Source organism: Amycolatopsis jejuensis, assembly GCF_000717335.1.
GTDB lineage: Bacteria > Actinomycetota > Actinomycetes > Mycobacteriales > Pseudonocardiaceae > Amycolatopsis > Amycolatopsis jejuensis.
The window spans coordinates 167,485-225,155 of sequence record NZ_JNYZ01000020.1 but is presented as its reverse complement, the minus strand read 5'-3'; the positions used below and the strand labels follow the sequence as shown (position 1 = coordinate 225,155).

The window sequence follows — 57,671 nt, the reverse complement described above, 5'->3', positions numbered from 1 at the left end:
TGGAGCAAAGCGCAGCGCACACGCAGAGCGCGGAGACGACGTCGTCGACCTGCGACCCGCGCGACAGGTCGACCACCGGCCACCGCAGGCCCGCCGGCACCATGGCAAGTACCTCGGATCCGCCCAGGAACTGGGCAATCTTGTAGCCGATGTTGGCCGAGTTCAGGTCAGGGAAGACGAACACGTTCGCCGCACCCGCGACCGCCGACGCCGGAGCTTTGACCCGGGCCACTCGGGTCGAATATGCGGTGTCGAACTGGAGTTCGCCGTCCACCACGAGTTCGGGACGTCGCCGGCGCAGCAGATCTGCCGCAGCGCGTACTTTCTCGACGGCCGCCCCCCGTGCGCTCCCGTGCGTGCTGAACGACAGCATCGCCACGACGGCCGGGATTCCGGTCAGCCTGGTGAACTGCCGAGCGGTGTCGTCGGCGATCGTTGCCAGCTGTCCCGCTGTCGGTTCCGGGGTGACGGCGATGTCGGCGAAGGCCATGACCCGGCCGTCGGCCACGAGATGGACCGCCTCGCTCATCCATTGCTGCCCGGTCTTTCCGGCCAGCTGTTGCCGGGCGGCGCGCAGTACCGCGGCACTGGAGGTGGTCGCGCCGGCGACGACCCCGCCGGCCTCACCGCGGGCGACCAGCTGCATCGCCCACCGCAGCCGGCTCTCCGGGTAGTCGTCTTGGGGAGGGGCGACGAACCGCACCCGCCCCGGCCCGGCCGCTTGGGCCAGGTCGAGGTGGCCGCCGTCAGCGGGGCCGCCCGGCGCGATGACCACCGCGCGGCCCCCGTACCTGCTGGTGAAAACCTTGACCGCGTCGCGGACCAGGCCGGAGTCGTACTCCGGTACCGCGATCCAGGCCGGCCGGTACGCTCCGCGAGACCGCATCCGTTCGCGTACCTCGGCCGCAGTCGCCGGACCTTCGTTCGCCTTCCGCACCAGCTGGTCAGGCATGGGGCGCCGCACCCCCGTACTTGGGCAGGTAGCGGGTCGGAAAGCGGAATGCGTCGCGACGGTAGGGCTCGCTGAGCTTGTCGCCGTTCACCCGAATCTGGACCACGGCCGGACGTTCGGACTCGATGGCCTCGGTGATCGCCGGTGCGATCGCGGACGGCTCGTTCACCGAGATTCCGACCGCGCCCATGTCACGCGCAATCTGTGCGAAGTCGGGGTTGTCGAGGTTGGTGAAGAACAGCCGCCGATCGAAGTAGTCCACCTGGTTGCGTTGCTCGGCCCCGTAGATCGCGTTGTCGAAAACCACTGCGACGACCGGGATGTTCTCGGTGACGGCAGTCATTGTCTCTTGAATGGTCATGCTCCAGGCTCCGTCGCCGGAGAACGAAAGCACGGGCTTGTCCGGGCACGCGAGCTTGGCCCCGAGCGCGGTCGAGTACGCCACGCCGATCCCGCCGAGGGTGCCGGCGGAGAGGAACCTGCGGCCGGATTCGAACTCCAGGTAGCCGTTGGCGGTACCACAGACGTTGCCGACATCGGTCGCGACGACCGAGTCCGCGGGAAGGGCCGAGGTGACCTCCCTGAGCGCTCGCCGGGGATCGATCGGATCCGCGTCGTCACTTGCCGACAGGGCCCGAAGCTCCTCGACCCACTTCTTTTTCTCCGCGGCGATCCGCGCCCGGCGGTCCGCGACGATCTGCACATCCGGTCCGTGCGGGATGGCCTCGAGCAGCTGCCCGACGACGGCGCCCGCGTCCCCGACCAGGCCGACTTCGATTGCTCGCAGCCTGCCCAGGTTCAGCGGGTCGATTTCGTTGTGGATCAGCTTGGCGTTCTGCGGGAAGTAATCGAAGTCGTACTGGGCGATCGTGCCGAATTCGTTGAGCCGGGTGCCGAGGGCCAGTACGACATCGGCCTCGGAAATGAGCCGCATCGCCGCCTTCGAGCCCTGATAGCCGATCGGCCCGACGGACAGCTCGTGACTCGCCGGGAACGCATCGTTGTGCAGGTACACGGCGGCCACCGGGGCTCCGAGACGTTCGGCCAGAGCGGCGACGTCGGCGGACGCGTCGGCCTCGACGACGCCCAGGCCCGCGAGGATTACCGGGTTCTTGGCGTTGCGCAGAACCTCTGCCGCCTTGGCGACGTCGGCGCGAGCGGCCCCGGTGCCGGCCCGCTCGACCCGGTAGGCTTCCCTGGTGAGGGGGACCTCCTCGAACTCCCCATACCAGAAGTCGCGCGGGATGTCGATCTGAGCCGGCCCCCGCAATGTCGCCGCCGACCGGAAAACGTTGTGCATTGCCCAGGACATGCGATCCGGCCGGTTCAGCCGGATCTGATCGTTGACGATCGGGGCGAACAGCGGCATCTGGTCGATCTCCTGGATCGCCCGGCGCCCCTCGCTCGCGCTCGTCACGCTCGGCGTGATCACCACGACGGGGGTGTGGTTGAGATAGGCGGCGGCGACGCCCGTCACCAGGTTGGTCACCCCCGGCCCGTTCTGGCCGACGCAGACGCCGATCTTCCCGCTGGCCCGGGCATAACCCTCGGCCATCAGCGCGGCATTCTGCTCGTGTCGCACCGGGATGAAGCGGATACCCGCCGCCGGGAAGAGGTCCAGCGGGTCCATGAATGCGGACCCGACGAGGCCGAAAACGATGTCGACGTCCTCTGCAACCAGTGCCTCGACGAACGCTTCACTGGCCGTGATTTTCTGAGAGTTGGCCATCAAGAATTCCTCCGTGAATCGTGCCTGAACCGAATGTGGATCTAGCCTTTTCCGGTAGTCCGCACCTCTACGTCGGCGAGTTCCTCGAGGTGGCGTAAAACTGCGGTGCAGTCGAGGGTGCCCATTCCCTGTTCCTGGACCGCGCTGAAGAGGCTGCGTGCAGTCCTGCTCATGGCCGTGGACAGTGCTTGCGTGTCGGCCTCGGCGATGGCGAGGTCGAGGTCCTTTCCCATGTGCTGGACGAAGAACCCCGGTGAGAAATCGCCCCTGAGCGCACGGGGATACATGTTGTCCAGCAGCCAGCTGCCACCTGAGGCGGTGCGCAGGACGGAGACGATTGCGTCCGCTTGTACTCCCAGCCGTACGCCAAAAACAAGGCCTTCGGCCGTCGCGGCCAGGATCGACCCGACAATCATGTTGTTGACCAGCTTTGTCACGGCACCGCTTCCGGTGTCGCCGACGTGGATGATCTCATCACCGAGCACCTCGAGCACGGCGCGGGCGCGCTTGACGGCATCATCCGGTCCGCCCGCCATGATCAGCAAATTTCCCGAGATCGCCGCCGCTTGGCCACGGCTCACGGGAGCATCGACAAGGGCCACGCCCCGCCCGGCGGCCTCAGCGGCGACGCGCCGGGTGACCGACGGGGCGATCGTGCTCATCTCGATCAGCAGGCAATCCGGGCCCACGTTGTCCAGCACCCCGTTCGGGCCGGCGATCACCTTTTCGACATGCGGTGAGCTGGGCAGCATGGTGACGACGACGTCGGCCCCCTCGACGCACGCGGCGATCGACGCCGCGCGCTGCCCGCCGCTCTCGGCGAACGCGACCAGCGCATCCTCGCTCAGGTCGAAACCGCGGACCTCGAATCCTGCCCGGACCAGATTCTGCGCCATGGGCAGTCCCATGTTGCCCAGTCCGATGAATGCGCATTTATGCATAGCACAACAACTCCGATTCGCCGTTGGGTCACAAGACTTCGAGGGATGTGCAGAGAAGTATCGGAAGACCTTGGTGACCCGCTCTGCCGGATTGTCGGAAATCTTTACCGCAGATCAGTCGGGATACGAGTCGGTTCGCATGGCTCGGGTTATCTCGACACTCTCTATTTTGCCAAAGTACCTCGACGAGCAGGCGCCCTGCCATTGGTGAACGACCAGAACCCCTCGGCGGACGTTTGTCCCATTGACCAAGACTGTCTTCGGGATGGCACGCTGTCTGGTTCGGCGCGCCTCGTATCGACGTGCACGTGCCAGTCTCTCGTTCCGGTCACAGCCGACGTTCGAACCAGCGCAGCCGTCGCCCCCGGCCGGTGAGGTGCTCGCGCCGAGCACCTCGCCGGCCGCGCACTGTTCTCTCGTGGTGCTGGAGGGGCCTGCTACGCACCCGCCGCACCACGGGCTTCTTGTTGTGCAGCCGGCGGTCGGCCGAAGGTCTCCGCCTGGTGATTGTCGAGAAGGCTGTCGCGAAACGTTTCACGGGTGAAGTACGCACACCCGGTAACGATGGCACCGACAGCGGCAACGAGCAGGCAGACGCCCCACGGGCGGCCGTCGAATGCGGCGAGCAGCTCGGTGGCGAGGATCGGTCCGGTCGAGCCGCCGATCACCGTCGAGACGGCAATCGGAACGGCGAAGCAAGTGAACCGGATCGACGGACGGAACAGCTCGGAGAACCACGCCGGTTCGATGGCATAGAGCGCCATCGAAGGTGCGGCGAGCAAAAATATTCCCAGCGCGGCGAGCATGAGGCCACCGGTCTGGACGAGGCCGAAGAAGGGGTAGACCGCGGCAATGGTCCATATGCCGCACACAATGGCCACCGGCCGACGGCCGAATCTGTCCGAAGCAGCGCCGGCCAGGACGGACGTCCCGACCAGTGCGGCATTGGCGATCACGGCCGCGGTCAGGACCGCGCCTTCCGACATTCGGACGGTCGTGGTCATGTAGGACAGGGACCAGACCGTCATCAGGTAGTAAGTGACGGTGACCCCGAGGTGGATACCGATGTTGCGCAGCAACTGTGCTGGTTCTCGCCGGACCGCTTCGAGAAGTGGGACGCGGGGTAGCTCGGTCCGTTGTTGCCGCATCGCCTCGAATACCGGCGTCTCGACGAGGCGAAGCCGAACATAGAGTCCGATCACGACCAGTACCAGGCTCGAGGAGAAGGCGACTCGCCAACCCCAGCTGAGCATCTCTTGCGGTGGCAATGACAAAACCATCGTGAGCAGGGTTCCGGACGCGATGGCTTGCCCGAGGGGAGAGCCGGCGAAAGGCATGGCACCCCAGAACCCACGTCGTTCCGGCGGTGCATGCTCGACCGACATAAGAGCCGATCCGGCGATCTCGCCTCCGAACGAAAGTCCCTGAAGGAACCGCAAGAAGACGAGAAGCAAGGGTGCTAAAATGCCGACGCTGTCATACGTCGGCAACAACCCGATGGCTGTTGTCGCAAAGCCCATCACCAGCAAAGTGATGGTAAGCATTGTCTTACGCCCCAGTCGGTCGCCGTAGTGACCACATATCACGGCGCCAAGTGGACGCGAGATGAAGCCGACGGAGAACGTGGCGAATGACAGGATGGTGCCGACAAGTGGATCGAATGCCGGAAAGAAGATTTTTGGGAAAATGAGCGCGGAAGCGGATCCGTACAGAAAGAAGTCATAGTACTCGAGGGTGCTACCGAACGCGCCGGCGACCGCTACTCGCCTGATCGTTCTATGGGAGTGGCCTGCACGAGCCGTATTTCTCTTGAACGTTCCGGATCGCATATCAGTAGGTCCTCCGTCTGATCTCGAAAACTGCGGCAATGACCCTGAAATCCGCGCGAGACAACCAGGGCCGGCAGACCGAACGTGCCGGACCAAGCGGTCGGCTGGTCGTTGTTCGGCTGATCGGAACTGCTGGGCGCGACCACCTCGTCTTCTCCCTCGATGTCCCTGACGGATTGGTAAAGGGTAAGGACACGCCCCCCGAGAAGACCATGTTCTTGTGGCCAGCCGTGGCCGGCGCGCAGTTGGCCAATGGGCCAATAATGCCTTTGCCCGCAGTATCGGTTTGTACGGATGACGGTGGGCAGGTGGGTGCCAGACCCGAGGAGCCTCCCGGCTCAGGACCGCCGCGAGCTGAGGAACACCGGCCGCACTCGTGGAGGGCCAGGTCGTCGCTGGTGGGGCACGCCGGCTTCGGCCCATGGCCCGAGGAACGGACCAGCCGAGAGACGGGCACCGAACCTCGGGCTGACCCGACAGCACTGAGGGCAAGGAACACGCGGCCGCCGTCGCCTGCGGCACCCGTAGATCTCGCATGGTGACGCGAAGGTGGATGCGACCCGGTTGACGTGCTTCGGCTCGTAGTCCTCCGGGCAGGTGGGAGCGGGCGGGACCGACGCCAGCCAGGCTTCGGGGTTGTTGGCGTCCGCGGGCGCGATGGGGTTGGCGAGCCAGATGTGGAAGAAACGCGCGGCGTCGCAGTAGCCGCGGATCGTGCGGGGGCTCTTGTTCTCCGCCTCGAGTGACATGGCCTGCTCGTCGATCAAGCTCTGCCGGGGCGCGGGAGCGGGGATGAGTGCTGGGGTGCGCGGGTGAAAATCCTCAAATAGGAGTGTCACTGAGCGCTGTGCTAGCTCACGTGCCGCATCCGGCGGCACGAGAAAGGGGCTGAACCCGCAGGTCCAGCCCCTATCGGTCGGGATGACAGGATTTGAACCTGCGACCCTCCGCTCCCAAAGCGGAGGATCGCAGATTCAGCGTGTAGGTGTGCGGTGTCGCTTTATTGTGGTTCAGCTATTGCGAGTGGATGTGGTTCGCCGGTCAGCGCGGTGGCGATTTCTGCGGGGGTGGCTGCGACGTAGGTCAGGGTGTTGCCTGCTCGGTTGCTGACGGGGACGTGTCCTGCGTATCCGGCTGCGATGGCGTAGCCGAAGTTGCGTTCGACCCAGGTCAGGGTGGTGTATCTGAGCCAGTGGGCGGAGACGCCGAGGTTCTTCACCCATGGCAGGTGTTGTCCGATTCGCGCCTACAGGAGTTGGTAGTAGTTGTCGCCGACGGGGTTGCCGTTGGCCTGGATCAGCAGCGGTCCGGTCGGGTCTGCGCCGGGTGCTCGATGTTCGGTGTGGGCCAGGAGGCCGGTCATGAGGGTGGGGGAGATGGGTTGGTCTCGGATGGTGCAGCCTTTCTCGCGCAATCGGAGGGTGAGGTGGGTGGTTTCGAGGTCGCAGGGGCGCAGTGCTTTGGCGCCGCCTCGGCGGCAGGCTGTTTCGGTGTGCAGGCGGATGACCAGGCTGTCGAGGGCTGGGTCACGGCCGGTGGTTGCCACGATGTCGTTGATGTCGTTGATGTCGTTGATGTCGGTGAGTTGCTTGCTGGTGAGTGCGCGGCGGGTGCTGGGGCGTTTGGTGGGTTTTCTCAGGCCGATGACTGGGTTGTCGTTGAAGGTGATCAGCTTGTCTGCGACTGCGCATCGGTAGAGGAATCGGATGGCATCGATGAAAGTGGCGCGAGCGCCGCGGCCGCCGCGGGTGCCGCTGCCTTGTGCGGAGCGTTCCTGGACGGTGATCGACAGGCTGGTGAGTTCGGTGGTGGTGGGCTCGTCGATCGGGCGGGTGGGCCATTCGTTGATCAGCACGTTGAGGTAGCACTGCCACACGGCGGCTGAGGTTGGCGATGCGGCGCGCAGCGCGACGGGAACGTACTCGGTGAAGGTCGGCACTGTGCGGGCGGCGGGTTTCGTGTCGTTCAGGTCGGCTGCAGACAGGCCCATGGTGGCGAGGAGTGTCTTCGCGGCCGCGATCATGTCGGCAGAAGGGGTCGTCATCACATCTCTCCGGCCGTGATGCGGGAGTGGGTGTCGGTCAGCAGGTCCTCGAGGAGGGGAATCGTGTAGACGATCACGGTGTCGTCGGGTTGGCCGGCGAGCAGGACCGGGTCGCTGGCTCGGAGGTTGCATCGAGACCGCAGCGCGGCCGGAATCGTGAGGTAAAGGTTGCGGTCGGGGGCGGCCACACCGTTCGGGTCCCGGCGGAACAGGAGGGCAGTGCCGTGCCAGACCGTGACTGTCAAGGGGGTGTCCGGTTTCCAGCCGAGTGCGGTCAGCAACGCTCGGCTCGCCAGCCGGCCGGAGGTGTCCAGCCGGACCATGGTGTACCTCCACGTCGCGTGTCTCCGCTGCGGAGACAGCGGGGCCACCGGCAGCGACGACTCGCGGACGTCCGGCATCGCGATGTGCGGCAGTTCCAGGTGGACCACGGGGACGACTCGCGGCTCAGACATCCGACCACCGCGAGAACCGGGTGGGAGGGGACATCGGCTGGGGGCGACGCAGCGGGCAGGGGCTGGACGTCGGTCGGAACGTGGTTCCGACTGCGATCGGCATCAGGTGACCTATCACGGGACAAATTGGCTTAGCGCTTGCTTTGCCGACTGAACGGGAGAGACATCCCGAAAATGGCCGGAATCTCGTTTGCTTGTCCGCACCTTCGCGCCGGACGTCTCAAATCGCCTGAGGTCGTGACGTGTCAGACGGTCTTCGGCAGTGGTGTCGACCTGCCCCAGCCGGAGTTTTCCGTGATCTTTTCCAGCAGCGGCTGTGTCCGGTATGCGAGTGGTGTCGACAACGCCAATGAGGTGGTACCACGTGTCACGCCGGGAATCGCGAGAAGCCGCTCGATCAACGCCTGCAGGGCGGCATGCGAGACTGTCGCCAACCGGACAAGCAGGTCTTCGCGGCCGGTCGTGGTGTGGATCTCGAGTACTTCAGGCACGGCGCTCATCGCTTTGATCACCTGCCGCTGATGCCCCTGCGTCAGCTCGATCGCCATGAAGGCCATGACGTCGGCACCTGCGCGGGCCAGATCGATGTCCGGCCGGTAGCCGCGCAGAAGCCCCTCCGCAGCCAGCCGGCGAAGTCTTGACTGGACGGTGTTCCGGGCGATCCCGAGCGCGGCAGCCAGCTCGCCGACCCCGATTCTCGCATCCCGCGCCAGTACGCCGACCAGCTCCACATCCAGCCGATCCAGGACAAGCCGCTCGGTGCCCACCGGTTCGTTCACCTCATCGCCTGCTCTGACCTTGTGACTGATCGGATTGATTAGTTGTGGTCATCCTAGTTGACCTGGATGTGCTGCGGAATGCACTTTCTCGCGGAGACCAGCTGCGCCTCAGGCAAGACCGACGGAGGACCGATGACCGGTAGACCCGTCAACGAGTGCTGCTGCCATGCGCCGAGAACTGAGCTTGTGGGAGGCGCTGGGTCTTGTGCACCACCGCTCAGTCGTTGGGATTCGGCACGACCGGCGATGGAACGATGGAATTCGCGCAGTCGAGTGACCCGCTGTTCGATTTGGCGCGGACCTGCCTCAACCCGGGGATCGCCCATGTTCTCAACCTCGGCGCCGCGGCGAACGTCTTAGGATCAGCCCTCGGTTCCGCGGCGGCGGCCTCACCCCTGATCTACTCGGTGAGCCGCAATTGCCCTGAAGAAGCGGCCCCTGCGCCACTGCGGGTGGTTGGCGGATCAGGGCGCCCACGAACCCGATCATGATCGAGTAACGCCGGTCGACCACCTCGGGGCCGAACGCCTCCTCGGCAATGCGACGTACAGCGCTTGACGCCTGCAATACCTGTCGCGTCGGGCTCGGCGGCCCGATGGATCCGCGTTCGGCAGAGCCGGGTTGACCAATTCGCCCATCCACATCGGCTATCAGCAACCCACGCTGACCATTTTGATCAGTTGAACGATATCTAGTTGACCCAGTCGGCCTGCTGTATGCACGCTAACTCTTCAGCAATGACAGCAACGCCCCGTCAGCGCCTGTCGAAGTCGTTTCGCGGCGGTCGAGGCCGCCCCGGATACCAGGGAGACCAGATGTCTCTGACGTACAGCCCGCCGGACTGGTCCAGCAGGCTGACGGTCAGCGCTCGCAGCTGCGGAGACGATGCTGCCGCCGTCATTGCTCAGACCGAATCGGCGGGAGCCATCACCTTGTCCGGGGGTTTCCCGGACCCGCCAGCCTTCCCTGCCGACCGGGTGAGCGCGGTTACCGCGCAGCTGATGGTCACCAGCGGTGGAATCGATGCGCTCGGGCTGCTTGCCACGTCGTTCATCGAGGCAGGGGACGCGGTGGTGGTCGAAGCGCCGACCTACTTCGGCGCCATCACGGCATTCCGCGCGCGCCGCGCTGACGTCCGCCCGGTCCCCATCGGCGATTCAGGGCTTGACGTCGAGGCTCTGGCCGCGCTGCTCGGGTCGGGCCTCCGGCCGAAAATCCGGTACTCGATCCCCGATCACCACAATCCGACCGGGCTCGGTCAGTCGCGGCAATGCCGCGAACAACTCGTCGAACTGTGTCGCCGCGACGGAATACTCCTCGTTGAGGATGTCGGATACCGGGAACTGTCGTTCGACAGCGAAACAGTGCTGTCCGCGCTCGACGAGCGCATGCCGTCCGGGGTCTCCTGGACTGTCCCATCCGGCGGATTCTTCACCTGGCTGACCCTTCCCGGCGAAATCGACACCGTGCGGGCGTCCGATCACGCGGCCGCCGCGGGCGTCACCTATGTGGCCGGCCCCGTTCCACCACGCCAGGCAGCGCACTGACGACCACCAGAATCGCCTCGCGGAGTGCGGTGCTCCACGACCTTGAGCCAGGAGATGAACGATGTCGACCCCTCCCTCGGCCTACCGGCACGACGACCGGATGGTCGCCGACCGCGGAGTCTTCTACCTGACCGCGTGGGATGCGATCGTCAGGCTGCCGATGATGCAACGCGGGCTGGATGCGCGCAGCGGCTTGACCACGGCCGGCTACGTCAGCGGTTACCCGGGCTCGCCGCTCGGCGGACTGGACACCCGGTTCCGTGCTCAACGCGAACTTCTGGCGCAGAACGACGTGCACTTCGAGCCAGGGGTCAACGAAGACCTGGCTGCCACTCAGGTGGGTGGCACGCAGTGGGTGAACACCGGCAGCTTCGAGTCGGGCTACGACGGCGTGTTCGGCCTGTGGTACGGCAAGGGTCCCGGGGTCGAGCGCTCCACGGATGCCATCCGCACGAGTTCGTATCAGGGCACCTCGCGCACCGGCGGGGTGATCGCTGTCGCCGGTGATGACCACGAGGCACGCAGCACGGTGACCGCGCAGCAGAGCGACACCTTGTTCGTCCACATGCACATGCCGGTACTTGCGCCGGCGACGGTCCAGGAGGTCGTCGATTTCGGGCTGGCCGGCTGGGCTCTTTCTCGCTGCTCCAGTTCATGGGTCGGCCTGACGTGCGTGAACGACGTCGCCGAGAGCGCAATGGTGGTCGACGTGAGTCTCGACCGCTTTCGGTTCCGGGTTCCGGATGATCGCCCCGCGCCGCCGTCGACCGGGGTGTCCCGTTACGGCGGGCGGGGCGCATTCGGGGCCGCGGACATCGAAAGCGAGATCGGATCGCTGCGCTTGCCCATGGCGCAGGCGTTCGCCCGGCTCAACGGGCTCGACCGGACCGAGTTCCGGCCTGCGGGCCGGCGCCGGCTGGGCATCGTGACCGCAGGCAAGACCTACCTCGACGTTCTCGGAGCGCTGGCGGAACTCGGCATCGACGCCGGGCGGGCTGCCGAGCTCGGACTCGGTCTCTACAAACCCGCCATGACCTGGCCGCTGGACCCCCATGGATTGGTCGAGTTCGCGGACGGCTTCGACGAGCTCCTCGTCGTCGAAGCGAAGTATCCGGTCATGGAGGACCAGGCAAACCGGTATCTCCGGCGGCTGGCACCCGATCGCCGCCCGGCCGTGACGGGGAAGACGGACGAGCATGATGAGCCGCTCCTGCCTCGCCATGGCACCTTCGACGCGACGATGCTCGCGCGCTTGATTTCGCGACGGCTCTCGGCGTTGCACGGCGAGGATTCCCGGGGCAGCGTGCCGAGGCCACGGGAAAGCATCAGCTTGCGGGTGCTCAGTGTGGAGTCGCCCGCCGCGAACGGACCCGGCCTCGTGCGGAAGGCCGGGTTCTGTTCCGGATGCCCGCACAACGTCTCGACCCGGGTTCCGGACGGCGGCGTCGCGATCAGCGGTACCGGTTGCCACAACATGGCGCTCACCGTGGATGCCCCCGGCCATTCCACCGAGCTGATCGCGCAGATGGGCGGCGAAGGCGGCCTGTGGATCGGGATGGCGCCATTCGTCGAACGCGACCACATCTTCCAGAACATGGGGGACGGGACCTATCACCACTCCGGGCAACTGGCCATCCGCGCCGCCGTCGCCGCGAACACGCGGATGACCTTCAAGATCCTCCTGAACGGCTACATTGCGATGACCGGCGGGCAGTCCACCGTGACGGCACAGTCTGCGGCCGGAATCGCGCGGCAAGTACTGGAAGAGGGTGTCCAGCGGGTAGCAATCGTCACCGAGGACGTCAGCCGGTTCGGTACCCGGGCACGACGCAGGCTTCCGGCGCGGACGACTCTGCACGACCGGGCTGAGCTCGAGCCGGTGCAGGCCGAGCTGGCCGGGATCAACGGCCCCACGGTGCTCATCTACGACCAGGCGTGCGCGGCGGAGCTGCGGCGGGAGCGCAAACGTGGCCGGGCCGAACAGCCGGATACCCGGGTGTTCATCAACGAAGAGGTCTGCGAGGGCTGCGGCGACTGCAACGTGGCTTCGAACTGCATCTCGGTCGAACCCCTCGAAACCGACCTCGGCCGCAAGCGGCGGATCGATCAGTCGTCGTGCAATTTCGACTACACCTGCGTCACGGGGAACTGCCCGAGCTTCGTGACCGTGCACGGTGGGGTGCCTCGCAAAGCTTCCGTCTCCATCGACGACGCGGCTTTCGGCCGCGCCGTGGCGAGCCTGCCGAAACCGGAACCGGCGGCCGTCAAGGATTCCTTCAACGCCGTGGTCGGCGGAATCGGCGGGACCGGAGTCCTTACGGTCGGCGCGGTGCTCGGGATGGCCGGTCACCTCGAGGGCAAGGGCGTCAGCGTACTCAACGAGTCAGGTCTGGCGCAGAAGAACGGTGCGGTCGAAAGCCACGTCAAAATCTTCGCACCCGGCGGCCAGTTCCCGCCCAGGGTGGGATCCGGCTCGTGCGATGTCATTCTCGGCACAGATGCCGTCGTCGCCTCCTCTGCCGGATCTCTCGGCCTGATGGCGCGCGACCGTACTTGGGCGTGCCTGAATACCGATGTCAGCCCGACTGTCGCGTTTGCCGGCGATCCGAGCATGTCGTTCCACGCGGCACCTCTCGTCGCCGAGGTGCGCCGCGCGATCGGCGACAACGTCGCCGGGTTCGATGCCAGTTCGTGGGCAGAGCGGTTGATGGGTGACTCGATCTACGGGAACATCATGATGCTCGGCTACGTGGCGCAGCGCGGGCGCCTCCCGGTCGCGCTCGAATCGCTGTACCAGGCAATCGAAATCAACGGCGTAGCCGTCACGGCCAACCGGGCCGCTTTCGACTGGGGCCGGATCGCCGCGCATGACGAGGCGCTGCTGCGGACCATCGCCGGCCTCGACGCCGGTGCTGTCCAGCTCGACCAGCACGTCGATGCCCTCCGGCAACGACGACACGACGCGCTCACTGCATACCAGAACGAGGCTTACGCCCGTCGCTTCGACGCAGTCATCGACTCGGTCGCCGCCAGAACACGCGAGCTCCGCATCGATGGCGACGAACTCATCCGGGCCGTGACAGAAAGCCTCTACCGGCTCATGGCCTACAAGGACGAATACGAGGTCGCACGGCTGTACGCGGCTTCGTCATTCCGCGAACGCCTGCACTCCGAGTTCGAGGGCGACTTCCGCTTCTCGGTCAACTTGGCCCCGCAAATCCTCAATTCGAGGAACAATGCGACCGGACGTGCCCGAAAGTATGCATTTCCGGGATGGGCTGTGATGCCGATGTTCCGCATTCTCGCCTCGATGCGGCGAGTGCGCGGAAACCCGGTCGACATCTTCGGCCTGACCCGGCACCGACGTGCCGAGCGAGCGCGGATCGGTGCCTATGTGGATCTGGTGGAGGAGATCATCCTGCCCCGCCTGCGCGCGGACAACCTTTCTTCAGCTGTTCTTATTGCCGAGTGCGCGCAAGATATCAAGGGTTACGACGACGTCAAGGAAAAATCGGTGACGATGGTGGAGAAGCGACTGAGTGCCTTGCTTGAGGATTATGTCGGCGCATCCGGAAAAGTCTCCGCCCCGTGAAACCGGCGGACGGGTTCAACGCTTTTGACGCAATCGCGCCTTCCGGCAGTCGGCTGAACAGGCGCACGAGGATCCGCAGTGCGGGGCGGGTCAGGTGACGGGGCTACGGCGTTCGAGGAAGACGGTGTCGTGCCAGACGTCGTCGCGCTGGGCGATGCGTTCGCGGACGCCGATGGTGCGGTAGCCGGCGGAGTGGTGCAGGGCGAGTGCGGCGCGGTTTTCGGTGAAGATCGAGGTTTGCAGGGTCCACAGGCCGGCGTCGTCGGCGGCCATGACTTGCTTGCGCAGCAACGCTTTCCCCACTCCGCGGCCGTGGTGCTCGGCGGCGACGTAGACGGAGGTTTCGGCGACGCCGGAGTAGGCGTCCCGGGCAGAGGTGGGGCTGGCGGCGGCCCAGCCGACGACCTGGCCGTCGAGTTCGGCGACCCACCGGTGCTCGGGAAGCCAGGTCGCGTCGAGGGTTTTGCGGGCCGGGACAGTGGTGTCGAAGGTCGCGATGCCGGTGGCGATGCCGTCGGCGTAGATGCGGCGGACCGCGGTCCAGTCGCCGGGGCGCAGGGCGCGGATGGTGATGTCGGCGGGCACGTCGTCGGGGCAGCACGGGCGTGGGCCGAGTAGGCCCATCACGGCGTCGGCGGCGTGCGGGAGCCCGGTGCAGCAGGCTTCGTTGACGGTGACAACGGTGGCGGTGCCGACCTTCGCCAGGTGCACGAACCCGACGTCGGCGAGTTTGCGCACGTGATGCGACGTCGTGGACTGGCTGGTGCCCAGGATCTCGGTCAGCGCGCCGACGGTGATGCCGCGCGGAGTGGTCGCGACCGCGTGCAGCAGCCGCACCCGGACGGGTTCGGCCAGGCAGGCGAACCACTCGGCATAGGTCGCGGCGTCGGACGTCGGCAGGACCTGGGCCTGGGGCAGTGCGATCGGCATGCGCCCAGTGTATCGATCGGCATCGATGGTTGTATCCATCGATGCCAATCGATAAAGTCCGAGGCAGGTTAATCGAGGCCGATCGATGGAGTTGGTGGAGATGGGTGGCCTTCCGGTCGTGGTGGCAGGGGCGGGCCCGGTGGGGCTGGCCGCGGCGGCGCAGCTGCTGGAGCGGGGGCTGGAGCCGCTGGTGCTGGAACGTGGCGAGCGCGCGGGGGCGGCGGTGGCGGAGTGGAACCATGTCCGGTTGTTCTCGGCGTGGTCGGAGGTGGTCGACCCGGCCGGTGGGCGGCTGCTGGAGGCGGCGGGCTGGACCTGCCCGGACGGTGCGGGGTATCCGACGGGGCGGGAGTGGGCGCAGGCGTATCTGCAGCCTCTGGCGGACGTGCTGGGGTCGCGGGTGCGGTTCGGGGCCGAGGTGGTGGGGGTGGCGCGCCGTGGCCGGGACCGGGTGGTCGACAGCGGGCGCGAGGACGAGCCGTTCTCGGTGCATGTCCGCACGGCCGAGGGTGAACAGCGAGTACTTGCGCGGGCAGTGATCGACGCGTCGGGTACCTGGTCGACGCCGAATCCGCTGGGCGGGGAGGGCTTGCCCGCGATGGGTGAACACGCTGCTGCGGACCGGATCGTGTACCGGGTGCCGGAGGTGGCCGACGACCGGGTCCGTGCCCGGTACGCGGGGAAGCACGTGGTCGTCGCGGGAAGCGGGCATTCCGCGTTGACCGCGCTGGTCGCGTTGACCGGCATGGCGGCGGACGATCCGGGGATGCGGATCACGTGGGTGCTGCGCCGGGGAGGCGTCGGCAATGCGTTCGGGGGCGGCGCCGCCGACCAGTTGCCCGCCCGGGGAGCGCTCGGCCAACGGGCCAGGGAGGCGGTCGAGGCGGGTCTTGTCTCCGTGGTCACGGGATTCCGCACCGAGGCGGTGGAACGCGAGGCGGCCGGGCGGTTGGCCTTGACGTCGTCGGCCGGGCAACGGGTCACTGCCGTGGACGAAGTGGTGACGCTGTCGGGGTTCCGTCCGGAGCTGGGGTGGTTGTCGGAGGTCCGGTTGGAGCTCGACCCGACGCTGCAGGCTCCGGTTCGCCTGGCTCCGCTGGTGGATCCGAACGTGCATTCCTGCGGCACGGTGTACCCGCATGGGGTCAAGGAACTTTCCCATCCTGACGACGGGTTCTACTTGGCGGGTATGAAGAGTTACGGCCGTGCACCGACGTTCCTCGCCCGAACGGGATACGAGCAGGTCCGCAGCATCGCCGCAGCTTTGGCGGGGGACCACGAGGCTGCTGAACGAGTCGAGCTGGTCCTGGCCGAGACCGGGGTATGCGGTGGTGCGGGACTGTTCGACGAGCCCGATGGCGGGACGTCCGGTTGCTGCGGCCCGGCACCCGAAGTTCTGACGTTTTCGGTACCGCGCTGACCGGCTGGGCAGACGGCGACGACCACGCGCTGCTACAGCCATTGCGGGGGAACGGTCGCGATCCGGACGGCCGGGAAACTCTGACAGTTCCAGCATCGGCGAGTAGTTGTCCGTAACGGATGGAAGTGTAGTGAAAACCTCAGCAGTGAGCTGGGTTCAGCTGTCTGTGTAACCGTTCTGTACCAAACCGGCAGGTGTCGGGCAGACCTGATTGCCCGAAGGTGCAGTTCGGCAGGTGGAGGCCGCTTGCCGGTGGTCCGGACAACTATATGTAGTTGGACTTGTGCGCTGGGATCGTTTTTGTGGACCGGACCGGAAGAACGACGACAAACGGATTTTCTGCAGGGAGGGCGGAGAATCCGGAATGATCCTGCGGACAGGTGAGCCGACTGCACATCTCCTGCTCAAATGTTGTCGACTGGTCTGCCGGAATGCGCCTTCGGGTATTTCGGCAGAATGTGGATTCGGCCGCTCGAAAAGATTGGGAATACCGGAGAGTTTCCGCGTCATCCTGTTGAGGAGTCCATTGAGATGAACAGAAGATCACCGACGTCGGCCGCGCTGCTGGCGCTGGTCACCAGCGCCACCGTGAGCGCCACCCTGGCGGTGGCCCCACCGGCCGCGGCGGCTCCGGCCCCCGCGCCCGGCGCCGGGTCGTCCCACCAGGTCACCCTGATCACCGGCGACAAAGTGCGCGCCGGGCAGCGCGCCGACGGCAGCTGGGAGCTCGGCATCGACCCGGCTGCCCAGACCAGGCCGTTCGGCTTCCGGCAGTTCCCGGTCGCCCGCGGGGGCCGCACCGACTGGTACCTGGTGCCGGAGAAGGCCAATGCGCTGGTGGCGCAGGGGCTGCTGGACCGCGAGCTGTTCAACATCACCGGCCTGATCCGCCAGGGCTATGACGACGCGCACAGCAAGGAGCTGCCGCTGCTGGTGCAGTATCCGGAGACCGCGGCCACCCGCAGTGCCGCGGAACTGCCGGGCGTCGCCGCTCGACGCGACCTGCCCGACCTGCATCTGGCCGCAGTGGACCAGCACAAGGCCGGCGCGAACGACTTCTGGCGTTCGCTGACCCGGCAAAGTCCGGCGGCACTGTCCGGCGGGATGAACAAGATCTGGCTCAACGGCAAGGTGGAAGCGTCCCTGGACAAGAGCGTGCCGCAGGTCGGCGCGCCCGCGGCCTGGCAGGCCGGGTTCACCGGCAAGGGCGTGACGGTCGCGGTGCTGGACACCGGCATCGACGACACGCATCCCGATGTGGCCGGGAAAGTCAAGCAGAGCAAGGACTTCACCGGCAAGGGCAACGTCAAGGACGGCAACGGGCACGGCACGCACGTGGCCGCGACCGCGGCGGGCTCGGGCGCGGCCGAGGGCGGCAAGTTCAAGGGCGTCGCCCCGGACGCCGACCTCGCGGTCGGCAAGGTGCTCGACGACAGCGGCTTCGGCATGAACGATGGCATCCTCGCGGGGATGGAGTGGGCCGCGGGCGAGGTCAAGGCCAAGGTCATCAGCATGAGCCTCGGCGGCGGTCCCACCGATGGCACCGATCCGCTGGCGCAGGCGGTGAACACGTTGAGCCGCAAGTACAACACGCTGTTCGTGATCGCCGCGGGCAACTCCGGCGCCCCCGGCACGGTGGGCTCACCGGCCAGCGCCGATCTGGCGCTGAGCGTCGGCAGCGTCACCAAGGCAGGCGACCGGTCCGAGTTCTCCAGCCAGGGACCGCGGGCCGGCGACGGCGCGGTGAAACCGGAGATCGCCGCGCCGGGGAGTGACATCGTGGCCGCGCGGGCGGCCGGCACCGCGATGGGCAGTCCGGTGAACGAGCGCTACACTAAGGCATCCGGCACTTCGATGGCCACCCCGCACGTCGTGGGTGGCGTGGCGATCCTGGCCCAGCAGCACCCGGATTGGACGCCGGAACAGCTGAAGTCGGCTCTGGTGTCCACCTCGGTTCCGGTGGCGGGCAGCGGGGTCTTCGCCGTCGGCGGCGGAAGGATGGACCTGGGCAAGGCGGTGGGCGCCACCGTGCTGGCGGGGCCGAGCGTGGTCAACGCGTTCCTGAAGTGGCCCAGCACCAAGGCCGAGACCCGCACGGTGACCTACACCAACCCGGGCACCGCACCGCGCACCCTCGACCTCAAGCTGGACCTGGCCGACACCGCCGCGGCGCCCGCGCCAGCTGGGCTGGCCAAGCTGTCCGCGAACTCGGTGACCGTCCCGGCCGGCGGCAAGGCCGAGGTCGCGATCGCGCTGACGCCGAGGGCGGCCAAGGCGGGCAGCTACGGCGGCGTGCTCACGGCCTCCGACGGCGCCACCACGGTGCGCTCGCTGGTGGGCGTGCACGAGGAGGGCGAGCACTACGACGTCGGCGCCAACGCCATCCTGCCGGACGGCAAACCCGCCACCGGGGGCGACGGCAGCATCGTGCTGATCCGGCACCAGGACGGCAAGATCTATGAGACCGCGTTCGGTGGAACCGCCAGGGTGCCCCCGGGCGACTACAACGCGATCGGCAGGATCGTCACGCGTCGGCCGGACGGCGCGCTGGCCATCGCGATGATGGCCAACCCCGCGGTGAAGGTCAGCGGGGCGACCACGCTGAGCTTCGACGCCCGGCAGGCCAAACGGGTCAAGTTCGGCACCGACCAGCCGGCCGCCAACGGCGGCGAGTGGATGTCGGGGATGTACCAGCGGATCACCGACACCGGGCAGAACTTCGTCGTCGGCTGGCTCCTCGACCCGGGGTTCGACGACTTCTCGACCTACTCCACGCCCGGGGTCAGCTCGCCCTCGTTCACCTATGCCGACAACGTCCGGCTGGAGGAGCCGGAACTGGAGCTGTTCACCGAAGGGCCGCAACGCCAGAAGATCGCCGTCAACTGGTTGTTCGGCGAACGGGGGGACCCGATCACCACGAAACTGGCCGCTGTCTTCGGCGGGACCGGCACCGTGGAGGAGCTGGCCAAGGTCGACGCGAAGGGCAAGTTCGTGGTGATCGGCGTGCCTGGCACGGTCACCGTGGACGAGGTGTACCAACGCATCCGCAACATCAAGGCCGCCGGTGGTGTGCTCGCCGGACTCTACAACAGCGATGAGCAGCCCTTGGCAGCCGACGCGAAACTCGCCGGAGATGCGGACCGGCCAGCGCTGCCCTCGGTGGTGGTGCGCCCCTTCAGCGGCGGGCCGAAGCTCGCCGAGCACGCCAAGGCGGGCGGACAGGTGTCGCTGACCGCCCGCTCGGGCAGCAAGTATCGCTACGAGCTGGCCTTCCCCAGTGCCGGCCAGGTTCCCGCGAAGGTGGACTACCAGGTCAAGACAGCCGACCTGGCAGCGGTGACCACCGCCTACCACGGCTACCGCCAGCAGGAGCCACCGAGCGTGGACGGCAGGTATCAGGCACTGGGTGACCGGTTCGGCACCCGGTCCGCTTCCCTGGGTCCGGCCTCGGCCGAACGGGTCGAGTACTTCACCCCCGGCAGCTGGGATCTCGTGGTCGGCGGTGGGCAGCGCGGCTCCGGTTTCCTATCCGGCACGGTGAAGCTGGAGGCAGGCAAGTCCTACCGCCAGGAGTGGAACAAGGCGGTCAACGGCCCCGGGTTCAGTGGCACGACCAGCAGCTCCCTCGGCCAGAACCACCCGTGGGCCTGGGTCAAGGGCGACCTGGTCGAGGTGAACGTGCCCTGGTGGTCCGATGCCGCCGGACACCCCAGGGCCGCCGAGCCGGAGGATGGCATCGACAAGGGCAGCACCACCCTGTTCGCCGGTGGCAAGGAGGTCGCGCGGCAGAACTCGCCCGGCCGGGGCGTGTTCGTGCGTCCCACCGCCGGTGAGTACCGGCTGGTGTCCGACGTCAGCCGGGACGCGCCTTGGTGGACCACGTCCACGAAGGTCAGTTCGGTGTGGACCTTCCCCGCGCCGAGAATGCAGACCGGGCCGCTGCCGCTGTACACCGTGCGGTACGCACCGGCAGTGGACCTGCGCAACCTCGCCGCCGGCGACCGGGAGTTCGTCATCCCGGTGTCGGTGCCGAGACAGGACGGCGCGGCGCAGGCGAACAGCCTGACCGTCGACTACTCGGTGGATGACGGCGCCACCTGGCAGCAGGCCAAGGTGGACAAGACCGAGGCAGGCTGGACGGCGACCGTGCGCAACCCGGCCACGGGCTTCGTTTCCTTGCGCGCCAAGGCATCCGACGGGTCGAGTACGGTGGAGCAGACGGTGCTCAAGGCATACGAAATCGGCTGATCACCCGGCGGCGTCCCGGTTCCGGGGCGCCGCCGGTCGGCCTGATATCGCCGGACGGCGGGCGGATGAGCGCGCCCGGCTCACCCTGCCGAGCCGTCCACGACGATTGCTCCCGCGACCAGGTCTGCTACCGCGGCGTCGGGGTAGCCGAGTTCCTTCAGGACCTCGACCGAGTGCTCGCCCAGTACCGGCGGTGGCATCAGATCGAGGTCCGGGGCCGACGACATCGCGATCGGCGGCGCCAGCGTTTTGATGCGGCCGAGCTTCGTATGGTCGACTTCGCGAACGAGCGAACCTGCTTGCTCTTGGTGCAGGGCCTCGCTTACCGGATAGATGTGGCCGAACAACGCGTCCGCGCGGGCGAAGGCTTCGTCCCATTCTGCCCTCGTGCGCTGCCGGAATCGTTCGGCCAGGAGGCTTTCCAGTTCCTCTCGGTGCTGAAGGCGCAATTGGTTGGTCGCGAAACGCGGATCCTTTTCGAGCTCGGGCAGGTCGATTGCCGAGCAGAAGCGGGGCCAGCCTGCCTCGCCCCACGTTCCGGCCATGACGTACCCGTCTTTGGCCTGGAAGGCCTGGTAGGGCATCACCGCGGAATGCGAGGATCCCATCGCCTCGGGCTCGTAGCCGCCGTACAGCACGCTGGAGGCGCGCGTGGTGAGAGTGCTCATCAGACCGGCGAGCATCGACACCTGCACTTCCTGCGCGTCGCCGGTGACATCGCGGTCGCGCAGGGCCATGAGCACCCCGATCACCTGCAGCATCGCTCCGGTGAAGTCGGCGATCGGCACGCCGGCCAGAACCGGGTGGCCGCCCCGTTCTCCGGTGACGCTCATGATGCCCGACATGGCTTGGATGACGGGGTCGGTTGCGGGCCGGTCCGCCCACGGGCCCTCGGTGCCGAACCCGTTGACGGAGGCGTAGACGACGCGGGGGTTGATCTTTCGTACCCCCTCGAAGTCCAGCCCCGCGTTTCGCGCCGAAACCGGGCGGAAGTTGTGCAGGAAGACGTCGGTGGAACTGATGAGCCGTTCGAGGACCTCGCGACCTTCCGGCGACCGGTAGTCCAGGGCGATGCTGCGCTTGCTGCGGTTCCACATGAGAAAGAGACCGCTCTCTCCGTCGAGATAGTCCCGTCCGACCGCCCGCGCCTGGTCGCCGTAGACCGGCTCGGCCTTGATCACCTCGGCGCCGTAGTCCCCGAGCATCGCCGCGCCGTAGGGGCCTGCCATGTGCCGGGTCAGGTCGAGCACCCGGATGCCGTCGAGCGGACCGCGTCTGGTCATTTCACTTCGCCCTTCCTGAGTTCCGCGTCGATGAGGGGGCGATACTCCTGCGAGTGCTCACCCAGCGCGGGCAATCTCCCGTCGATCCCGATTGCCGGAATACCGTTCCCGTCCACGAGCCGCACCGGCGGGCGGATCGCGAAACCGTCACCGTTCTCGATCGGCACCAGCATTTTCATGGCCTCGGCCTGTGGCGTCCGGAGAACCTCGTTCGCGGTCAAGATCTCGCAGAACGGAATACCCTTCGGCCCGAACAGCCCGGCCCATTCTTCGAGGGTCCGCATGCGTATTGCGTCCGCGATGAGGACGCGCTCTCGACTCGCCGGACTTTTCTCGCCGACGTCGTAGCGCGAGGACCAGTCACCGGTGGACCGCAGATCCTCCAGCCCGGCGATTTCGCAGAACGCGTCCCAGAACTTCTTCTCGATCGGGGCGATGAGAATCGGCCGATCGTCCGCCGCCCGATAGACACCATAGCGCGAACCGAACTCACGGATCTTCCACTCCTCGGCATTGTTGGCCGCCGGAGTGAGCTCCCGCCAGTTCCACCAGACGGCGGCCTCCCAAAGGGAAGTCTCGACGTTGAGCACCACACCTCGCTCCGCGCGATGCCACAATGCGGCCAGAATTGCCATTGCTGCCATCGCTCCGGCGAACGACGTTCCGCCCGGCTTCCAGGCGGCGATGCGCGGGTGACCGGATTCGTCGGCCTCCAGCTCGACCAGACCCGCCAACGCATCCGGATTCTGGCCGTGCGCGGCCCGCTCGGCCCAGGGACCGAGTGGCCCGTACCCGGAAATGTGGCAGTGGATGGCCTGCGGGTTGATGGCGGCGATCGTCTCCCGGTCCAGACCGAGCCGCCGCGCATCGCTCGGACGCCCACCGGCGATGACGCAATCCGCCCACTTCGCCATTGCCCGCACGACCGCCGGCCATTCCTCGCTTTGTGAATCGGCCGCAATGCTGCGGGCCCCGAAATTGAGAGCCTGGTGATAGGTGCTGTTGGCACCGATCATCGGCGCTGACGGCACACTGCGATTACCGTCGCCGAATCGGTGGTTCTCGATCTTGACGACCTCCGCTCCGACACTTCGCAACAGCAGGCTGCCGGTCGGACCTGAGACGTGCGTGGAGAAATCCGCAATCCTGATGCGCCGCATCGGGCCGGTCACGGTGCCCAGACCAGACGGCCGGTCGTTTCCCCGTCGGCGAGGCGCCGGAGTCCGGCCGGCACCTCGCCGAAGGTCATCCGTTCGACCAACGGGCGGACGGCGCCATCGCGGGCCAGCTCGGTCAGCTCGGCATGGCAGCGGCCGACCGCCGCCGGGTCGTGGCCGTGGTACAGCCCGTAGCGGAGACCGACGATCGAGTAGTTTTTGAGCAGCGGGTGATTGAGCTTTGCGGTCGGGATGCGGCCCTCGGCGAAACCCACGACGACGAGCCGCCCCTCGAAGGCGATGGCCTTCGTCGAACGGTGGTAGGTGTCCCCGCCCACCGGGTCGTAGATGACGTCCGCGCCACGGCCTCCGGTCCGGTCCCGCACCACCGTCACGAAATCCTCCTGGTGCCGGTCGACGACCACATCTGCCCCCAGATCGCGGGCTACGGCAACCTTTTCCGGCCCGCCGACCACGCCGATGACAGTGGCTCCGGCCGCCTTGCCCAGCTGGACGGCGGCGCTGCCGACCCCGCCGGCGGCTGCGTGCACGAGGAGTGTCTCGCCGGCTTTCAGATTCGCCCGGCGGTGCAGTCCGAACCAGCTTGTCTGGTACGCAACGAGCAACGCCGCAGCCTCCCGGTCGTCGAGCGCGGGGGGAGCCGGGAAAGTCGCGGAGGCATTGAGTGTCGCGAATTCGGCGAATCCGCCGTGGGGCGGCACCGTCATACCCAGCACACGGTCGCCGATCGCGAACCCGCGCACCCCGTCTCCGCACGCGACCACGGAGCCACAGGCTTCGAGCCCCGGGGTGAACGGCAACGGTGTCTTGACCTGATATTCCCCGCGGCACGCGAGTACATCGGGGAAATTGGCCGCACCGCCCAAAACCTGCACGACCACCTCCCCGCGGCCGGGATCCGGCACGGCCACCTCGGCCACGTGCACGACCTCGTCCGGTTCTCCCAGTTCGCTGACTTGCCATGCCCTCACGCGACCACCTCAACCGTCTGCGTTTCGATCCGGCGCGATGAGACCGTAACAGATACTCTAGTATCAGTCCAGAGTCTTTCTGCGGGTCCCAAGTGACGCCCGGGTACCGGGTGGAGGCTGGTTGTCCACTGCGGGTCCGTGATCGCCGAAACGGCAATGAGGTCACGGGGAAGTCCGCATCGGAAGCGGCCATCTCGCGATTGACATGTGGATTATTGGCAGTACCGTAGACTCATTCACGGTACTGCCAGGGCAGGCAAGCCGGTTGCGGCTGAGCTTCGGCAGCCGGTTCGACGACGGAGAGCGGGACCATGAGAGTCGTTCATGATCAAGCATCTGACGGTATTCGCGAGACAGGTGCTGCGTCCGGCGAGGTGGCGGTGGCATTCGATCAGGTTTCCCATTCGTTCCGGGGAAAACCGGCCATTGACCACGTGTCGTTCCGGATCGAGAAGGGCGAATTCGCGACGTTGATCGGCGCGAGCGGATGCGGGAAGACCACCTGCCTGAATGCGGTTGCCGGTGAACTGACGCCGGATACGGGTCAGGTGAAGGTATTGGGCGGTGCGCCCGCCACCGGCGATCAGCGCATCGGATACATGTTCGCCCGTGATTCCCTGCTGCCGTGGCGAACTGCTGCCGAGAATGTCGCGTTCGGCCTGGAAAGCCGCGGGGTGAACCGGGCCGAGCGCCGGAAACGAGCCGCCGAGGTGCTTGATGCGGTCGGCTTGTCGAATGCTCACGACGCTTATCCGGCGCAGCTGTCACACGGGATGCGGCAACGGGTGGCGTTGGCCCGGACCTTTGCGCTGAATGCGGATCTTCTGCTGATGGACGAGCCGTTCGCGGCGCTCGATGCACAGACGCGGATCATGCTCGAGGATCATCTGATGCGGCTCTGGGAGGCGCAGCGTTCGACGGTCATGTTCGTGACCCACGACCTTGCGGAGGCGATTCTGCTGTCGGAACGGATCTTCCTCCTTTCCGCTTCTCCCGGACGGGCGTTGCGCGTCTACGACGTGGACCTGCCGCGCCCGCGGTCGGTGACCCGGCTCCAGGGCATGCCCGAGTTTCACCGGTTGTACGAAGAGATCTGGTCCGACCTCGAGGAAGAAGTGAATCTGGCCATGAAAAGGGAGCGGGCATGACTGCCGGTCTGATGGGCCCCTCCCGGCGCGATGTCCGTGGCGCCCCGGCCGCGCCGTTCGGCCTCCGGGACAAGCGGGCGATGAGCCCCGGTACGCGGCGGGCAATCGCCTACCTCGGAAGAATTGCCCTGCCCGTTCTCGTCCTCGGCCTGTGGCAGTGGGCGGTCGACCGGGAATGGCTCAATGTGTTCTTCGTCAGCCGCCCTTCGGATATATTCGAGTTTCTCCGCAAGGCCGTGCAGACCGGTACCACTTGGTCGAACCTGTGGGTCACGATTCAGGAAACCTTGATCGGTTTCGGTCTCGCGACAGTGCTGGGGATCGGCGCCGGGCTGCTGTTCACCAGAGTGCCGCTTCTGCACGATATGGTCCGGCCGTATCTGACCGCGGTGAACAGCCTGCCGCGCGTCGCCTTGGCGCCGATCTTCGTTCTCTGGTTCGGTCTCGGGCAGGTGTCGAAGGTGGCACTGGTCGTTTCGCTGTGTTTCTTCATCGTCCTGAGCGCGACCATGGGAGCGATCGGCAATGTCGATCCGGACCTGACCCGGCTGTCCCGCGTGCTGGGGTTCTCCCAGGCGGAAATTTTCCGGAAGGTGATGCTTCCGTGGGCGATTCCCGGGATCTTCGCCGGTCTGGAGCTCGCACTGGTGTACGCGTTCGTCGGAGCCGTGGCCGGTGAAATGATCGCGGCAACCGCCGGAATCGGTCAGCAGATCCAGTTCTACACGCAGAACTTCAACACGGCCGCAGTGCTCGGAACGCTGGCGATCCTGGCGATCGTGACCACTGTGATCGCCGGTTTCATGAATATCCTCCGCCGCTACCTGTTGCGCTATCAGCGGCAATAGGCATCCGGACCGAGGAGAAACTCGTGCTGCCATCGTACGAGCAGGTGCTCGAACTTCCGGCGCTGCGGGAAGGCGGTGTGACGCCGGATCTCATCGACGTCAACGGCCACGTGAACATCCGCCACTATTTCGAGTACGGGGCGTCGAGTGCCGATGTGCTGATCCGGCGGGTGGGGATCGACGACAGCTACCGGGCCCGGCGGCACATGGGAGTTTTCGCGGCCGAGCATCACATTCGCTATTTCACCGAAATGCTCGAGGGCGACCCGTTCTCCGTGCACACGGTGTTCCTCGAGCGCTCGGGCAAGGCCGGGCATCTGATGGCATTCGTGGTCGATCACGCGGTGAAAGCGGTCTCCTGCACCGTCGAGATCTTGCTCGTCCACGTGGACATGAACACCCGTCGTGCGGTGGATTTCCCGGACGACATCGCCGCGGGCCTTGACGAGTGGATCCGCGAGGCCGGTCGGCTGACCTGGCCGATTCCGCTCTCCGGTGCCATGGGCATCCGATCCGAAAGGTGAGTCAGGTGGAACTCTCTAGCAGCCCACGGCGCTGGGCGACGATGGCGGTCACGGCCTCGCTGCTTCTGCTGGCCGCATGCGGCGCCCCGGCGTCCTCGACCGGTCAGTCCGGACCGGCGCAGATCGGGGTGACGGGGGTGCCGGGCGGGCTTCTCAGTCTTCCCGTTTTCGTCGGGATGGACCGGGGATTCTTCAAGGCCGAAGGCTTGGACGTCAAATTCGTCCCGATCCACAACGGGACCGAAACGGCACAGAATCTGATCAGCGGACAGGCGCTGGTGGGCTTGACGAGCCCGGACTCCATTCTGACTTCCCGGGAACAAGGCGGAAGCCTGAAGATCGTCTGCGGATCCACCCGGCACGGTACCCATTCGCTGATCGTCCGCAATCAATGGCAGCTGCCGCACCTGGGGCAGTATCCGGCGGTGATGGCGGACCTCAAAGGCGCGAAGATCGGGGTGACCGCACGCGGGAGTGCACAGGAGATCTGGGTGTCCACCATGTTGCGGGACGCCGGGATCGACCCCAAGGACGTGACGTTCGTGGGCATCGGGGACCCGCAGACCGCCGTCCAGAGCCTCGAACACGGCCAGATCGACGCGCTGCTGAGCGAGGAGCCCGGCCGGTCGATCGCCATCCACAAGCTCAAGATCGCGCGGATCGCCGTCGATTTGCGGGCGGACGGCGAAGGTCCGGGCATCCTGCAGAATCTGAGCCCCCAGGTTTACGCGTCGACCGGCCAGGCGATCAAGAACCATTCCGATCAGCTGAAGAAGTTCGTCGCCGCGCTGACCAAGACCATTGCCTGGATGAACGATTCCGCCAACCGCCCGGACCTGGAGGCCGTCACGGCCAAGAACATCGCGATCGACAAGGAACTGATTCCGCAGCTCCTCGACGGCATCCTGAAATCCTTCGGCACGACAGTGCCGCGCCGGAACATCGAGGACTCGATCACCATCGACATGAAGGCCAAAGTGATCAGTGAACCGGTGACCTACGAGGACATCGTCGCCACCCAGCTGGTCCCGGCATCGTGAGCGCCATGCGCGGCGGTGAGCTGCCGGAGTCCTGGGACGTCGAAACCGACGTGGTGGTGGTCGGCGGGGGCAATGCCGGTTTGCCGGCGGCGATCGAGGCGGCCGATTCCGGGTCGGAAGTGACGTTGCTCGAGGAGAACGCCTTTCTGGGCGGGCTGATGCGGGGCTCGGGCGGCTTCATGTCCTTCTGTGCCAGTCATGTGCAACGCCGGAACGGCGTCGTGGACTGCGTCGAATGGGGCATCGAGGACGAGATGCTCATGAGCGAGTATCGCGCTGTGCCCGAGCTGGTCCGGGCCTATGTGGAGGCCGGTGCGGACACCTGTCTCTGGCTGGAGCGGCTCGGCCTGACGTTCTCCGACGACCTGCTCGACGGCGGTCCGCCGGACCCGAAGTACGGCGGCCACCGCCGGATCGCCCGTACCCACTATGCGGCGGCGTCTCCGACGAGCTACTACCCGGGCGGGGTGGGCGAGGGCCGGACGGGTTACTCCGCCCAAAGCGGTTACGCGTTGACGGTCGTGCTCGAGAAAGCGGTCGCCGATCTCGGTATTCCGGTGCTTCTCGAGCATCGGATGACGGCGATCCATCGCGAGCCGGGGGGCTCGGTCGTCGGGGTTCGTGCGGCCAGGCCCGACGGATCGGTCGTCGACGTCCGTGCGCGCCAGGCCGTGATCCTGGCCTCCGGCGGAGCGACCACCAACGAACAACTGGTGCGGGCTTGGGATCCGCGTCTCGTCGACGACTGCATCCACTCGGATGGCCTGCCGTACATGCGGGCCATGGGGGACGCCCTGACCTTGGGCCAGGACATCGGGGCATCGCTGAGCGACATGTCGTTCGTCTGTCATACCCCGGTCCGGTACGGATCCCGCATCTACAGCCTGTCGCTCGACGCGATCGCCGGGATGCCGGGGACCACACGGTCGACCGGGGTCCTCGTCAGCCCACGCCATGACGGTTACCAGCGGATCATCCTGGTGCAGAACGACGGCAAACGCTATCTCAACGAAGCGGAGGCGACGTACCGCAACCCGCGGATGCTGCGTGACTCCGCCAGCGTGCCTGCTGCCGAGTACCCGGAGGACTCGTTCATCTACACCTTCCTCAGCCTGCCGCGACCCAGGAACGTGTGGGCGATCGCCGACGCCGCGAGTGCCGCGGCGATGAAATGGCCACTGGCCGAAATGGAGCGGCCGGAGCCGGCCCGTGGCCGGGCACTGCATCCCGGCAGTACTGCGGTGGCAGGCGATTTGAAGGAACTGGCCGGGAAGATCGATGTCGACTGCCAGAACCTGATCGACACGGTGGATCAGTACAACGAATTCTGCCGTGACGGCGCGGATCTCGAGTTCGGCAAGCCGCAGCCGCTCTATCCGATCATCGAGCCGCCGTACTATGCCGCGAGGCTCCACATCATCCGGCACACGCCGGTCGGCGGGCTCCGCATCAACACCAAAGGGCAGGTGCTGGACCGCGCTCAGCTGCACGACGGAGAGACCAGTGTCGGTCTCGACGAGGAAGCCGTGATTCCGCGGCTTTACGCCGCCGGTGAATGCAGCGCGTTCGTGGGATACCGCAGAGCGCACCGGAAGACCGGGCCGATCATCACCATGGCGCGCCTCGCCGGGAAGAGCGCGGCCGCCGAACCATTCGGCTGACGGCGCTCGGGTGCAGCATGCACCTGGTGAAGGTACTCTGATCGAGATTGGGGTACCATCCGGAGGACAAGTCGTCACTATCTGCGAGCAAGGGCGCGATGGAGAATTTCGAGCTGGTTTCTGACGAATGGCCAGAGCAACGCGAGAACAACCTGACCCCCCGGCAGGAAGAAATCCTCGATCAGCTGGAGGGGATCATTCTGCGGAACGGGTTCCGAAGTCTCCGGTTGTCGGACCTCACCGCGGAGTTGCACTGCTCCCGGAACATCCTGTACGCGCTTGCCCCGTCGAAGGACGAGCTTGCGCTGCTGGTGATCGAGCGGTACATGGCCCGGCTGCGGGTCGAGCTGAGCTGCGCGTTCGAGAAGGCGGAAACGGCGCGCGACCGGATTGCGCTTGCGCTGGACGCTCTGTCGTTGCGGGCGGGTTTGGTCTCGCGCCGGTTCTACGAGGATGTCGCACAGTACGCACCGGCCCGTGAAGTACAGGTACGCCACCGGAAACTAGTGGTGTCCCAGCTGCGCGAAATCATTGCCAGTGGCATCGAAGAAGGTGCGTTCAACCGGATTGACGCGCTGTTCGCCGCGGAGGTCATCCAAATGCTGGTGATCAGCATCGCGGACGGCAGGCTCGTGGGACGCACCGGGCTCAGCTCCGCGGAGGCGGCTGCCGAGTTCAAGCGCCTGATCTTCGACGGCCTCATCGCGAACTGACCGGCGCCGCTGGCTTGGCTCCGGAGGGGGCCGGTCGGCGGCAAAGCTGTCATCACTCGGTACTTTCCGCGCAAGGGAAGCCGCCGGGCCCGGTGTGCGGGCCCGGCGGCTTCGGCATCACCCCTTGGGCTGCAAGACGATTCGTGCGTCGACGGCGATCGGTTCGCCTGCGGAAGCGATGACCGGGTTGAGGTCGACCTCGGCAATCCGATCGGCGAACCGGGTCAGCAGGCCGTCTTCGCCCGCGACCGCCTGGACGATCGCGCTGACCTTGTCCACCGGAACGGCAGGCAGGCCGCGGTACCCGTGCAGGAGCGGGGTGAGGCGCAGCCGGTTCAGCATGGCCTCCGCATCGCCGTCGGCGAGGGGACCGGCTCCGTACGAGACGTCGCCGAGGATCTCCACGAGCACGCCGCCGAGCCCGACCATGGCCACTGTGCCCAGATCGGCGTCGTGGTAACCGCCGATGACGAGCTCGTGCCCGGCGGCCGCCTGTTCCTCGACCAGGAACCGGGTTTCGTGGTGCCCGTGTGTCTTGAGGCTGTCCGAGATGTCCCGGATGGCCGCCGCGATCTCGTGCGGCCCCCGGCACCCGGTTTTGACGCCGCCGACGTCCGATTTGTGCAGGACCGTGCTGGAAAGGACCTTGACGACATAAGGAGCCGTGAGGGCACTGACCGCGTCGGCGATCTGCTCGGCCGAGTAGTGCGATTCCACGGTGGCACCCTTGGGTACCGCGACGCCGAACGCCGCCAGCAGGTGCTTGGACTCGGCCTCGGTCAGCGCATCCCGGCCCGCGTCCCGCGCTTGGTCGAGGATTGCGGTGGCCGCGGTCAGGTCGATGGCCTTGGGTGGTCGTTCCCGGCCGTCCCCGGCCCGGTTTCCGGCGCGTACTTGGAGAATGTGCCTCAGGTTCGCCAGCCCGCGAGCGGCGTCCTCGAGTTCGTCGAAGACCAGTATTCCCCGCTCGAGCAACATTTCGCGATATTCCCGGTACGCCTCGGCAGCGGCGTCCTGACCGTCCGAACGGAGCACGACCGCGAAGACGGTTTCGCGGTGCGTGCCGGCCACGTCCCCGATGGCGTGCAACAGGTTTTCCAGCACCTTCCGGTTGACCACCGGATCACCATGGGCCGGGAGCATGACGGTCAGGTTGAGGTGGGACACCACGGCCCAGGTCTGGCTCGGCCGTTGGAGCGCTGCGCTGAGAATGCGATGTGCGACAGCACCGTTCTCGACGCGCAGTGTGGGGGCAGGGGCGTCGATGGGATTGCGGACACTGGTTCCGGGTGGGAGACCCAGCGCTTCCAGGGAGCGAAGAGTGGTGTCGTCGAACCGGGTCAGCTGCAGTCCCCGCCGATCGAATGAATCGGCCGCCAGTACGCTGGCCCCGCCGCCATTGCCGAAGAGCACCACGCCTCCGGCCGGCGGCTCGCGGTGCCCCTGCAGCTGCGCCGCCAGTAGGGTCTCCAGGAACTCGTCCAGGGTCTCCACGAGACAGCAGCCGGTTTGCGCTGCGATGCCCTCCCAAACCCGGCCGTCGGTGGCCATGGCGCCGGTGTGCGACGCCGCAGCTTGGCTTCCCTGTCCGGTCCGGCCGCCCTTGAGCAGCACGACCGGCTTGCGCCCGGCGTTGCTTCGAAGTTTCTCGATCAGCTCGCGCCCATGGCGTGCGGACTCCAGGTACATGCCGATGACCAAGGTGTCGTCGTCGGCCAGGAAATGGTCGAGGAGTTCGGCCGGGGTGACGTCGAGCGCGTTTCCGATCGAGACGACCGCGCTGTACCGGACCCCGATGCGGCCGCCCCGCCGGATGATGTCGACCGACAGGCCACCGCTTTGGGAAATGACCGCGCAGCCACCCGGTTCATCCGGGGAACCATCGGTGAAGGTCACCTGTGACCGCGGTGAGTACATGCCGAGGCAGTTGGGCCCGAGGATGCGGATCCCACCGTGGCGCGCCAGTGCGAGAGCTTGCTGCTCGAGCTCGGCACCCGCCGCCGAGGTCTCGGAGAAGCCACTGGTCACCAGCTGCGCGAACCGGAGCTTGCCTGCCGCGTCCGCCAGCGACGCGGGGAGCGCCCGCGCCGGAACCGTGTAGTAGCCGTAGTCGACCGTCTCGGGGATCTCGGCGAATGACCGCACCGCCGGGTACCCTTCGATCTCGGTTGCCTCCGGGTGCACGACGTAGACCCGGCCCGGATAGCCGGCCGCTCGGAGATTGCGCAGGAAATCGACGCCGATCCCGGTGCCCCGGGTCGAGGCTCCCACCACCGCGACCGTCTTCGGGTGAAGCAACGGGTTGAAGGCGGCTGTGTGCATCGTGGTCTCCACTACTTCGTGGTCCTCTCGGCGAAGGCGGTCAAGCCAGCCTCGACGTCAGGATGGTGCAGAGCCGACGCGAAAAGCTGCACGGCAAGGTCGAAGGCGAGAGACACGTCGAGATTGATCGTGGCCACGGCACACTGCTTGATGGCCTGGATGCCGCCGGGCGGGAGGGCGGCAATGCGGCCGGCGAGGTCCATCGCCTCTTTCATCAGGTTCTCTTGCGGCACGATCCGGTTGATGAGGTTGAACTTCAAGGCGTGCTCGGCATCGATGAAGTCACCCGTCATCAGGTACTCCATGGCGACGTTCCACGGCATCATGCGGGCAAGGAGCGTGGGGCCGGAGTTGGACGGCATCCCGAACTTGACCTGTGGCCAGCCGAACGTCGTCTCCGCGGTGCCGATCCGGATGTCGGAAAGCAGGGCGAGCCCCGCCCCCTGCGCCACGCAGGTTCCGTTGATGGCCGCGATGACCGGCTTGCCGACACTGCGGAAGCAGGCCATGAGACCTGGTGTGTTCGGGTCGTTGGCCGCTTCTTCGGCGGTCTTCGTCTCTTTCAGGTCGTGCCCGGCCGAGAACGACGAACCGGTTCCGGTCAGCACCGCGACCCGGATATCGGGATCGTGCCGGATGCGGTTGAAGCACTTGATCAGGTCGAGCCTCATCGGGAGGTCGATGGCATTGCGCTGCCGTGGCCGGTTCATGGTGATGAGAGCGATGTGATCGGCGACCTCGAACTCGATACTGCCCACGAAATTCTCCCAATCTCGTTGATGTGCCTAGGCTCCGAAAGGAAGCGCCAGGCCCGGAACCGGCCACTGGAGACTGATCAGCCTGCCGGATGCAGCGCAGGTGAGGTACGCCGTGCGCAGGTCGGCCCCGCCGAAGCACAGGTTGGTCGTCAAGGGGTCACCGGTCGCAATGAATTCGACGATCCGGCCCGCCGGGTCGAACACCGTGATTCCGCCGCGCGCCCCGATGGTGGCCACCGCGATATTGCCCTCGCTGTCGACGGCCAGCGAATCGAACGACGAACCGTCCGTCAAGGCATTGAGCACCTTCCCGCGGAGCGGGCGATGTGTGGTGCGCGGCAAGACCTTTCCCGGCCCGCTCAGGTCCCACGAACACAACCGCGCGGTGTGGGTTTCGGCGACGTACAACGTGCTTTCATCCGGGCTGAGCCCGATTCCGTTGGCACCATTGACCGGGAAGATGCGTTCGCTGAGCAGATATTTTCCCGTTGCCCCCGGGACCGGCTCGGCATAGAGGACACCCGCCCGGTCCCGATCGCGCGCTCGGGTTTTTCCGGTGTCCGTCGCCCAGAACCCGCCGGTGGAATCGAATACCAGGTCATTGGGTGCCGAGAGCCGGATCTCGCCTGCTTGCCGGAAAAGCACCTCCGCACGACCGGTGGCCAGATCGACCCGCTCGAACCGGCCACCGCTGTAGTTTTCGCCCTGGTTGAATTCCTCGGTCTCGGTGCCGGTCAGCAAGAGCCCGCCGTGCTCGTGGAAAACGGAGCCGCCGTTGTTGCAGATGTAGACCTTCCCGTCCGGTCCGATGGCCGCGCCGTTCACGCCTCCGCCAAGGGACGCGACCAGTTCGACGGCACCGTCCGGCCGGACCCGGCGCAAGGCCCCGCCGGCGACCTCGGTCACCAGCACGCTGCCATCCCGCAAATACACCGGACCTTCCGGAAATGCAAAACCTCCGGCAATTTCCGTGATGTCGTACGCGACCAAGGTTCACTTCCCATCACCTGAACACAGCCGGGCGGCACTCGGAGCTCGGGTGCGCCGGTCACCCGCCAGGACTCTGGATGAGACTACTCACGATACTAGAATCTGACAAGTAGTATCATCAGTGGCTGGTGCCGCTCCAGGCATGGCCGCGACACGGATTGCCCCACTCGGCGGGAGGCGTTGATCGATTGCCGGGCAGGGGACTGGTGTGCACCGTTCACGCTGCTGCCGGGCAGGACGTCGGTCGTGCGCCCCGATGGTCATTGCGCTGGGACATGAACTGGCCGAGGGGCACGTGTTCCGCGATGCCGATCTGCCCTGTGCGTTGTCCTGCCGGCGAAAGGGATCAGCTGCGCGCTGTCCCGGCATCCGGAGTGGCGGCTACGGGTGGCCGGTGACCTACTGCCCGTCGTCGTGGGAGCGTTGCAGGACCAGGTTGCCCTCGTCCGCGTGGCCGTCGGTGCCGGGATCCGGTTCGGAGGGCCGCTTCACCCAGTGGTTGAACACCAGGTTCAGCACGAACACGACGATGACCGTCGCCGTGATGGACGACCCGAAGATCACCTGGAAGTTCTGCGGGAAATGGTCGTAGAAGTGCGGTGCGACGGCGGGCAGGAGGCCGACCGCGAGGGACACCGCCACGATCAGCAGGTTCTGGTTGTCCTTGAAGGAAGCCTTGTGCAGGGTGCGGATCCCGACCGCGGTCACCATCGCGAACATGACCGTGGCCGCGCCGCCGATCACCGGTCCCGGGATGCTGGCCACGATCTGGCCGATCTTCGGGACCAGCCCGACGATGATCAGGAGTACCCCGCACACGGCGACCACCCAGCGCGAGCGCACCTTGGTGAGCCCGACCAGTCCGACGTTCTCGGCGTATGCGGTGTCCGGGAAGGAGTTCATGACTCCGGCGAGCACGGTCGACACGCCGTCGACGGCGAGGCCGCGGGCGAGGTCGTTCGGAGTCAGGTCCCGGTCGACCATCTCCCCGACGGCCACCATGTCGGCCGTCGATTCGGTGTAGGTCACCAGAACCACGACGCACATCGTGATGATTGCGGCTGCTTCGAATTTCGGCGGGCCGAAGAAGAACGGCGCGGTGATGCCGAACCAGCCTGCTCCCGTGGCGCTCGAGAAGTCGAGCAGGTGCATCGGCCAGGCGATGAGCGTGCCCGCGCCGATCGCGAGGAGCAGCGCGATCTGCTGGATGAACCCGCGGAACAGCCGGGTGAACACGATGATCAGCACGATCACGGCCCCGGCGAGGAGAATGTGGGACACCTGCGCGTAATCCGCTGCGGCCGGATCGTCCCCGGCGATCAGGCCGACGTCCGCGCCGACCAGTGACAGGCCGATCACGCAGATGACGGTCCCGGACACCAAAGGCGGAAAATAGCGCAGCACCATGGAAAACGGCTTCGCGATCAGCACCGCGAACACGCCGGCGACGAGCATCGCACCGTACACCGCCGCCATTCCGTACTGCTCCGCGACGATGATCATGGGGTTGACCACGGTGAAGGTCGCGCCGGCGACGACCGGCAGGCGGACTCCGAGAATCCGGCCGATTCCCACGCTCTGCAGGACGGTGGCGATTCCGGAGACGAGCAGGTCGGCGCTGACCAGCAACCCGATGGTCGAGATCGGGAGTTTCAGTGCCGCGCCGACGATGAGCGGAACGGCGACCGCGCCGGAGTACATGATGCACAAGTGCTGCAGGCCGAGCAGGGCGAGCCGGTGCGCGGGGAGCACCTCGTCGACCGGATGCGGTGCCGGGAGGGCGTCGCGGCGGTCCGGTCGGCGCTTTCGCAAGGAAAGAAAGGACATCTGCAGCCTCCTGAAGCCCCGATGGTGTGTTCCCGGGCCCGGCGGAACCGGCGCCGGCCGCGCCCTGGGTCCGGGCCGTGGACACGGCACTGCGCGCGAAAGCCTTTCCTGCCGGTCCGGAGTCCGGCCGGGCGATCAGGGGAAAGGCAGCTGCGGTGGAAGCGGGACCGGGAGCGGGAAGTGTCGGAAGTCACGGTAAGCAGCGACGCGGCGGCTGTCCAACGCGCGTTTCGCATGACGTACATACAGTCTCGGCATGGCGGATCAGCCCAGCATGAGGTCGACCGCGTCCGGCGGCTGCGGAACGTGCCCGTTCCGCGCCGCGATTTCGATGAACGCTTCGGCCGCAGGCGTCCACGCGGTGCGGGCGTACGCGGCCAGCTGCCACGCGATCGGCTGGCGAAGCTGCCGGACGAAAGCAGCGAGGTCCGGTGGCACGTTCTGCTCCGGTACGAGTGCGACACCGAGGCCTGCGGCGGCGAACCGCGCGGCCGCCTCCACCTGGGTTGTCTTCACGACGCCTCGCGGCCGGAATCCGGCGCGGGCGCAGGCGCCGAGCACGAGTTCGGAAAGGCCCTGGCGTTCGTCGTAAAGCACCCAGTCGCGGGCGGCCAGGTCGTCGACGAGGATCGGCTCGGCCGACGTGATCAGCGGATCGTGCGGCGGGAGCACGGCGACCAGCTGGCTCCACCCGAGCTCGCGCACGGGGCCCGGCCAGGAACGCGGAACAGTGCCGATGCCGATGTCGCCGAGCCCGTTCAGCACGGCTTCCGGAACCTGGCTGCGGAAGCTGAACTCGTGCAGCCGGACCGAAACTTCCTGGTACCGCTCGCGCCAGTGGGTGAGCGCGGGCAGCAGCCGTCCGGCGGCCAAGGTGGACAGGGTGACCAGCTCGAGCGTGCCGCCTTCGATGCCGATCGCCTGGCGCATGCGTTTGACGGCACGGCGGACGGACGACAGCGCCGCCGGCCCGTCCGTGGCCAGTGCCCGCCCGGCGGGGGTCAGCTGGAGCCGGCCGGCACTGCGCTCGATGACCGGGCCGCCGACCCGTTGCTCCAGATCCTGGATCTGGCGGGAGATCGCGGGCTGCGACAGGTGTACCGCGCGGGCCGCCGCGGTGATCGAACCGTGTTCCACGACGGCGAGGAAGTACCCGATCTGGCGGAGCGTCGGCCATTCGTCGGATTCGAGGTTCATAACGAGAAAGCATACGCCTCATGCAAAACATTCGTTGGACGCATGGGTCGGGCGGACGTACGTTGTGGTGGCATACCAGGTGAGGAGTCGAAATGGGAACGCCGCCGACCATTGATCAGCACGCGGACCGGAGTACCCGGAGCCCGGCGCCATTGGCGAAGAACCAGATCGAAATATCCCGCGAGAACGAACTCGACGTCGAGGCCGAACGCCGGTTGTACGGCATCTTCCGCCATTTTTGGCATCCGGTGATGTATTCGGCGGAGCTGACCGACCGGCCGGCGCGGGCCGTGCTCTGCGGGCAGGCGCTGGTCGTCGCCAGAATGGCCGGGCAGATCTCGGTGTTCAACGACCTGTGCGCACATCGCGGCGCCGCGCTGTCCCTCGGCGAGGTTCTGCCGACCGGAGAACTGCAGTGCGCTTATCACGGATGGCGCTACGCCGGTGACGGGAATTGCACTCTCGCCCCGCAGCGTCCTGATCTTGCCGGGCAGTTGCGGGCCCGGGTGAAGAAATACGCCGCGGTCGAACGGTACGGCATGGTCTGGGTGTGTCTCGAAGACGAACCGTATCTGCCGATTCCCGAATTCCCGCAGTTCGACGATCCGGCTTACGACAAGGTCTTCCTCCCGGTCTCCGAATGGGACTGCAGTCCGCCGCGGCGCACCGAGAACTACACCGACCTTTCGCATTTCGCGTTCGTCCACGACGGATTTCTCGGCGACCGCACCCGGCCCGGGGTGCCGGAGCACCGGGTGTGGCGGGAGGACCACGTGATCCGGATGCTGCTCGACAAGCCGATGGCCGAACCGCGCGATGCGGCGAAGAACCGGTCGATGGCCGCGGCGGACGGGCAGCTCGACATCATCAAGAACTACCACGTCTTCATGCCGTTGACGGTGCTGCTCGATTCGGCCAACGGGGACAACCACTACTGCCTGTTCTTCCATCCGACGCCGATCGGGCCGAAGCGGGTCCGGAACTTCACCATCGGGGCGCGCAACTACGGGTCGGCCGACACGATCCACGACGAGATCGTCGGCTGGAACGAGCTCGTGTACGGCCAGGACAAGCCGATCGTGGAATCGCAGCGGCCCGAGGAGCTGCCCGAGGACCTGTCGATGGAGATGTACGTCCGGGACGTCGACACGTTTTCCCTGACCTACCGCAGGTTCCTGCTGGAGCTCATCGACCGGCTGGACCCGCGGTGAACGGCGGCTTCGAGATCGTGGTCGACCGGCACAAATGCGTCCGCTCCGGCATGTGCACCTCGGTCGCGCCGGAGCTGTTCGAACTGGACGACGACGGCGAACTCGTCGTTTCCTCTCCGGTGGCCGGCACGGCCGACCAGCGCGGGCAGGTCTCCGACGCCGCGGCGTGCTGTCCGGTCGAAGCGATTTCCCTGTCCGGCCCGGCGGATCGGCAGCCCCGCTGATGGGGATCGACCGCGTAGTCGTCGCCGGGGGTGGGCTGGCCGCGCTGCGTGCGGCCGAATGCCTGCGCGCCGAGGGATACGACGGGTCACTGGTCATGCTCAGCGAGGAGACCGTCGCGCCGTACGACCGGCCGCCGCTGTCCAAGCAGGTCCTCACGGGAGAAACCGAGGCTGCTTCGACGGTACTGCGAACTCCGCAGTTCTACGAGGACAATGCGATCGAGCTGCGGCTCGGCACCCCGGCGCGGCGGCTCGACCTGCGCGCACGTCGTGTGCACACCACGGACGACACATTGCCGTTCGATGCTTTGGTGCTCGCGACCGGGTCGAAAGCCCAGGCCTTGCCCACGGGAGGCGAATTGCCCGGGGTACACACCCTGCGCACGGTCGAGGACGCCCGCGCGATCCGGCGGGAACTCATGACCGGGCCACGGGTGGTGGTGGTCGGCGCCGGTTTCATCGGCGCCGAGGTCGCTTCGTCGGCGCGTGCGCTCGGGCTCGACACGACGGTGATCGAAGGAGCACCGGCGCCGCTGGGCCGATCCGTCGGTACCGAGATGGGTTCCTTGCTGGGCAACCTGCATCGCAGGCACGGCACGGTGCTGTCGTGCGGGGTCGGCGTGGCCGAGCTGCATGGCGCGCAGCGGGTCGAGGCGGTGGAACTGACCGACGGCCGTCGCCTCCCGGCCGATCTGGTCGTCGTGGGGATCGGCGCCCGGCCCGCCACCGGATGGCTGGCCGACAGCGGTCTGCGAATCGGCGACGGGGTGGTGTGCGACGCGACGTTGTGCGCCGGGCCGCCGGGGGTCTACGCGGCGGGCGATCTCGCCCGGTGGCCCAACCCGCTCTTCGACGAGCCGATGCGGTGCGAGCAGTGGACCAACGCCGTCGAACAGGGCAGGCACGTGGCCCGCAACATCCTGGCCGGCGCGGCCGGCGCCCGTCCGTTCGCGGGGTCGAACTACTTCTGGTCGGACCAGTACGGCATCCGGATCCAGTACGCCGGGATCACCGGAGCCGACGAAGTACGGACGGTCGCGGGTTCGGTCGATTCGAGCCGGTTTCTGGCGCTGTACCGGCGGGACCGGCACGTCGTCGGTGCGCTCGCGCTCGACAGCGCGAAACAGCTTGTCCGGGCGAAGACCCAGATCGAACGGCGGGCGTCCTGGGACGACGCATTGTCTTCGCTGGCTGCCGGTTCGGCTGACCCGGCAGCGCGGAAGTGAAGGGAGACAAGGAGCCGTGAGCGGAATCGAACCACCGCTGCTGGCCGGGGTGGGCGCGAATGTGCCCCGGCCGGACGGGTGGGACAAGGTGGAGGGCAGGTATCCGTACGCTTCGGACCTGCGGGCTGCCGGAATGCTGATCGGGGTCACCGTGCGGTCCCCGCATCCACACGCACGGATCCGCAGCATCGATACGCGCGCCGCGCGGGAAGCGTCTGGCGTCGCCGCCGTACTCACCCATGCCGACGTCCCTGGCCACAAAACCTATGGCCTGGTCAAGGACGACCAGCCGGTGCTGGCCGGTGACGTCGTGCGCTACCAAGGTGAGCCGGTCGCGCTGGTCGCCGCCGAAACGGACGAACTTGCCCGCCGGGCCGCGAGTCTCATCGTCGTCGACTACGAACCGCTGCCTGCGATGACCGATCCCGACGAAGCAACGGACTGCGCCGCGCAGGTACGGGTCCGGCGCGGTTCCCCGGACCTCAGCGCTCCGGTGGTGGTGAGCGGCGAGTACGAGGTGGGTATCCAGGACCAAGCGTTCCTCGGCCCGGAAGCGGGGCTCGCGGTGCCGTGTCCGGACGGGGGAGTAGAGCTGCACGTCGCCACCCAGAACCTCTATTACGACCTGCGTCAGCTCTGTGCCAGTCTCGACCTGCCACCGGAAATGGTGCGGCTGACCCTCGCGGGGGTGGGCGGAGCCTTCGGCGGCCGCGAGGACATCTCCGTGCAGATCCATGCGTGCATGCTGGCGCTGCGCACCGGCCGTCCGGTGCGGATCAGTTACAACCGGACCGAATCCTTCCTCGGCCATGTCCACCGCCACCCCGCGCGCCTGCACTACGAACACGGAGCCGGGCACGACGGCGTGCTGCGTTACGTCAAAGCCCGGATCCGGTACGACGGGGGCGCGTACACCTCCAGTTCGGGCGCCGTCTGTGTCAACGCCGCGACCTCGGCGGTGGGGCCGTACGACTGCGCGGACGTCGACATCGAATGCTCGGTCGCGTTCACGAACAACCCGCCGAACGGCGCGATGCGCGGGTTCGGGGCGGTGCAGACGTGCTTCGCCTACGAGTCGCAAATGGACGCTCTCGCGCGCGAACTGGGGATCGACCCGGTGGAAATCAGGCGCCGCAACGCACTCGGCACCGGCAGCACCATGCCGACCGGGCAGGTCGTCGACCAGCCCGCGCCGGTGCGGGCCCTGCTGGACCGGCTCGCCGCGCTGCCCCTGCCGCCCGAGCCCGGCCCGGGTCCGCGAGATCCGCTGCTGCTGCCCGGCGGGGCAGGCAACACGACCCACGGGGAAGGGCTGCGCCGGGGTGTCGGGTACGCCCTCGGCTTCAAGAACGTCAGCTTCTCCGCAGGCAAACCCGATCATTCCGCCGCGATCGTGGCGCTCAAGTCCGCGGACGGCGGGCTGGCCGCGGAAGTGCACACCTCGGCCGCCGAACTGGGGCAAGGCGGGATCACCGTGCAGGCACAGATCGCCCGCACCGAACTGGGTGTCGAGCAGGTCACCGTGCTCGCCGCCGACACCAGGGCACCCGACGCGGGTTCGACGTCCGCCTCGCGGCAGACGTGGCTCACCGGAACGGCGGTGAAGGAAGCCGCCGCCGCGGTCCGCGAAGAGCTGCTCCGGCGGGCGAGCCGGGACACCGGAACCGGCCCGCGGGACCTGGCGGTGGCCGACGGCAAGATCGTCCACCGGAAGACCGGGGAGGTGCTGGCGGACGCGGCGGACCTGATCGAACCGGGGCAGCCGATCGAGGCGATGCGGGAATACCTTCCGCCCCGGACCGAACTCCTGGACGAGAACGGGCAGGGCAACGCCCACCTCGGTTACCAGTTCGCTGCCCACCGGGCGGTCGTCGAGGTCGATACCGAGCTCGGCCTCGTGAAGGTGATCGAACTGGCCACCGCGCAGGACGTCGGCGTCGCGCTGAACCCGCAGTCGGTCGAAGGCCAGCTTCACGGTGGCAGCGCTCAGGGGCTCGGGCTGGCCCTGATGGAGGAAGTCGTGATCCAGGACGGGAAAGTCCTCAATCCCTCGTTCACCGACTACCTGATTCCGACCGTGCTCGACATGCCGCCGATGCGGCTGGAGATCCTGCAGACTCCGCATCCCGGCCGCCCGTACGGAAGCAACGGGATGGCGGAGGTACCCAATATCACCGCGCCACCCGCGATCGTCGCGGCTGTGCGTGCGGCGACCGGCGCGGACGTGCGCCGCATCCCGATCCGCCCGCCCGACCTGCTGGGCCTCGGCTGATTTCCCACCCCCATCTCTCCCGGAGGACTTTGTGATGACACTCGACGGGCGCGTCAGCATCGTGACCGGCGCCGGCCGCCACCTCGGACGCGCGTACGCACTGGGGCTCGCCGCGGCCGGGTCGGCCGTCGTGGTGGCCGACCTGGCCGACGCCGAACCGGTCGCCGCGGAGATCCGCGACCGGGGCGGGCAAGCCCTCTCGGTCCGCATCGACGTGAACGACGGCCAGACCCTCGACACGATGGCCAAGACCGCATTCGACGCCTTCGGCCGCATCGATGCGCTGGTGAACAATGCCGGGTACTTCAAGAATGCCGCCCGGTCGCCGATCGAGGACATCGAGATCGACGAATGGGACCGCAGTTTCGCGATCAACGTCCGCGGCACCTGGCTCGCGGCGAAAGCGGTGCTGCCCGCGATGAAACGTGCCGGGTACGGGAAAATCGTCAACATCGGCTCGACCACGTGCCTCAACGGAATCCCGGGTTTCCTGCATTACGTCTCGGCCAAGTCGGCGATTTTCGGCATGACCCGGGCGATGGCGCGGGAACTCGGCGAGTTCGGCATCTGCGTCAACACGCTCAACCCGGACCTCATCCCGGACGACGAAATGCTGCGCGACAACCCCGCCAACAACGAACGCGCCATCGCCGGCCGAGCGCTGAAACGGACCGAGACACCGGAGGACATGATCGGCTCGGTGGTGTTCCTGTGCGGGCCGGGTTCGGATTTCCTGACCGGGCAGAGCGTGAATGTCAATGGTGGCAATGTGTTCGTCTGATCGGCCGGTTACTGCACTAGGAGAGGAGTCGCATGCGTGTCCAGCACGGATTCGTGAGCACCAGGGCGGGTGGGGCCGCTCACTTCCTGGACTTCGGAGGCACCGGCCGGACCGCGGTGTGCCTCCACGGGGTCACCGGTCATGCGTGGGCGTGGCACGACGTAGCGGCCGAACTGACCGCGTACCGCCGCGTGGTCGCGCTCGATTTGCGTGGGCACGGCGACAGTTCATGGTCGGCTGAAGGCGATTACGGGACGGAGAGCCAGGTCGACGACCTCGAAGATCTCCTCGCCGTGGCCGGGCCCGGTCCGGTCGATGTGATCGGCTCCTCGTGGGGCGCGCTGATCGGGCTCGGCTTCGCGGCCCGGCATCCCGGCGAGGTGGCGTCGCTGTCGATCGTCGACATCGAGCCGTCCTTCGTGCAGACCGAGACCGACGTGCCCGAACGGCCGCGGTTCTTCAGCTCGGTCGAGGAGATCGTCGGAGCCGAACGGGCGGCGACCGGCTCCGCACCCGGGCCGATGCTCGAGGTCATGGCCCATTTCGGTACTCGCCCTGCGGAAGGCGGGTTCGTGCGCAAACACGATCCGTACTTCTTCGGGCGCTGGCCGTTCCGCTCGGACGACCGCTGGGGCGAGCTGAACGGGCTGGGCTGCCCGGCGCTGCTGGTCAATGCCGGGAAGACGTTTGTGCAGCCCGACGTAATGGAGAAGATGCGGGCCGCGGTGGACCACGGGCAGCCGGTCCGGCTGGTCCGGCTTCCCGAGGCCGCCCACGTCGTGCCGGTCGACGCGCCCGCGGACCTGGCCCGGGAGCTGATCGCGTTTTTCGCCGAGCTGGACGGGGAAACGGACTGATGCGGACCATCGTCGAGCACTGTGCGGTCATCGCCACGATGGACGACGCGGGCACGGAAATCGCCGACGGCTCCATCGTGATCGAGGACGGAGTGATCACCTGGGTGGGCGCCGGCCCGCCACCGGCCACCGGGGAACCGGACGAACGCGTCGACGGCCGCGGTGCCGTCGCGCTGCCCGGCCTGGTCAACACCCACCACCACCTCTGCCAGACCCTCACCAAGGCCTGGGCGCAGGAAGGCGACATCTTCTCGTGGCTGCAGGAGCTTTACCCGGTCTGGTGTGGCATCGACGCGGAGTGGGTCCGCGCGGCCGCGTCGGCGGGCCTGGCCCAGTTGCTGCTGTCCGGGTGCACGATGAGCACCGACCACCACTACGCGTTCCCCGCGGGCAGCGCCGGTCTGATCGAGGCGGAAATCGAGGCCGCGGCGGCGCTCGGCATCCGGTTCCATCCGAACCGCGGATCCATGGATCTGGGTACCCACAACGGCGGCCTGCCCCCGCGGGAACTGTGCGAGGACCGTGACCACGTGCTCGCGGAAACCGAAGCACTGGCATCGAAGTACCACGACCCCGGCCCGGGATCGCTGCTGCGGATCGCCGTCGGGCCCTGCTATCCGCTCACCAACACCCCCGAGCTCATGCGGGAGTCGGCGGAACTGGCCCGTCGCCACGGCCTGCTGCTGCACACCCACCTCGCCGAAGGCCGGGACGAAGAGTCCTTCATGCTGGAGAAGTTCGGACTGCGTCCGCTGGATCTGCTCGACAGCTACGGCTTTCTCGGCGATGACGCCTGGCTGGCGCATTGCGTCCAGCTCTCCGATGCGGACATCGGATTGCTGGCGCGCACAAACACCGGCGTCGCAACCTGCCCGAGCTCCAACCTGCGGCTCGGCTCCGGGATCGCGCCGGTCCGCACGATGCTCGACCGCGGGGTCAGGGTCGGTCTGGGCGTCGACGGGGCGGCGTCGAACGATTCGGGCAACCTCATGGCCGAGGCCCGGCAACTGCTGCTGACCCAGCGCGCCGGCGGGGTCGACCGCGCCCTCACCGCCCGGGAGGCGCTGCGCGTGGCGACCAGAGGCGGTGCCGAGGTGCTCGGCCGAGGCGCGGAACTGGGTTCGCTCGAAGCCGGCAAACGCGGCGACGTGGCGCTGTTCAGCATGGAGACACTGGAAATGGCTGGTGCCGAGGCCGACCCGGTCGCCGGGTTGCTGTTCGGTGGCAGCCAGCGCGCGACAGACGTCCTGGTCGAAGGGCGGCCGGTGGTCCGGAACGGCGCGCTCGTGAAGGTGGACGAAGGCGCAATCGTCCGCGAAGCACGCCGGATCGGCACCCGGCTGGCGCGCGCGGACTGACCGGCACAAGGAGACATGTCATGGAGTACCTGCGGCCGCGGTCGTGGCCGGAAGCCCTGCGGATCAAGGCGGAGTACCCGCAGGCAGTGCCCATCCAGGGCGGCACGGACGTCATGGTGGAACTGAACTTCGGCCATCGCCGTCCCGCGGCCCTGCTCGATCTGACCTGCGTGGGCGACCTGACCGAATGGTCGACGGACCGGGGATGTGTCCGGCTGGGTGCCGGGGTGACCTATGCCCGCATCCTCACCGAACTGGGCGGGAAGCTGCCCGGGCTCGCGATGGCCGCACGGACCGTCGGTTCGCCGCAGATCCGCCACCGTGGCACGGTCGGTGGCAACCTCGGTGCCGCGTCGCCTGCCGGGGACGCGCATCCGGCCTTGCTCGCCGCCGACGCGGTCGTGGAGGCCGAGTCGATCCGCGGCCTGCGCCGGATCCCGGTTGCGGAGTTCTACACCGGGGTCAAGCGCACTGCGCTCGCCGCGGACGAGCTCATCCGGTCGGTGCTGATCGTTCCGCCGTCCGGGCCGCAGCAGTTCTGCAAGATCGGCACCCGCAACGCCATGGTGATCTCGGTGTGCGCCTTCGGGTTCGCGTTGCATCCCGGCGGCCGGAAAGTGGGTACCGGCATCGGCTCGGCCGCGCCCACCCCGCGTGCCGCTCCGGAGGCAGCGGCGTTCCTGGCAGGAGAACTGGAAGCACGGGGGTTGTGGGAGTCGCGCGGCGCAATCCCGGCCGCTCTCGTGCGTGAGTTCGGCGAACGAGTCACCAGGGCGGCGGCCCCGATCGACGACGTCCGCGGCACCGCCGCATACCGCCTCCATTCTCTCTCGGTGATGGCGCGCCGCGCTGCCACCTGGGCCTGGGACGAATACCGGAAGGCTGCCTGATGCACGTCACCACTACGGTCAACGGCTTGCGCCGCGAGGTAACCGAGGTCGGGGAGGGCGAGAGCCTGCTCACGATGCTCCGGGAGCGGCTCGGGCTCGACGGTGCCAAAAACGCCTGTGAGCAAGGCGAATGCGGATCCTGCACGGTGTATCTCGACGGGCTGCCGGTGTGTTCCTGTCTGGTCGCTGCCGGGCAGGCCCAGGATCGCGAGGTCGTGACCGTCGAGGGAATCGCCTCCGAAGGCGTTTCGCATCCGGTGCAGCAGGCGTTCGTGGAAGCCGGTGCGGTGCAGTGCGGGTTCTGCACTCCGGGGTTGATCGTGGCTGCACACGATCTGTTGCAGCGGGATCCCTCGCCCGCGGATCCGGTGATCCGGGAAGCGTTGGCCGGGAACCTGTGCCGCTGCACGGGATACGAGAAGATCTTGGCCGCAGTCCGGCTCGCTGCCGCCCGGATGTCCGGTACGGGTCCGGAGTAGCGTTGGTCCCGCACTGCGTTGCCCGTGATGCGGCGTCGTTGTTGTTGTCGTTGTCCGGTAGGGCCGGTGCCCAGCCCATGGAAGCGGAAGTGACCACTCGGGTTTGCCTACTTCCATGAGGGATCAGCCACGACCGCTCCAGCGCGTGTCCTCAAGGCGGGTGCTGGTGATCTGCTGGCGTCGGGCGCGAAGGGGTGTCCGCGAGTCGATGAGCAACGGATTGTTGTTCAAGGCCAAGACCGGGGAGGCGTGGCGGGGGCCTGCCGGAGTGGTATGGGCTGTGGAGGATGGTCTGCGACCGGTTCGGCGCTGGTCACGCGCTGGCACCCGGTCCGCGCTGGTGGCGCAGGTGCAGGTGATCGCCGAACTCGACCGCGAAGTATCGGTCGGCTCCAGCATCGTGCGACGGGCGCAGCGAGGCAGGTGATCGTGCCATCGGTCGGTCCCGGGGTGGACCCACTACGAGGTTCACCCAGGTGATGGCAGGGATCGAGTTCCGTCGTACCGCCTACCGACGCCGCAACATCGTCGAACGTTGCTTCAACCGGTTCAAGCAGTTCCGCGCCATCGCCACCCGGTTCGACAAGACCGCTGTCTCTTACCGAGGCATGATCGACCTGGCCACGCTGCTCATCTGGCTTTGAGGACACGCCCTGGCGCCGACGACGGCTGGGGCAACCCGCGGCTGAGCCACAACGGCTGGCGGCGGGGTGCCAGAATCCCGTCATGGAGCTGCGGCAGCTGGAGTACTTCGTGGCGGTGGCGCGGGAGCGGAGCTTCACCCAGGCCGCCCGGCGGGAGAACGTCGTGCAGAGTGCGGTGAGTGCGGCGATTGCGGCGCTGGAACGTGATCTGAAGGTCACGTTGTTCGAGCGGAGTGCGCAGCGGGTGGTGCTGACCGAGGCGGGGCGGGAGTTCCTGCCGGAGGCGCTCGCGGTGATGGATGCGGTGCAGGGGGCTCGCGACGTGGTCGACGAGCTCGGGGCGGGGATGCGCGGGTCGGTGCGGGTCGGGTTGCTGCCCGGGCTCGGGCTCGTCGATCTGCCTGCCGCGGCGGGGGAGTTCCGGCGGCAGTATCCGAATGTCGAACTGCATCTGCGGGTCGATGCGCGGGGGTCGGCCGGGGTGATCGTCGCCTTGCGCAACGGTGACATCGACGTCGGGTTGCTGGGGATTCCGGTCGGCAGTGTGCCCGGCGAGCTGACCGCGTGGGAGCTGCTCCGGGTTCCGCAGGTGCTGGCGGTTCCGCGCGGGCACCGGCTGGCGCGGCGGAGGTCGGTTCGCTGGCGGACCTGGCGGGAGAGGAGTTCGTGGACTTCCCGCCGGGATTCGGTACGCGCACGCTGATCGACCAGACCTTCGACGCCGCCGGGATCGATCGGCGGGTGGTCGTGGAGGCGCTCGGGATCGAGAACGGGGTCCAGTTCGTCGCGCACGGGGTCGGGCTGGGGATCCTGCCGAGGTATGCCGTGGTGGACGAGGAAACGATCACCGTGGTCCCGATCCTGGCGCATCCGTTCCAGTGGTCGCTGTACATGGCCACGCTGGCGAAGCGCAAGCCGACCACGGCGTTGCGGGCGTTGCTGAGCCTGATCGGCACGCACCTGCACCACCCGCCGGGTACGGAGCTGGGTGCCCACGTGAATCAACTGAACTGATTCTGCCATCCGCAAGATTCGTTGGACGTGATGCACCGCCGGGCGCACGATCGAAGGGTCGGAAACAACCGGAACCTTTGAGGACAGCGTCATGACAGAGAAAACCGTGATCGTCACCGGCGGATCGGGCGGGATCGGCCGGGAGACGGCGATCAGACTGGGCCGCGACGGCTATGCGGTCGTCGTTGCCTACGGCGGCAACAGTGTTGCGGCGGAGGAGGTCGTTGCGGAGATCGAGCGCGCGGGTGGGAAAGCCCTCGCGGTCGCCGCCGACGTCGCCGACGAGGACGCGGTAGCCGCTTTGTTCGACCGGGCGGAGGAGGCGTTCGGCGGGGTCGACGTGGTGGTGCACGCGGCCGGGATCATGCCGCTGGCCCCGCTGGCGGAGCTGGACCTGGACGTGTTCGACCGCGTGGTACGGACCAATCTGCGCGGCACCTTCGTGGTCGACCAGCAGGCCGTCCGCCGGGTCCGCGACGGTGGCGCGATCGTGAATCTGTCCAGTTCGGTCACCAAACTCGCCCGGCCGGGCTACTCCGCGTACTCCGCCACGAAGGGCGGCGTCGAGGCGATCACCCTGATCCTCGCGCGGGAGCTGCGGGGCCGGGACGTCACCGTCAACGCCGTGGCACCCGGTCCCACCGCCACTCCGCTTTTCCTCGAAGGAAAGCCGCCGGAGCTGATCGACCGGATCTCCGCGGAAGCCCCGGCGAACCGCCTTGCCGAGCCCGTCGACGTCACCGAGGTCATCGCCTTCCTGGCCGGTCCGGCGCGCTGGATCAACGGCCAGGTCATCTACGTCAACGGTGGCACGGCCGCCTGAAACCACGGCGCTGGAAAGGAATTCCCATGAGCAAGACCATTCTGATCAGCGGCGCGTCGAGTGGTTTCGGCGCACTGACCGCCCGAGCCCTCGCCGACGCGGGCCACACGGTGTACGCAGGGATGCGCGATGTCGCCGGTCGCAACGCCACCGCCGCGGCCGACGCCGCCCGGTACTCGGCAACGCACGGGGTCGACCTGCGGCACGTCGAGCTCGACATCAGCACGGACGCCTCGGCCCGGCAAGCCGTCGACGCCGTGCTGAGTGAGCAAGGCAGACTCGACGTCCTCGTCCACAACGCCGGCCACCTGGTCACCGGCCCGGCCGAGGCGTTCCCGCCCGCGCAGCTCGCCGAACTCTTCGATACCAACGTTTTGGGTACGCAGCGGCTCAACCGCACCGCGCTTCCGCACCTGCGGGAACAGCAGGACGGACTGGTGGTGTGGGTGGGCAGCTCGAGCACCCGTGGCGGCACTCCGCCTTATCTGGCACCGTATTTCGCGGCGAAAGCGGCCATGGACGCGATGGCGCAGAGCTACGCACTGGAACTCGCCCGGTTCGGCATCGAGACCACGATCATCGTCCCGGGCGCGTTCACGAGCGGTACCAACCACTTCGCCAACAGCGGCAGCCCGGCCGACCTCGACGTCGTCGCCGCGTACGAGACGAAGTACGCCGGCCTGATGGACCAGGTGAGCCAGCGGCTTGCGGACATCGAACCCGAGTGGGCAGACGTCACCGCGGTCGCCTCGGCAATCGTGACGGTGGTCGACACGGAGAAGGGGCAGCGGCCGTTCCGGGTGCACATCGACCCATCGGACGACGGGGCGGCTGTGGTCAACGGGGTAGCCGACCGGGTCCGAGCGGAGCTGCTGCGACGGATCGGCTTGGGTGACCTGCTTCATCCGGTGGTGTGATGGGACGGCCTGCCTGATCGGCGGTTCCATGATCGCCACCACGGAGTGTCCGTTCCGGATCGCGTCCCGGAAGGTCGTCCTGGAGCAGACCCCGCTCCCGGCATCAGCGTGGACGGGCGCAGGTGTAGGCATGGTGGGTCGCATCCAGGTAGCCCGTCGGGCCGACCACCAGAGGTTCGGGCAGGCAGTAGCCGTCCAGGATCCCCGGCACTGCGGCGAGGATGGATTCCCGATCGGTGCCGGCGGCGACTTCGCGGCGCACGTTTTCGTGGACGCGCTTGACCGCCGCGAGGTGTTCGGCGATCTCGTTGCGGGTCAGGGGCGCACCGTGGCCGGGGATGACGACGGTCTCGTCGTCGCACAGTTCCAGTGCTTGTTCGAGGGCGGTGACGCGGCCGATCGCGTCGCCGCCTGCGGTCAGGTCGATCGCCGGGTAGCAGTTCATGCCGGGGAAGTTCACGACGATGTCGCCGAGGTGCAGCACGTTCGCGTGGCGGAAGTGGACGAGCACGTCGGTATCGGTGTGCGCCGGGCCGGGGTGCCGGACGGTGATCTCCTCGCCGTTGACGTGGAGCGTCAAGGTGTCCGAGAACGTGAGGTCCGGGCGTCCGGCGGGGGCGGCGGGCACCAGCGCCCTGACGTGGGTGGCGACGTAGTCCGACGACATCCGGACGCGGCTGTTCCCGACGCCGACGATCGCCGCCCCGTGCCGGGCGAACGTCGCCGCCCCGCCGGCGTGGTCGGGGTGGAAGTGGGTGGGGATGGCGAATCTCAGTGGCGCGTCCGTGAGTTCGCGGATCAGGTCGAGGATCTGGCCGGCCTGGAAATCGTAGTAACAGTCCACGAGAACGACGCCGTCGTCGCCGTGCGAGACGAGAATGGTGCCCGGGAGCCCTTCGATCAGCGCGGTCCGGTCGCCGATCGGCCGGAGCCGCGGCGGGGTCGCGCGGACGAGCTGCTCGAATTCCTCGTTGGACGCGAGTTCTCCGGTGAGCGCGGTTTTCAGGTGCACACAGGAATCCATGGCGGTGACCTCCGTGGGGTTTCGGTTCACGGGGCGGCGATCCGGGTGAGCCGGGCCGGGAAGGCGAGGCTGAGCAGCAACGCGGCCAGCCCGATGCCGCCGAGGACGAGCAGGGCCGTGACGAATCCGGTCCAGGCCGGGAGCGGGGTGCCGGTGATGCGGGTGCCGGTGATGACGGCTGCGCTGATCTGGGCGCCGAGGGCGCCGCCGATGCTGCGGAAGACGTTGGACAGTGCCGTTGCGCTGGCGACTCGTCCGGCGGGAACGACGGCGACGAGGATGTTCGCGCCCTGGGCCAGCCCGAAGCCCAGGGTGAGCCCGGTCAGGCCGGACGCGACCGCGATCACCTCCGGCCGGGACGGTGCCAGGAGCAGGATCAGTGCGGCGGCGAGCATGGCCGCGTTGGCCAGCGCCAGTACCCACCGCGCGCCGATCAGCCGCTCCAGCCGTGCGGTGAACGGTGCGACGATCAGGGACACGATTCCCAGTGGCAGCAGGGAAAGCCCGACCCGGAACGGAGTCCCGCCCAGCCCGTATCCGGTGCTTGCCGGTAGTGCCACGATCTGCGGGACGATCACCAGGATCGCGGTGGTGCCGAACCCGGCGACGAACGAAACCAGGCAGGTGAGCAGGACCGGCCGATGCCTGAGGTGGCGGAGCTCGAGCAGGGGTTCGGTGCGGTGCAACGCGACCGTGGCGAACCCGGCGAGCAGCAGCAGTCCGCCGAGAACGAGACCGAGTACCGGGCCGGAGAACCAGCCCAGGGCCGCGGCCAGCGTGATCCCCACCAGCAGGGCCACCAGACCCGCCGCCAGCAGGGCAGCGCCCCACCAGTCGACCCTGCCCCGCTCGGCCGGCGGGCACGACGGCGCGTACCGCCAGGCCGCGATCAAGGACACCAGCATGATCGCCAGCGCGATCCAGAACATCCACGCGTACGGCAGCGCGGACAGCACGACGCCGGTGACGAGAATGCCGACCACCGTCGCCACCCCGCCCATCGCGATCATGAGCCCCACACTCGACTTCACGCGTTCGATCGGCTGCGTGTCGTTGAGCAGCCCGACCGCGACCGCGAAGAACCCGGCCCCGGCCCCCTGCAGGAGCTGGCCGGTGGTGAGCAGGACGAGGTTCGGGGCCAGCGTCGGGAGCAGGGCACCGAGGCAGACCACCGCCATCAGCCCGAGCAGGACCCGGCGTTTGTCCCGGATGTCGCCGAGACGGCCCATCAGCGGGCCGAGCACCGCGCCGGACAGCGCGACCCCGGTGAAGATCCAGGTGATCTGCGGGGTCGACGCGCCCAGCGCGGCCTGGATCGCCGGAACCGCCGACGCAAGGCCGTTCTCCAGCACGATGTAGCCGAGGAACAGGGTGAGGAGCGCGAAAAGCGTGCCCCGTGGGGAACCACGCCTGCCGAGTGAGCTGCGGGCAGGCACTGCCGAGGGGGAGGAAATCCGGGAATCCACACTGACTCCTGATTTTCGGAAGGACCGGGGAGGGGAGCTAACCGGCTTCGGCCTCGAACTCGAAGCGGCCGCCGGCGGAGAAGGCAAGGGGAGGAAGGGGGTTCGGCACGGCGAAGGTCACGACGAGCTCGGTGGAATCCGCGTCCTCGTGCCGGAAGACGATTTCGGTGTCCCCGGCCAGGAACACGCCGTCGTGGTCCGGCATGCGGAACAGGTCACGGTGCCGCTGTTCCCACCGTTTCGCGCCGGGCCCGGTCACGGTGATCCGGCGGACGGACGGCGCAGGCCGGTCGTGGCCGAGGTACGGCAAGGGGAAGAGCCGCCTTTCTTGCAGCTGGAACGAGATCACGCCGCGGATGCGTTCCGGCGCCGCGCCGACGTAGTACCCGGGGACACCGTTCTTGCGGACCCAGTTGCCTGCGACGACCTCGGCGTCTTCGGCGCCGCCTGCCTCCCGCCAGTGCGCCAGGTCGGCGGCCGCGTCGGAGGTCGTGTAGCTGATGGTCATCAGCCGCGGGAGGGACCGGGTGATCTCCGGGTCGTGCCGCAGCGGGCCGGACGGGTCCGGGCTGGACAGTTCGACGAACCCACCGCCGTCGAGGACCAGCAGATGGCAGTTGATGCCCAGATTGCGTTCCACGACCTCGTCCCCGAGGGCGAAGCCCGCTTCCTGCAGACGTTCGGCCAGTGCGGCTCGTTCGTCGTCGGCGACGAGTACCACGACGTGGTCGACGGCCCGTTCGACCATTGCAGTCATGAAGGAATCCTTTCTCGCGTCTGCGGGTTCACTGCACGGCCGGGCGGAGTTCCCCGGCCACGTAACGGATGAAGCCGGCCGGGTCGGGGTCGTCGGCGGTGGTCCCGACGATGACGTCGTCGGCACCGGCGTCGACGAGCGCGCGGATGAGCTTGACGGAGGATTCGGGCGTGACGCCGTTCGCGTACTGCTCCGGCATCTTCGCCCCGAAGGCGGCCAGCTCGGCACGAAGCCGGTCGGTCGAGCCGGGCCCGGTCGGCGCGGACACCGATACGATCAGCCGGTGGTGGTCGGTCCGCCCGGCCCTGGCGCGGCCCTCGTCGACGAGCTTCCGGGCACTGGCCACCAGATCCGGGTCCGGCAGGCCGACGATCGTGCCGTCGGCCAGCTCGCCGGACAGCCGCATCGACTGCGGGCCCATCGCACCGACCAGGATCGGCGGCGGATCGGCCGGTGGCCATTCGAGCCGGACGCCGGTGAGGCTGACGTAGCGGCCGTCCTGGGTGACGTTCTCGCCGTGCAGCAATGCCCGCAGCGCGGTGAGGTACTCGCGCAGGAACGTCAGCGGGGAAACGGGTTTCACGCCGGCCTGCGCCATCCAGTCCTGGCCGCCGTGGCCGACTCCGAGCGTGAACCGCCCGCCGGAGGTACGCAGCAGGGTGGCGGCCTCCATCGCGGTCATGGCCACGTTGCGCATCGGCGCCGGTACCACGCCGACCGAGACCCGTAGCCGCTCGGTCCAGGCCAGCGCGAACGCGGCACTGCCGATTCCGGTCTGGTAGAAGCAATCCTCGAACAGCCAGAGCTCGTCGAGCCCGGCTTCTTCGGCGGCAGTGACGCATTCGCGGAGCTTCTCCGGCGGCACCTGTGGGCGGAAGAGTGCGCCTACGCCGGTCATCCGTGCGTTTCCGGTGCAGTGGTTTCGGGCATGGGGTCTCCTGGTCGGTGCTGATCGGGAAAGAACGCTTCGGTGAGGCGGGCGACCTTCTCGGCCGCCGTCAGGTTTTCGCGGCGGCTCGCGATCGCCCAGAAGATCCCGGACGGGTCCCGGAACCCGCCGAACCGGTCCCCGTCGGGGAAATCCGCGACCGGTGCCGTCTGCTCGGCTCCGGCGAGCAGAGCGGCCGCCATGGTGGCGTCGACGTCGGGGACGTACACGTTGATGCTGACCGGGCCGTGGCCGCCGTGCGGGGGCCCGCCGAGCTGCGTGACGAAGGCCGAGTCGTTGAGGGTGACGACTCCGTTCCCGCCGATGGTGATCTCGGCGTAGAGGATGCGGCCCTGCGGGTCGCAGAACCGGGCGTCCTCGCGGGCGTCGAGGATCTCGGCGTAGAAGCCGAGGGCGGCTTCTATGTCCTCGACGGTGAGCGACGGGATCACCACCGGGTAGTCGTCCGGTACCGGACTGGCTGAAGGCATGCGCCACACGCTAGGCGGGTCCTTGGCCGGAATTGCCCTGCCGAGCAGGAAACCCGTAGGGCGGCCCCGTAGGACTACGGGGTCAGCCGCGGGCTTCGACCCGGGCGAGGAAATCCGCGACGATCGCCGCGTTCTCCCGGCGCAGGGGCTCCTCTTCGAGGTACACCATGTGCGTGGCCCCGGCCTGGGTGATGTGCTCGGAGTCCGGGATCCGGGCGGCGATGTCGGCCAGGTGCTCCGGGATGCATTCGTCGAACTCGCCGCCCAGGACGAGGGTGGGGACTTCGATGGCGTGGAGCCGGTCGAAGATGTCCCAGTCTCGCAGGGTTCCGGTGGCGTGGTGGTCGCCGTATCCGAGCATGGTCTGCAGGGTGATCATGCTGGCGCCCTCGATGGAGAGCGGTACCGGCGGGTTCGGATTGCGGAGGGTGTGCACGGCCCAGTGTTCGGCGAGCGCGACCTGGTAGTCCGGGTCGCCGGTGGTACCGGCCAGTTCCCGCCCGTAGGTGCGGTCGAGGACGTTGCCGGGCTGTTTCGTCATGAGGTCCCGTACTTCGGCGCAGAACCGGGGGACGCTCGCCAGGCCGCTGGCGCAGACGAGGCTCGTCCAGTCCGGCTTGCGCTCGGCGGCGAACTGCAGGCCGAGCATCGCTCCCCAGGAATGCCCGTACACGTGCGGGCGCTGCAGCCCGAGGCCGTCGATCACGGCGGCGAGCTCATCGAGGAACCGGTCGACGGTGAGCAGCGCCGGATCGTCGATCGGGGCCGAGTTCCCGACGCCGAGCTGGTCGTACCAGATCACCTCCCGATCGGCGGCGAGCCCTTCGAACGCGGGGACGAGGACGTCGGACGGGAATCCGGGCCCGCCGTGCACCATGAGCAGCGGGACCCCGCCCGAACCTGCCTTCCGGTACCAGACTTCGCCGCCGGGGACCGGGATCCGGCCTTCGATCGTGGTGGTGGTCATCGGGAATCCTCCGGGGTACTGGTGGCCGCATTGCCGCAGCCAGCATCGGCTCGCGGGGACTTCGGCACACCGGGAGTTCTCCGGGGTACTACGGGCCGGTCCTGGCCGCCTCACCCGCCACCGATTCCGCCGACCACCACGCGGCGACCTGGGTCCGCGACGAGAAATCGAGCTTGCGCAGGATGCGTTCGACGTGCCATTCCGCGGTGCGCCGCGAGATCATCAGCTTCTCGGAGATCTGCCGGTCGCTCATGCCGTACGCGATGAGCCGGGCGACCTCCGCTTCCCGCCGGGTGAGCGCGGGGGCGTCCGGATCGGGGGCAGGTGCCTTTTTCGTGCTGCCGCCGCGGTCTTCCAGCGCCGCCTCGACGACGTCCTCGACCGGTGCGGTGGCGCCGCGTTCGAACGCGATCCGGTAGCCGGCTGAGCCGAGCTGCCGGGCGAGGGCCTTTTCGCAGTCCTGGTGGAAGGAAGCCGTGAGCGGCATTGCCGACGCCTGGGTGGCCGCTGTCCGCCATTGCGCGGCGGCACCGCCGAGGAGGTACGCGGCGTGTTCGCCCCGGCCGTCGGTGGCCGCGACCCAGGCCAGCGCCTCGATGCTCAGCGCCGTGGTGAGGACGTCGTCGAGGTCGAGGCTGACCTTGAGCCGCATGCGGTGCAGCTCGCGGGCACGGGGGAGATCACCCTTCTGCCACGCGAGCAGTCCCAGCCACCCCAGCACGGTCGCGCGCATCCAGCGCTCGCCGGTCTCCTCGGTACGGGCGAGGCAGGCGCGGGCGTGCCGTGCTGCATCTTCGGTGTCGCCGGTGGCGAACTTGATCGCCGACAACAGCCCGAGTACGAGGATCTGGTTCGGCCGCCCTGGTTCCGTGGACCGGGCGAGGGCTTCGAGCGGAGCGATCGTGCCTGCCGCGTCGCCGGTGAAGGTCGCGACGAAACCGGCGGCGATGTCCACTTCGGGCCGGAGCGTTGCGTCGGCGAGCTGCCGGGCGGCCGCGATCTGCTGGAGGGCGGCGTCCGGACGGCCCTGAGTGGCTTGCATCCGGCTGTGCACGCACAGCAGCCGGACCCGCAAAGCCGGGTCCGCGGTGGCGGAGATCAGCCCGCCGAGCCAGTGCTGCCCGTCGGCCAGGCGGCCGCGGGCGAACCAGTACTCGCCGAGCTGCACGGCCATCTGCGCGGCGGCCGGGGTGAGGCTGGGCTCGGCGAGACCGTGTTCGAGGGCTGCGCGCAGGTTGGCGTGCTCGGCGGTGAGCCGGTGCATCCACGAGACCTGGCTCGCGGTGAACCACTCCGCCTCGGCCTGGCGGGTGAGCCGGGCGTACCACTCGAGGTGCCGGGCGGCGATGTCCCCGTGATCGTCGAGCTGCTGCCTGCCGAACAGCCGCATCGAGTCGAGCAGGCGGTACCTCGTCCGTCCATTGTGGACTTCCCGCGCCAGTACGGACTTCTCGGCCAGTGCCGACAGCAGCTCCTGCATCCGCGCGGGCTCTTCGCCGCAGACACCGGCGGCCGCGTCGAGGGCGAACGATCCGGCGAACACCGAAAGCCGGGCCCACAGCAGGCGTTCCGGTTCGGAACAGAGGTCGAAACTCCAGCCGATGCAGGCACGCAGCGTCTGCTGCCGGGTGGCGGCGGCCCGGTTTCCCTGGGTCAGCAGGGCGAACCGGTCGGCGAGGTGGTCGAGGATCTCGTGCAGGGTCAAGGTCCGCAGCCGGACGGCCGCGAGCTCGATGGCGAGCGGAATCCCGTCGAGGGTCGCGCAGATCTCCGCGACGACCCGCTGGTTGTCCTCGGTGAGCCGGAATCCGGGATCGGCCGCGGCGGCGCGGTCGACGAACAGCTCGACGGCCGCGTACCGGCTCAGCAACGCAGGCGGGGAGGGCTCGCCGGGGTCGGGCGCCGGCAGCGGGGCCACCGGCAGCAGGCTCTCGCCCTCGATGCCCAGCGGCTCGCGGCTGGTGGCGAGGATCCGCACGTGCGGGCAGCCGCGCAAAAGCTCCCCGGCGAGCAGGCCGCACGCTTCGAGAAGGTGTTCGCAGTTGTCGAGGACGAGGAGGAGGTGCTTGTCCCGAAGGGAATCGACCAGCCCGGCCGGAGCAGGCCCGAACGCGGCGGCGATGGTGGAGGCGAGCAGCGCTGGGTCACGCAGCTCGTCGAGCTGGACGAACTGTGCGCCGTCCCGGAAGGCCCGATGCGCGTCGGCCGCCACCCGCAGCGCCAGCCGCGTTTTCCCGACGCCCCCGGGCCCGGCAAGGGTCAGCAACCGGCTCTCGGAGAGCCGCCGCCGGGCCGCCGAGAGCTCCTGCCGCCTGCCGACGAAGGAACTCACCTCGGCCGGAAGGCCGGCCACCGCACGCCGGGGCCGCCGGGATCCACCCATCGGCGCAGTATAGAGGCTGCCGGACGGCGGGAC

47 protein-coding genes and 1 pseudogene (1 of these 48 running past the window's edge) are annotated in these 57,671 nt (G+C 67.8%); 24 read left to right on the top strand and 24 right to left on the bottom strand.

Annotation, left to right across the window (positions count from 1 at the left end; all coding sequences use genetic code 11):
* The 8 genes from OO71_RS27115 to OO71_RS27085 form a co-directional block, all read right to left on the bottom strand.
* On the bottom strand, positions 1–952 hold the 5' portion of the coding sequence (locus OO71_RS27115) for a phosphate acyltransferase (protein WP_051792335.1). The gene continues 11 nt to the left of window position 1, outside the view; only the first 952 of its 963 coding nucleotides appear in the window; its start codon is at positions 950–952; the stop codon falls past the left edge of the window.
* A complete protein-coding gene (gene xsc, locus OO71_RS27110) occupies positions 945–2,681 on the bottom strand; it encodes a sulfoacetaldehyde acetyltransferase (protein ID WP_033292686.1) in 1,737 nt (578 codons plus the stop codon). The genes OO71_RS27115 and xsc overlap by 8 nt, the downstream gene beginning before the upstream one ends.
* A gap of 41 nt (positions 2,682–2,722) precedes the next feature.
* Positions 2,723–3,622: an NAD(P)-dependent oxidoreductase gene (locus OO71_RS27105; RefSeq protein ID WP_033292685.1), complete on the bottom strand. Its 900-nt coding sequence runs from the start codon at positions 3,620–3,622 to the stop codon at positions 2,723–2,725.
* Between the two features lie 437 nt (positions 3,623–4,059).
* The gene (locus OO71_RS49215; RefSeq protein WP_162186110.1) at positions 4,060–5,451 is read right to left on the bottom strand and encodes an MFS transporter; all 1,392 of its coding nucleotides are present in this window, start codon (positions 5,449–5,451) and stop codon (positions 4,060–4,062) included.
* Between the two features lie 1,000 nt (positions 5,452–6,451).
* Positions 6,452–6,670, bottom strand: a complete 219-nt coding sequence (locus OO71_RS52420; RefSeq protein ID WP_245633788.1) for a hypothetical protein — start codon at positions 6,668–6,670, stop codon at positions 6,452–6,454.
* Between the two features lie 27 nt (positions 6,671–6,697).
* Positions 6,698–7,474 carry a site-specific integrase gene (locus tag OO71_RS52415; protein WP_245633787.1) on the bottom strand — a complete coding sequence of 259 codons (777 nt, stop codon included), beginning with the start codon at positions 7,472–7,474 and terminating at the stop codon, positions 6,698–6,700.
* 20 nt (positions 7,475–7,494) lie between these two features.
* A complete protein-coding gene (locus tag OO71_RS27090) occupies positions 7,495–7,950 on the bottom strand; it encodes an AbrB/MazE/SpoVT family DNA-binding domain-containing protein (RefSeq protein ID WP_156096556.1) in 456 nt (151 codons plus the stop codon).
* 245 nt (positions 7,951–8,195) lie between these two features.
* The gene (locus tag OO71_RS27085) at positions 8,196–8,729 is read right to left on the bottom strand and encodes an Lrp/AsnC family transcriptional regulator (protein WP_211260610.1); all 534 of its coding nucleotides are present in this window, start codon (positions 8,727–8,729) and stop codon (positions 8,196–8,198) included.
* A gap of 815 nt (positions 8,730–9,544) precedes the next feature.
* Between OO71_RS27085 and OO71_RS47710 the strand changes: the two genes are divergently transcribed.
* Together OO71_RS47710 and OO71_RS27075 are read left to right on the top strand one after the other, a co-directional pair.
* Positions 9,545–10,276 carry an aminotransferase class I/II-fold pyridoxal phosphate-dependent enzyme gene (locus tag OO71_RS47710; RefSeq protein ID WP_051792327.1) on the top strand — a complete coding sequence of 244 codons (732 nt, stop codon included), beginning with the start codon at positions 9,545–9,547 and terminating at the stop codon, positions 10,274–10,276.
* A 61-nt stretch (positions 10,277–10,337) separates the two neighbouring features.
* On the top strand, positions 10,338–13,868 hold the full coding sequence (locus tag OO71_RS27075) for an indolepyruvate ferredoxin oxidoreductase family protein (RefSeq protein WP_051792325.1): 3,531 nt from the start codon (positions 10,338–10,340) through the stop codon (positions 13,866–13,868).
* 90 nt (positions 13,869–13,958) lie between these two features.
* Here OO71_RS27075 and OO71_RS27070 read toward each other — a convergent pair whose 3' ends face one another.
* Positions 13,959–14,798 (bottom strand): helix-turn-helix domain-containing GNAT family N-acetyltransferase, encoded by an 840-nt coding sequence (locus tag OO71_RS27070; protein ID WP_245633786.1) that lies wholly within the window; start codon positions 14,796–14,798, stop codon positions 13,959–13,961.
* Positions 14,799–14,898: 100 nt separating this feature from the next.
* Here OO71_RS27070 and OO71_RS27065 point away from each other — a divergent pair, with 100 nt between their 5' ends.
* On the top strand, positions 14,899–16,218 hold the full coding sequence (locus OO71_RS27065) for an NAD(P)-binding domain-containing protein (RefSeq protein ID WP_033292826.1): 1,320 nt from the start codon (positions 14,899–14,901) through the stop codon (positions 16,216–16,218).
* 531 nt (positions 16,219–16,749) lie between these two features.
* Complete coding sequence (locus OO71_RS27060) at positions 16,750–20,466, top strand: S8 family serine peptidase (protein ID WP_033292683.1); 3,717 nt, start codon at positions 16,750–16,752, stop codon at positions 20,464–20,466.
* Between the two features lie 80 nt (positions 20,467–20,546).
* Here the strand turns inward: OO71_RS27060 and OO71_RS27055 are convergent, their stop codons facing one another.
* The 3 genes from OO71_RS27055 to OO71_RS27045 are packed head-to-tail and all read right to left on the bottom strand — an operon-like array spanning position 20,547 to position 23,898.
* Positions 20,547–21,749, bottom strand: a complete 1,203-nt coding sequence (locus OO71_RS27055) for a CaiB/BaiF CoA transferase family protein (RefSeq protein WP_033292682.1) — start codon at positions 21,747–21,749, stop codon at positions 20,547–20,549.
* Positions 21,746–22,909, bottom strand: coding sequence for a CoA transferase (locus tag OO71_RS27050; protein WP_156096555.1), 1,164 nt, complete (start codon positions 22,907–22,909; stop codon positions 21,746–21,748). The genes OO71_RS27055 and OO71_RS27050 overlap by 4 nt, the downstream gene beginning before the upstream one ends.
* An 8-nt stretch (positions 22,910–22,917) precedes the next feature.
* The gene (locus OO71_RS27045; RefSeq protein ID WP_033292680.1) at positions 22,918–23,898 is read right to left on the bottom strand and encodes an NADPH:quinone oxidoreductase family protein; all 981 of its coding nucleotides are present in this window, start codon (positions 23,896–23,898) and stop codon (positions 22,918–22,920) included.
* Between the two features lie 311 nt (positions 23,899–24,209).
* On the opposite strand from OO71_RS27045, the gene OO71_RS27040 reads away from it, so the two are divergent.
* The 6 genes from OO71_RS27040 to OO71_RS27015 are packed head-to-tail and all read left to right on the top strand — an operon-like array spanning position 24,210 to position 29,832.
* On the top strand, positions 24,210–25,046 hold the full coding sequence (locus tag OO71_RS27040; protein WP_084145316.1) for an ABC transporter ATP-binding protein: 837 nt from the start codon (positions 24,210–24,212) through the stop codon (positions 25,044–25,046).
* Positions 25,043–25,894 (top strand): ABC transporter permease, encoded by an 852-nt coding sequence (locus tag OO71_RS27035; RefSeq protein WP_051792323.1) that lies wholly within the window; start codon positions 25,043–25,045, stop codon positions 25,892–25,894. Before OO71_RS27040 ends, OO71_RS27035 begins: the two co-directional genes overlap by 4 nt.
* A gap of 23 nt (positions 25,895–25,917) precedes the next feature.
* A complete protein-coding gene (locus tag OO71_RS27030) occupies positions 25,918–26,418 on the top strand; it encodes a thioesterase family protein (protein WP_063740124.1) in 501 nt (166 codons plus the stop codon).
* Between the two features lie 5 nt (positions 26,419–26,423).
* Positions 26,424–27,458 carry an ABC transporter substrate-binding protein gene (locus tag OO71_RS27025; RefSeq protein WP_156096554.1) on the top strand — a complete coding sequence of 345 codons (1,035 nt, stop codon included), beginning with the start codon at positions 26,424–26,426 and terminating at the stop codon, positions 27,456–27,458.
* 5 nt (positions 27,459–27,463) lie between these two features.
* Positions 27,464–29,119 (top strand): FAD-dependent oxidoreductase, encoded by a 1,656-nt coding sequence (locus OO71_RS27020; RefSeq protein WP_156096553.1) that lies wholly within the window; start codon positions 27,464–27,466, stop codon positions 29,117–29,119.
* 47 nt (positions 29,120–29,166) lie between these two features.
* Entirely contained in the window at positions 29,167–29,832 is a 666-nt protein-coding gene (locus OO71_RS27015; protein ID WP_156096552.1) for a TetR/AcrR family transcriptional regulator, read from the top strand.
* A 117-nt stretch (positions 29,833–29,949) separates the two neighbouring features.
* Here OO71_RS27015 and OO71_RS27010 read toward each other — a convergent pair whose 3' ends face one another.
* From OO71_RS27010 to OO71_RS26990, 5 genes are all read right to left on the bottom strand, one after another.
* Positions 29,950–32,154 carry an acetate--CoA ligase family protein gene (locus tag OO71_RS27010; RefSeq protein WP_156096551.1) on the bottom strand — a complete coding sequence of 735 codons (2,205 nt, stop codon included), beginning with the start codon at positions 32,152–32,154 and terminating at the stop codon, positions 29,950–29,952.
* A gap of 11 nt (positions 32,155–32,165) precedes the next feature.
* Positions 32,166–32,912, bottom strand: coding sequence for an enoyl-CoA hydratase/isomerase family protein (locus tag OO71_RS27005; protein ID WP_051792314.1), 747 nt, complete (start codon positions 32,910–32,912; stop codon positions 32,166–32,168).
* 27 nt (positions 32,913–32,939) lie between these two features.
* On the bottom strand, positions 32,940–33,902 hold the full coding sequence (locus OO71_RS27000; RefSeq protein WP_281178476.1) for an SMP-30/gluconolactonase/LRE family protein: 963 nt from the start codon (positions 33,900–33,902) through the stop codon (positions 32,940–32,942).
* 399 nt (positions 33,903–34,301) lie between these two features.
* Complete coding sequence (locus OO71_RS26995) at positions 34,302–35,729, bottom strand: uracil-xanthine permease family protein (protein WP_063740123.1); 1,428 nt, start codon at positions 35,727–35,729, stop codon at positions 34,302–34,304.
* A 264-nt stretch (positions 35,730–35,993) separates the two neighbouring features.
* A complete protein-coding gene (locus OO71_RS26990) occupies positions 35,994–36,926 on the bottom strand; it encodes a LysR family transcriptional regulator (protein ID WP_033292676.1) in 933 nt (310 codons plus the stop codon).
* Between the two features lie 92 nt (positions 36,927–37,018).
* Between OO71_RS26990 and OO71_RS26985 the strand changes: the two genes are divergently transcribed.
* The 14 genes and pseudogenes from OO71_RS26985 to OO71_RS26920 all read left to right on the top strand — a co-directional run bounded on the left by OO71_RS26985 (position 37,019) and on the right by OO71_RS26920 (position 49,622).
* On the top strand, positions 37,019–38,137 hold the full coding sequence (locus OO71_RS26985) for an aromatic ring-hydroxylating oxygenase subunit alpha (protein WP_084145315.1): 1,119 nt from the start codon (positions 37,019–37,021) through the stop codon (positions 38,135–38,137).
* Positions 38,134–38,361 carry a ferredoxin gene (locus OO71_RS26980; RefSeq protein ID WP_051792312.1) on the top strand — a complete coding sequence of 76 codons (228 nt, stop codon included), beginning with the start codon at positions 38,134–38,136 and terminating at the stop codon, positions 38,359–38,361. Before OO71_RS26985 ends, OO71_RS26980 begins: the two co-directional genes overlap by 4 nt.
* Positions 38,361–39,587: an NAD(P)/FAD-dependent oxidoreductase gene (locus OO71_RS26975; protein ID WP_033292675.1), complete on the top strand. Its 1,227-nt coding sequence runs from the start codon at positions 38,361–38,363 to the stop codon at positions 39,585–39,587. The genes OO71_RS26980 and OO71_RS26975 overlap by 1 nt, the downstream gene beginning before the upstream one ends.
* 16 nt (positions 39,588–39,603) lie before the next feature.
* Positions 39,604–41,859: a xanthine dehydrogenase family protein molybdopterin-binding subunit gene (locus tag OO71_RS26970; protein WP_033292674.1), complete on the top strand. Its 2,256-nt coding sequence runs from the start codon at positions 39,604–39,606 to the stop codon at positions 41,857–41,859.
* Positions 41,860–41,893: 34 nt separating this feature from the next.
* Positions 41,894–42,640 carry an SDR family NAD(P)-dependent oxidoreductase gene (locus OO71_RS26965; RefSeq protein WP_033292673.1) on the top strand — a complete coding sequence of 249 codons (747 nt, stop codon included), beginning with the start codon at positions 41,894–41,896 and terminating at the stop codon, positions 42,638–42,640.
* A gap of 32 nt (positions 42,641–42,672) precedes the next feature.
* Positions 42,673–43,497, top strand: coding sequence for an alpha/beta fold hydrolase (locus OO71_RS47705; protein WP_051792309.1), 825 nt, complete (start codon positions 42,673–42,675; stop codon positions 43,495–43,497).
* Positions 43,497–44,855: an 8-oxoguanine deaminase gene (locus OO71_RS26955; RefSeq protein WP_033292672.1), complete on the top strand. Its 1,359-nt coding sequence runs from the start codon at positions 43,497–43,499 to the stop codon at positions 44,853–44,855. The genes OO71_RS47705 and OO71_RS26955 overlap by 1 nt, the downstream gene beginning before the upstream one ends.
* A gap of 20 nt (positions 44,856–44,875) precedes the next feature.
* Positions 44,876–45,745 (top strand): FAD binding domain-containing protein, encoded by an 870-nt coding sequence (locus OO71_RS26950; RefSeq protein WP_033292671.1) that lies wholly within the window; start codon positions 44,876–44,878, stop codon positions 45,743–45,745.
* Entirely contained in the window at positions 45,745–46,224 is a 480-nt protein-coding gene (locus tag OO71_RS26945; RefSeq protein ID WP_033292670.1) for a (2Fe-2S)-binding protein, read from the top strand. Before OO71_RS26950 ends, OO71_RS26945 begins: the two co-directional genes overlap by 1 nt.
* 208 nt (positions 46,225–46,432) lie before the next feature.
* Complete coding sequence (locus OO71_RS26940) at positions 46,433–46,651, top strand: hypothetical protein (protein ID WP_033292669.1); 219 nt, start codon at positions 46,433–46,435, stop codon at positions 46,649–46,651.
* A gap of 52 nt (positions 46,652–46,703) precedes the next feature.
* Complete coding sequence (locus OO71_RS49205; protein WP_084145314.1) at positions 46,704–46,868, top strand: transposase; 165 nt, start codon at positions 46,704–46,706, stop codon at positions 46,866–46,868.
* A gap of 82 nt (positions 46,869–46,950) precedes the next feature.
* Positions 46,951–47,882, top strand: a pseudogene (locus OO71_RS46620) (LysR family transcriptional regulator).
* Between the two features lie 91 nt (positions 47,883–47,973).
* Entirely contained in the window at positions 47,974–48,705 is a 732-nt protein-coding gene (locus tag OO71_RS26925) for an SDR family oxidoreductase (protein WP_033292668.1), read from the top strand.
* Between the two features lie 26 nt (positions 48,706–48,731).
* On the top strand, positions 48,732–49,622 hold the full coding sequence (locus OO71_RS26920; RefSeq protein WP_033292667.1) for an SDR family oxidoreductase: 891 nt from the start codon (positions 48,732–48,734) through the stop codon (positions 49,620–49,622).
* A gap of 103 nt (positions 49,623–49,725) precedes the next feature.
* On the opposite strand, the gene OO71_RS26915 is transcribed toward OO71_RS26920, so the two are convergent.
* The 7 genes from OO71_RS26915 to OO71_RS26885 form a co-directional block, all read right to left on the bottom strand.
* Positions 49,726–50,646 carry an MBL fold metallo-hydrolase gene (locus OO71_RS26915; protein WP_156096550.1) on the bottom strand — a complete coding sequence of 307 codons (921 nt, stop codon included), beginning with the start codon at positions 50,644–50,646 and terminating at the stop codon, positions 49,726–49,728.
* A gap of 26 nt (positions 50,647–50,672) precedes the next feature.
* Entirely contained in the window at positions 50,673–52,112 is a 1,440-nt protein-coding gene (locus OO71_RS26910) for an MFS transporter (RefSeq protein ID WP_211260608.1), read from the bottom strand.
* Positions 52,113–52,149: 37 nt separating this feature from the next.
* Positions 52,150–52,869: a VOC family protein gene (locus OO71_RS26905; RefSeq protein ID WP_084145312.1), complete on the bottom strand. Its 720-nt coding sequence runs from the start codon at positions 52,867–52,869 to the stop codon at positions 52,150–52,152.
* Between the two features lie 28 nt (positions 52,870–52,897).
* Positions 52,898–53,767 carry an LLM class flavin-dependent oxidoreductase gene (locus OO71_RS26900; protein ID WP_033292664.1) on the bottom strand — a complete coding sequence of 290 codons (870 nt, stop codon included), beginning with the start codon at positions 53,765–53,767 and terminating at the stop codon, positions 52,898–52,900.
* On the bottom strand, positions 53,764–54,288 hold the full coding sequence (locus tag OO71_RS26895) for a VOC family protein (RefSeq protein ID WP_051792300.1): 525 nt from the start codon (positions 54,286–54,288) through the stop codon (positions 53,764–53,766). Before OO71_RS26895 ends, OO71_RS26900 begins: the two co-directional genes overlap by 4 nt.
* 82 nt (positions 54,289–54,370) lie before the next feature.
* Positions 54,371–55,255, bottom strand: a complete 885-nt coding sequence (locus OO71_RS26890; protein ID WP_033292663.1) for a proline iminopeptidase-family hydrolase — start codon at positions 55,253–55,255, stop codon at positions 54,371–54,373.
* Between the two features lie 88 nt (positions 55,256–55,343).
* A complete protein-coding gene (locus OO71_RS26885) occupies positions 55,344–57,638 on the bottom strand; it encodes an ATP-binding protein (protein WP_063740122.1) in 2,295 nt (764 codons plus the stop codon).
* Positions 57,639–57,671: the final 33 nt, after the last annotated feature.

What these genes read in the sequence shown, in the direction of transcription:
- OO71_RS47705 (WP_051792309.1), top strand. Translation starts at nt 42,673, where the DNA reads ATGCGTGTCCAGCACGGATTCGTGAGCACCAGGGCGGGTGGGGCCGCT.
- OO71_RS26885 (WP_063740122.1), bottom strand. Translation starts at nt 57,638, where the DNA reads ATGGGTGGATCCCGGCGGCCCCGGCGTGCGGTGGCCGGCCTTCCGGCC.
- OO71_RS27055 (WP_033292682.1), bottom strand. Translation starts at nt 21,749, where the DNA reads ATGACCAGACGCGGTCCGCTCGACGGCATCCGGGTGCTCGACCTGACC.
- OO71_RS27105 (WP_033292685.1), bottom strand. Translation starts at nt 3,622, where the DNA reads ATGCATAAATGCGCATTCATCGGACTGGGCAACATGGGACTGCCCATG.
- OO71_RS52415 (WP_245633787.1), bottom strand. Translation starts at nt 7,474, where the DNA reads ATGATCGCGGCCGCGAAGACACTCCTCGCCACCATGGGCCTGTCTGCA.
- OO71_RS26975 (WP_033292675.1), top strand. Translation starts at nt 38,361, where the DNA reads ATGGGGATCGACCGCGTAGTCGTCGCCGGGGGTGGGCTGGCCGCGCTG.
- OO71_RS49205 (WP_084145314.1), top strand. Translation starts at nt 46,704, where the DNA reads ATGGCAGGGATCGAGTTCCGTCGTACCGCCTACCGACGCCGCAACATC.
- OO71_RS27065 (WP_033292826.1), top strand. Translation starts at nt 14,899, where the DNA reads ATGGGTGGCCTTCCGGTCGTGGTGGCAGGGGCGGGCCCGGTGGGGCTG.
- OO71_RS27050 (WP_156096555.1), bottom strand. Translation starts at nt 22,909, where the DNA reads ATGCGGCGCATCAGGATTGCGGATTTCTCCACGCACGTCTCAGGTCCG.
- OO71_RS47710 (WP_051792327.1), top strand. Translation starts at nt 9,545, where the DNA reads ATGTCTCTGACGTACAGCCCGCCGGACTGGTCCAGCAGGCTGACGGTC.
- OO71_RS26965 (WP_033292673.1), top strand. Translation starts at nt 41,894, where the DNA reads ATGACACTCGACGGGCGCGTCAGCATCGTGACCGGCGCCGGCCGCCAC.
- OO71_RS26990 (WP_033292676.1), bottom strand. Translation starts at nt 36,926, where the DNA reads ATGAACCTCGAATCCGACGAATGGCCGACGCTCCGCCAGATCGGGTAC.
- OO71_RS26920 (WP_033292667.1), top strand. Translation starts at nt 48,732, where the DNA reads ATGAGCAAGACCATTCTGATCAGCGGCGCGTCGAGTGGTTTCGGCGCA.
- xsc (WP_033292686.1), bottom strand. Translation starts at nt 2,681, where the DNA reads ATGGCCAACTCTCAGAAAATCACGGCCAGTGAAGCGTTCGTCGAGGCA.
- OO71_RS26955 (WP_033292672.1), top strand. Translation starts at nt 43,497, where the DNA reads ATGCGGACCATCGTCGAGCACTGTGCGGTCATCGCCACGATGGACGAC.
- OO71_RS26985 (WP_084145315.1), top strand. Translation starts at nt 37,019, where the DNA reads ATGGGAACGCCGCCGACCATTGATCAGCACGCGGACCGGAGTACCCGG.
- OO71_RS26900 (WP_033292664.1), bottom strand. Translation starts at nt 53,767, where the DNA reads ATGACCGGCGTAGGCGCACTCTTCCGCCCACAGGTGCCGCCGGAGAAG.
- OO71_RS27035 (WP_051792323.1), top strand. Translation starts at nt 25,043, where the DNA reads ATGACTGCCGGTCTGATGGGCCCCTCCCGGCGCGATGTCCGTGGCGCC.
- OO71_RS27010 (WP_156096551.1), bottom strand. Translation starts at nt 32,154, where the DNA reads ATGCACACAGCCGCCTTCAACCCGTTGCTTCACCCGAAGACGGTCGCG.
- OO71_RS26945 (WP_033292670.1), top strand. Translation starts at nt 45,745, where the DNA reads ATGCACGTCACCACTACGGTCAACGGCTTGCGCCGCGAGGTAACCGAG.
- OO71_RS27075 (WP_051792325.1), top strand. Translation starts at nt 10,338, where the DNA reads ATGTCGACCCCTCCCTCGGCCTACCGGCACGACGACCGGATGGTCGCC.
- OO71_RS49215 (WP_162186110.1), bottom strand. Translation starts at nt 5,451, where the DNA reads ATGCGATCCGGAACGTTCAAGAGAAATACGGCTCGTGCAGGCCACTCC.
- OO71_RS27040 (WP_084145316.1), top strand. Translation starts at nt 24,210, where the DNA reads ATGAGAGTCGTTCATGATCAAGCATCTGACGGTATTCGCGAGACAGGT.
- OO71_RS26905 (WP_084145312.1), bottom strand. Translation starts at nt 52,869, where the DNA reads ATGACTGCAATGGTCGAACGGGCCGTCGACCACGTCGTGGTACTCGTC.
- OO71_RS27060 (WP_033292683.1), top strand. Translation starts at nt 16,750, where the DNA reads ATGAACAGAAGATCACCGACGTCGGCCGCGCTGCTGGCGCTGGTCACC.
- OO71_RS26925 (WP_033292668.1), top strand. Translation starts at nt 47,974, where the DNA reads ATGACAGAGAAAACCGTGATCGTCACCGGCGGATCGGGCGGGATCGGC.
- OO71_RS27070 (WP_245633786.1), bottom strand. Translation starts at nt 14,798, where the DNA reads ATGCCGATCGCACTGCCCCAGGCCCAGGTCCTGCCGACGTCCGACGCC.
- OO71_RS27020 (WP_156096553.1), top strand. Translation starts at nt 27,464, where the DNA reads ATGCGCGGCGGTGAGCTGCCGGAGTCCTGGGACGTCGAAACCGACGTG.
- OO71_RS26890 (WP_033292663.1), bottom strand. Translation starts at nt 55,255, where the DNA reads ATGACCACCACCACGATCGAAGGCCGGATCCCGGTCCCCGGCGGCGAA.
- OO71_RS26940 (WP_033292669.1), top strand. Translation starts at nt 46,433, where the DNA reads ATGAGCAACGGATTGTTGTTCAAGGCCAAGACCGGGGAGGCGTGGCGG.
- OO71_RS27090 (WP_156096556.1), bottom strand. Translation starts at nt 7,950, where the DNA reads ATGTCTGAGCCGCGAGTCGTCCCCGTGGTCCACCTGGAACTGCCGCAC.
- OO71_RS26895 (WP_051792300.1), bottom strand. Translation starts at nt 54,288, where the DNA reads ATGCCTTCAGCCAGTCCGGTACCGGACGACTACCCGGTGGTGATCCCG.
- OO71_RS26950 (WP_033292671.1), top strand. Translation starts at nt 44,876, where the DNA reads ATGGAGTACCTGCGGCCGCGGTCGTGGCCGGAAGCCCTGCGGATCAAG.
- OO71_RS26995 (WP_063740123.1), bottom strand. Translation starts at nt 35,729, where the DNA reads ATGTCCTTTCTTTCCTTGCGAAAGCGCCGACCGGACCGCCGCGACGCC.
- OO71_RS26915 (WP_156096550.1), bottom strand. Translation starts at nt 50,646, where the DNA reads ATGGATTCCTGTGTGCACCTGAAAACCGCGCTCACCGGAGAACTCGCG.